Source organism: Cellulosilyticum ruminicola JCM 14822 (assembly GCF_001311925.1).
Taxonomy (GTDB): domain Bacteria; phylum Bacillota; class Clostridia; order Lachnospirales; family Cellulosilyticaceae; genus Cellulosilyticum; species Cellulosilyticum ruminicola.
The window spans coordinates 1-57671 of sequence record NZ_BBCG01000018.1 but is presented as its reverse complement, the minus strand read 5'-3'; the positions used below and the strand labels follow the sequence as shown (position 1 = coordinate 57671).

The window sequence follows — 57671 nt, the reverse complement described above, 5'->3', positions numbered from 1 at the left end:
CACTATAGCACCTGATTCAATAGACTTTCTATATTGTTTATGAATCCATGGCGTAATTGTAAAATCCGAATCCAAATCAATCCCTACTATTTGTACTGCCTGATCACAACATGAGGCCTCTAATGTCATCAGAAAGGTTTGAGGGGATGCTTTTGCTATTCCCTTAATTGCTTTTACCTTTTCAAGAAGGGATGCATCCATATAAAAGTATCCCTTTTGTGTTGTCAAAAGCATCCCTTCTAACTCACCTTTGCTCCCTGCTGGAATAATGATTAAATCTGCCCCCATGCGCGCCACAACATTTTGGCTGCCATTTTTTATACCGATTGCTAACAAACTTCCAAATACCATAACAGCCGATAAAATTAGTGCTATCATAATAAGTCCAATGCTACGATAAGGCTTTGCTTGCATACTTTTAAGAACTAACTTATGCGTATATCTCATATCTCATTAGCTTTACCCTTTGAAATGGTCACAGTTATCAAGCTGATTAGCTGGATACCTATAAGAATCACGCCAGTTAAGATTAAAAATGGCCTTGTATATACATAGCAATGCATGGTTTTCATTTCACAAACTGGTGCAATCACAATAGGAAGTCCTATAATTGCTAAGCTGAGTATAAAACGTACGATAAAGAGCACATACCATAATTGCTTTTGCTTTGCAAAAACAATAAATAACGATAAACTCCCTACTAATACACTTAAAATAAGTGCCCCTATTTTCGTACTATAGCAAGCAGGTACCATACCCTTCATTTCATGACATACATGGGCAAATGTTAAAACTCCCCATATAATACTTATAGATAATAACAATACAATTCCATTAATTACTTTATTTATTTTCATCATTTATCCCCCATTTTTTATGACGCTTTGTTTTCTGTAAATACTTTGCTATCTTTATCATAGGTAATTGAATTTGGCACACCTTCTATACCTGGATATACCTTTTTTATAAACTCATCTAAATTAAGGGAAGGATCTAAATCTCCTGTTTTCTGTAAATCCTCAAATGAAGTTTTAAAGGTTTCTTTACCTAATGAAACAGATGGTTCATAGTTTAAACTTGCAAGAATCTCACCATATCTCACAATATCGTCATTACTTTCTGATGGCATGTAGCCATTTTCTACTTGTAATCTTGCTGCTTCTTCTGGACATGCCTGAACAAATGCTGCCGCCTTTTGAATAGCTCTAGCATAAGCAGCTGCCCCTTCTGGATTATTCGTAATTAATTTCTGTGAGACATAAGCCTGGCAGCAATATTCTTTGGAGAATTTCTCATCCTCACCAATATCTAATATCTTAATAAAATCATAGTTTTTCTCTGCATTATAAGCCACTGGATCATGAATACCTATGGCATCAACCCCGCCATTATCAAGTGCTGTTGGCAAATCCGTCATGGCATAAGTCACAAATTGAACATCTGCATTACTACCATTTACATTTAATCCAAGCTCATAGAGCTTTCTTTTTAACTGAATCAGGCTGAATCAGAGAGCGAAGACACACCTACTGTTTTCCCTTTCAAATCTTCTAATCGCCCAATACCCGAACCATTTTTCACATAAAACTTCGTACATCCTCTATGTAATCCTGTGACAAAAGAGATAGGCAATCCATTGGAAATAGGCTGCATTAATGTACCTGTAAGCCCATAGCCTGCATTAATTTCACCACTTGTCACTTGTTCTGTAACTGTATCAATATTTGAAACCACAATTTCATATTTTTGTCCTATAGCTTCAAATTCCTCATCAAAATAACCATTTATAATGGCTATATGCACCGGTGCAAGACATAAACTTTCCTTATTGTTTAATATTTTGACAGTCTCTTTTAAATTACTATCTGCTGCTGTTTCACTTAAGCTATTGCAGCCTGTTATCATGGAAAGTGCTAAAGCTGCTATCACACCTATCCTTAATACGTTTCTCATCATAGTCAATCCCTCCGTAATTATAGATAATATTCAGGTTCCTTATTCTCTCCTGCAAAATTAAGTATTTCTAGTATTTTTGTTCTATATTTCAAAAAATCATTACTGCCTCTTGCTCTAGGCCTTCCTAGCTCGATATCAATAACCTGTTCTATTTTTGCTGGTCTTGGTGTCATAATCACAACTTGATCAGATAAATAGACAGCTTCATCTACATCATGTGTCACCATAATCATGGTCATTTCATGCTCTTTCCAGATGCGCAAAATTTCATCTTGCATATTCATTCTTGTAAAAGCATCTAATGCACCTAATGGTTCATCTAAAAGCAATACTTTCGGATGCCCCACCAATGCTCTTGCAAGAGAAGCTCTTTGATTCATACCACCAGAAAGTTGATGGGGATAGGCATTCTCAAAACCTTTTAAACCAACCATTTCAATGTATTTAGCCACATCCTCTTTTTTCGATTGATAGATTCTTCTAGCTTTTAATCCAAAAGATATATTCTTTTCTATAGAAAGCCACGGATACAAATTGGCCTGTTGAAATGCAAAACCACGATCATGTCCCGGTTTCGTTATGGGTTCCTGATCAATATAAATGGTTCCCTCATCTACTAAATTGAGGCCTGCAATAGCACGAAGCAATGTGGTTTTACCACATCCTGAAGGCCCAATTAATGAAATAAATGAACCAGACCTTACTGTCAGATTGACATCATTTAAAGCTGTTAATATTGAGCCATCCGGATTGTTAAAATATTTTGAAGCATTTTCTATTTTGATTTCTCCTACCACTTAATCACACCCTTTTGCCAAATTAAGATTCGATCTTTGAATTTAAAAAGAATCTTAATAATTAAATTACACAAAACTGCTAACAGTATAAGTCCTGCATAAACATTGGCATAAAGCATCATGCTTTTCTGCCAATTCAAATACCAGCCTATTCCTGATTTACAACCGAACATTTCTGCTGTCACTAAAGTAATAAATGCACCAGTTGTCGCATAAAAGAGTCCTAAAAATATACTTGGCATAGCCGCTGGTACACCAACTCTAAATACTTTATAAAGCTTACCGGCCCCTAAAGTATCTGCTACTTCAAAATAGGATTGTTGAATATTTTGTATACCACTACTTGTCATGACCGTTATAGGGAACCACACTGAAAGAGCTATCATAAACACTGCCGCTTGATAAGAGGTACTAAATAAGGATAATACAAGTGGCGACCATGAAGTTGCTGGAATAGGTCCTATAACCTTCGTCAATGGATTCACCCAATACGCTATTTTTCTATTGAATCCTAATAGTAATCCAGTTATAAACCCTAATAATGCGCCAATGACAAATCCAATGACTAATAATCTACCAGATGATAAAATACATTCCAGCATCAACACCCTATCATTTACAAATACACCAAACACCCGGTCTAATGATGGAAAGAACAAAACTGGTAACAGCGCCAACTTACTACACACGATATTGATGATATTAAGTATTAAAATACCTCCTGCGATTAATGGACTCGTTTCTTCTAATTTTTTTGAAACACCCTCGTGAAATAATGCTGTGATATACACTGCGACAAATAATGTCCCAACAATGTATAAAAAATACAAAAAATAAGTTGCATTTGCCTGAGGCTGTTCCACTGAATTAGGTATGAGACGATCTATTAAAATAGCGCCTATCACAGAAACGATACAACTTACTTTTTTGATATGTTTCCAAATCATACACATGCTCCTTTCGAAATAAGTATTCTGAATCAGTGAAATCATGTTAGCATACAATTTGATGCTAGAAAATTACTGCAAATTTATCGTTTGTTATCACTTTTTCCTATCAATCACTTCTCATAATCGCTCATAATCACTTTTCCTTATACTAAAATAGGAGCCTTTCGGCTCCTATTCCTTGTATTTACTTAATTCTTCGATGTATTTCTCTCCCATTTCACTAAGCTTATGATTCTTTCTAATAATATACCCTATGGTTAAAGGATCTTCTTCTTTTAATTTGATACATACAAAACCATCTGTTAAGGCTACACTATCTGTCATAATCCCTGTTCCGATAGAATACCCATTCAATCCTGCCATCATCTCTGCTGAGGTGGCTCTATCATTGGACTTGATTAACTTTGTAAAGTCATAATCTCCTAGCGCTTCCTCTGATAAATAAAACTCATTTTGACTATTTTGATCAAAGGAAATACAAGGATACTCTGCTAAATCCTCTACTGAAACTTCCTGTAAGTGGGCCAAAGGATGTTGCTTCCATACATAAGCAAATGTTTCTCTCGTCATTAATGGAAAAAATTGTAATCGATATTCACGGAATAACTTCTTTAAAATATTCTCATTACTTCTTGAATAAGAGACAATGCCTATTTCACTAACCATATCCCTTACATTCCCTAAAACCTCATCTGTTTTTGTCTCATGCACTGAAAATGTATACTTCGGAAAAGCAAACTGTTTGACAGTCTTAATAAAGGCATGCACTGCAAATACATAGTGCTGCATTGAGACGGAAAAAAGTACCTTTTTCCGTCTGCTCTCTATGTACCTTGTTTCAATAATAGCATATTGACTTACTGCCTGTTTCACATAAGGTAAAAATTCTAATCCATCTTTTGTTAATATAATACCCTTATTATTTCTTTCGAAAATTTTAATGCCTAATTCCTCTTCTAATTCTCTTATCGTTGCTGAGAGTGCAGGCTGTGAAATATATAATTTACTGGCCGCCTCTCGCATAGAATGCGAGTTTGCAAGTGCAATCACATATTTTAGCTGTAATATTGTCATCTATATCCCTCTTTATTCTCCTAATATCTTTTTGATTCGCTCTAATACCTCTTCTAATATAGCGCGTGGACAAGCCACATTAATACGCTGAAATCCCTTACCTCGGTTACCAAATATTCTACCACTATCTAGCCACAATTTGGCATCATATATGATTTTTTATCAAGTTCATCAGCTTCAATTCCTGTCTTGCGAAAATCTAACCAAACTAAATAGGTCCCTTCAGTCTCAATTAACTTTACATTTTTTAAATACTTATTCACATATTCCTTCACATAATCAATATTTGACTTAATATACGCAAGCATAGCTTGGTACCATTCTTCACCTTCTGTATAAGCTGTTTCACAAGCTATGAGCCCAAACACACTCAACTGACTAATACCCGCTGCATTCACTTGTTTTCTAAACTTGTACTTTAACCTCATATTCGGAATAAAAATATTAGAAATGAGCATACTTGCAAGATTAAAGGTTTTACTAGGCGATGTACAAACAATGGCAATGTCCTCATACTCTTTTTTTAATGAAGCAAAGATATGATGATCACCATTCCATATAAAATCATTATGAATCTCATCACTCACCACAATGACACCATATTTCAAACAAATATCTCCTATTTTAATCAGTTCTTCTTTGGTCCATACTCTACCTACAGGATTATGTGGACTACATAAGAAGAATAATTTAATATGATGCTCACGAATTTTATACTCAAAATCTTCGAAATCAATATGATACTTATTGTCTTCTCCTAAATACAAGTCATTGCTTACCACAATTCTGTCATTATCTTCTATGACTTCTGAAAAAGGATAATAAACCGGCTGCTGAATAAGCACCTTATCGCCTACGTTAGTATAGGCTTTAACTGCCATAGCTAATGCAAAGACCACACCAGGTGTCTTAATTAACCAATTTTCTTTGACTTCCCACTGGTGATGCCTACGCATCCAATCTGCTACAATCTCAAAATAAGGTGTCTGCACCTCACTATAGCCAAAAATAGCGTCTCTCGAACGCTTCACTAATGCTTCTTCTATATAAGATGACACTTTAAAGTCCATATCAGCAACCCATAATGGTAATACATCTTCTGGCATCCCCCGTCTTTTTGCAAAATCATACTTTAAACAATCTGTATTGCGTCTATCTATTATTTCATCAAAGTTTAAGTTTCTCTCCGCCATAAACTCCCTCTTTTCTTACTGAATTTGACTAAACACCTGCCCCAGCTCTGCTATTAAATCTGCTAGATCTTCTATCCCAATTGAAAGTCTTAACGTACTATCTGTAATACCATTTTTAATTCTTACTTCTTCAGGTACATCCGCATGAGTCTGTGTTGCAGGATAAGTAATCAGTGTTTCAACCCCCCTAGACTTTCTGCATACTTAATCATCTTTACTTTTTCGAGGATAGCAAGGGCATGTGCTTTGGTATCCACATTAAATGTAATCATAGCCCCGAAACCTCTCGCCTGTTTCTGAATAATATGATATCCCGGATGCTCCGGTAAACCAGGATAAATAACTTTTGCCACAATTTCTTGCTCCTTGAGCCAGTTGGCAATAGCTAGCGCATTCTTTTGTGCCTGTTCCATACGTACCCCTAAAGTTTTAATCCCCCTTAAAATAAGCCAGCTATCAAATGGTGAAAGTCCTGCGCCTGTGGTTTTGATTAAAAATCTCAGCTTATCACGAATCTCTTCTCGGTTTGTAATGATAAAACCTGCCAATGTATCATTGTGCCCACCTAAAAATTTGGTACCACTATGAATTACCACATCAGCACCTAACTTAAGGGGATTTTGAAAATAAGGTGATAAAAATGTATTATCTACTATTAAAAGTAAGCTGTTTTCCTTAGCAATCTTTGCTATTTTTTCAATATCCACCACATTCATCATTGGATTAGTTGGCGTTTCAATATAAATGGCTTTTGTATTTGGTGTGATATATTGACTAATATCCTCCTTATAACAATTTGCATAAGAAAATGTAAGTCCATTTTTATTTGAAACACTATCAAAAAGACGCATACTGCCGCCATAAAGATCTGACTCTACAATCAGATGATCTCCTGGTTTAAAAATCTCCATCAAAAGTGAAATAGATGCCATTCCCGAAGAAAGTGCAATGGCATCTATACCGCCTTCAAGACTAGCAACCACTTTTTCAAGCTGCTCCCTCGTAGGATTTTGTAACCTACTATAATCATACCCAGTGCTTTGCCTCACTCCGGCATGTGCATAGGTAGCTGTTTGATAAATTGGATAACTCAGTGCCCCATAATGTTCTATTTTTGTTTCTGTTTCTTCTAAGTGCAAACATCGTGTACTAATGCCTCTTCCCATGTCTATTCCTCCCTGTCATTAAAATACAAAAATGAAGGTTCATCACCATGAACTGTGCTTGACAAACTAAATACCAAATTTTACAGATAAAAAATACATCTGGGGTCATGTACTCTAGTAAGTGCGAACAAACTTAAACACGGAGGACTCCAGATGCACTTACATGATATCAATACACTATAAAATCTTCAAGGGGTATTTATTACTCATATTACTTAACCTATTGAAAATACAGTGTATATTACCCTAGAACCTACAGATTTACATCAGTCATGTCTTATCTGTGGAAATATCCATACTATCTATCAGACGTGGTAAATCTAAACCTAGACATGTAAGACACCTTGATTTATTTGAAAATTATACGATACTCATTTTGCCGACTATTAGATTAACTTGTAGTGAATACGGCTTAAATTTTACTAAGGACATACTTATAACACTGGTATTCATAATTTAAGAAATGGCACACTTTTAACAGTTGTTCGTGAACGTAAGTATAATGAATTAATCACTAATAAAAATCTATGTGAGATTATTAATATAGTGTCACCTTTTGCAATAGTGATGAATCTAACAAAAAGTTATCATAACTTTGCTAAAGAAGTTTTCCTACCGCTATTCGCGTAGCAAATCGCTTTCATGTAAATCGTTATATAACAGATGCTTTACATTCAATTCGAAAAAGAGTTAGTAAAAAATTAAATACTTACCAATCTAAATTTCTTAAGCAAAACAAGAAACTTTTAGAAAGACGTAATGATTCTCTTACTAAGGCTGAACAAACTTTACTTGAAAGAATCCTACAACTTTGAATTAAAAGAATCTTATTGGTTTAAAGAAGCTCTAATTAAATGGTATACTTATAGCAATAAAACAAATGCCATAAAATGGATTGAGTATGGTGAAACCTTAGGCATTCTTAAAATAACTAAAGCCTTAAAAACTTTCAAGAATTGGAAATCTGAAATTACCAACTATCATTAATGCTGTTTTACAAATGCTGCTGTTGAAGGTAAAAATAATAAAATCAAAGCACTTCAACGTACAAGTTATTTCTTAAGAAATAGACAAAGTTATGAGTATCGTATCTATCTAGAATGTAATAGTGAGTTTTTACTTAATAATTAGGCTGTCAAGCACACATTTTGGTGATGAGCCAAAATAAAATATATACTTCTTTTTGTTATTCTATCAATAATTTTTGCGCTCTAAAAATACCTATTTGTTTTCACTCGTTATAAGTAAAACTTATCATAATATGTTATTTAACAATCTTCAATATTTGCATAAAAATAGAGTTATCATCCAACTAATCTAACTGATTACTTGAACCATAGCCCTTTTTACATTTATTCTAATTCTTTACTTATACTATAAACGTGCAAAATTAGTTCCAATAATTTTCCAGTACGATTTTGAGCAAAATAAAAAACATTTATGACATCTCTTGATATAATTAAGTCGACAAAAACCATAATCATAAGGAGATTTCATAAATGAATGATGATCAAAGGTTTTAATGGTAAAATTGCAGATGTAAATGAATTTAATATTGAAAAACATCGCACAACAATTTCCAGATTTCTTAACAAAAGTTCATGGGATGAATCTTTGCTATTTCAGGAAATGAAAAGGTACACTATTAAGCGTATATGGCAACATTTGAAAGATACTCACGAACCGATTTACATTATTATTGATGATACGGTTAACGAGAAAACAGTGCCCTCGTCAAAGGCCAAAAATATGTTCATTTCATAACTCCCATTTAAAAAGAAAAACAGTATATGGTCATCAGTTTGTTACTGTTATGCTTCGATGTGGAGACCTTGTACTCCCGTATGAATCAAAAAGATGCGTCCAGTAAAATAGAAATAGCTGCAAACCTATTAAAAGAGCTCCAGCATCCAGTTAACAAAGGCTATGTTTTAGCTGATAGTTGGTATAGTTGTGCGGCATTATTTAATGCTGCAACTCAGATAGGGTTTAACTATCTTGGTGCTCTAAAATCTAATCGTAAAATCTTCCCTAGAGGTCATAGAAAAGATGGTATAAAAATTAATGACTTTATTAAAACACTTAAGCAACATGAACTTGACTTGGTGACATTCAAGGGTAAGACCTATTATACATATACCTATCTTGGTAGAATAAATGGATTCAAAAAGATAAAGATTATTATGAGTTGGCTTGAAAATGCTCTTTGGAATAAGCATGCTTTAAAATGTTTTATTAGGCTAGATACTGAACTGTCTACTAAACAGATTTTAAATCATTATCTTAAAAGATGGCCTATTGAAACATTTTTTAGAGAAACAAAAAGACGATTAAGCTTTGATAAATATCAGATTCATACAATAAGAGGAATAAAACGATATATGTGCTTATTGATACTATGCAGTATCTATACTGTGAACTAGAAGTTCAAGGCATGTCATTAGGATTTAGTAAGGGATTCAAGCAGGCTAGAAATGAAGTGAAACGCCTTGAAATAACTTGGATTTATGAGCAAGCAATAAAAGGGATTTCAATTCAAAATATTTTTAAACACCGAGGTGTTGCATAGGAGAAAGTATACCCTTTTATATTGGAATATTATTCCTTTAATCTGTTGGTAATTAATTGGGTACATTTATGCACGTTTATAGTAGTATAATATTAAATTATTTCCAGTTCCTAACTTAAAATGCCAATTCCTTTAAAGATGCTAACAATAATAAACAATGTTAACATAGAAAACAAACTTGTCCACACCACAAGCTGCCCTGCTAGCTTTTCATCCGCCCCCATTTCACCTGCCATAATGGCACTTGATACAGCTACTGGTGAACCAAATAATGCAATAAGTGCTGGATAATCTACCGCCGTTAAATGAATTATTCCGAGATGGTTTGAACAAATCTCTGCACAACTTAAAGCCAGTAGTGGTGCTAAAACCAGTCGCCAACTTGTACCAATGATGATCTTTTTCAGTGATTTGATTGCTGAAAACTGAAACTGTCCGCCTAAGACAATTAAAGCAAGCGGTGATGCTAATTGACTAAGACTTTTGCAGGCTTTATAAAGAAATGGTAAATCATATTTTAAACCAAAAACTGGTAAATGTGTTTCTGAATTAACCGGTATATATAAGCGTATCACAAGGCATACGAAACCTAAAAAAACACCTCGGACTAATGGATTTTTATAAATGCCTTTTAACACTTGTTTTATAGAGACTTGCTTTTCATCTGCGCCAAATAAAGAAAGCGCTACAACTGCCAAAACATTAAATAGCGGAATACTAAAAGCTGATAAAATAGCAGCCATAGCTACAGCAGCTTCTCCGCCAATAGATTCAGCTAATGTAATACCTATAATCGCGTAATTTGAACGAAATACGCATTGTAAAATAACACCTTTCTGCTTTGTCTTGGGAATAAACAATAGACTGGTTAATAATCCTAAACCAAATAATATCAAGATCATCATCACTGCAAATAAAATAATATCTCCCTGCATAGTCTTTAAATCTTGAATATTATACACGTTATAAAAAAGTAAAGTTGGCAAAGCTACTTTAAATACAAGCTTATTGGCTACTTTTAAAAATTCATCTTCAAAAAAATGGCGTTGCTTTAAATAATATCCTAAGATAATCAAAATAATAATAGGTAAAATTGCATTTGCTGCAAATATCAATGTGTCCATCTGGTCTACTCCTTATTTATGTTCTTATTAAATATAAAACCATAGTCTACTATAAAAAGGTATTATTTTTAAAAATCAAGGTAAATTATATAATAGAAAATGCAACAAATCGACCTTTACGGTTGCATTACTATACTCTCGTATAATCTTATAGTATAATATTCATATAGTTTATACTATGAATTTACACCAAACACCTTAGTGTGTGAAAGATAAGGAGCTTGATAAATGGATTACCATTTTTTAAAGGTCTGTGCTGCAACACCTTCACTTCAAGTTACAGACTGTCACTATAACGTCGAACAAATTTTAAACTGTATTGCACAAAGCACTTCAGAAGGTGCAAGTGTTGTTTTATTCCCAGAACTTTGTATGACTGGCTACACTTGCTCAGATTTATTTTTACAAACAACACTTTTAGAAGAATGTGAAAACGCAGTTGTTCAACTTCTAGAAGCTACAAAAATAAATGAACAACTTATTATTATAGGTGCACCAATTACACACTATAATCATTTATATAATGTTGCTATGGTCATCCATAAAGGTAAAATTTTAGGTATGGTTCCTAAATCATATCTTCCTAACTATAGCGAATTCTATGAAAAACGTTGGTTCAACTCTGGACTCGATATGCAGTTACAATATACAAATTATGCAGGTCAAAAACAGGTCCCAATTTCTAGCCAACTTTTATTTAAAGCAACTAATATTCCTTACTTTAAATTAGGCATTGAAATCTGTGAAGACTTATGGACAATGTTACCACCAAGTACACTTCATGCTTTAAATGGTACAACACTTATTGTGAATCCATCTGCTAGTAATGAAATCGTTGGTAAAAATCAATATCGCCATGAGTTACTTGCTCAACAATCTGCTAAAACAATGTCAGCTTATATTTATACTTCTTCAAGCGTAGATGAATCGACAACCGATGTTGTATTTAGCGGGCATAAACTCATTTATGAAAATGGTTACTGCATTAGCGAATCCGAGCTTTTCCCTAGAGAAAATGATCTTTTATACGGCATTATTGATTTAGAACGTCTTCAAAAAGAACGTATTAAACAAAATCATACACACTCAGATGCTATTTTAAATGCTTTAAATTATAAAACAATTGAATTTGAACTTCAAACATCTGATTTTGAATTTAACCGCTTTGTGGATCCTAAACCATTTGTACCTAATGATGAAGCCATGCGTAAAGAACGCTGCAAGCATATTTTTGATATTCAAGCACATGGTCTTGCACATCGTATGGCCCATACCAAGGCTCAAACTTTTGTTTTAGGTATTTCAGGCGGACTGGACTCTACTCTTGCCCTTTTAGTTTGTGTAAAAGCTGCTAAAATTCTCGGCAAACCGCTTACAAGTATTGTGGGTGTTACAATGCCTGGTTTCGGTACAACAGACCGTACTTATAATAATGCCATCAACCTTATGAAATTACTTGGTGTCACTGTACGTGAAATTTCTATTGTAGAATCTGCCAAACAACACCTCAAAGACATTGGACATGATCTTACAACACATGATGTCACTTATGAAAATGCTCAAGCTAGAGAACGTACACAAATCTTAATGGATCTCTCAAACCAAACAAATGGTTTAGTAATCGGTACAGGTGACCTTTCTGAACTTGCTTTAGGATGGGCAACTTATAATGGAGACCATATGTCAATGTATGCAGTCAACGCTTCTATTCCAAAAACATTAGTACGTTACCTCATTGATTATGTGGCTCACTTCGAAAGCGAACCACTTGTACAAGAAATTTTAATTGATGTTTTAGAAACACCAGTAAGTCCAGAACTTCTTCCACCAGACAGTGAAGGCAAAATTGCACAGAAAACAGAAGACTTAGTCGGACCATATGAACTCCATGATTTCTATCTTTATCATATGATTCGTTTCGGTTATAGACCTACTAAAATATACTTCTTAGCACAAGTTGCATTTAAAGATGTTTATGACAATGCCACAATTCTTAAATGGCTTAAAACATTCTATCGCCGTTTCTTCAATCAACAATTCAAACGTTCCTGTTTACCAGATGGTCCAAAGGTAGGATCTATCTGTGTTTCACCTCGTGGCGATTGGCGTATGCCATCAGATACTTGTAGTCGTATATGGCTTGATGAAATTGAAAAACTTGAGGCTTAATTAAATAATATATGAATTATGAAATGATTCATATGCAAAAAATGCTCCTGCAAAATTTACTTTGCAAGAGCATTTTTTAAACTATGTGAGTTTAATATATCCATTGTCTTTCATTGTTTGAAGTGCTTTCATTACCCCTAATCTTGCATGATAGAATGTAAGACCACCTTGGAAGAAAGCTGTATATGGTGGTTTAATTGGTGCATCTGCACTCATTTCAATAGAAGCCCCTTGAATGAAGGCACCTGCTGCCATAATAACTGGCGCATCATATCCAGGCATATCCCATGGTTCTGGTGTTACAAAGCTATCTACTGGTGCACCTTTTTGAATCCCTTGACAGAAGCTAATGACATTCTCAGGTGTTTTCATATTAATCGCTTGAATAATATCATGACGTTTTTCAAAAGCTGTTGGCATCACGTCGAAGCCTAATTTTTCAAATAATGCAGCAGCTAAAATCGCACCTTTTAAAGCATTGGCTACGATTTCAGGTGCTAAGAAAAGTCCTTGAAGCACTGGTTGATTAAGTCCTAATGTTGCCCCTACTTCTTTTCCAAGTCCAGGTGCAGTTAAACGCATTGCCGCATTTTCTACGAATTCTTCTTTTCCTACGATATAACCACCAGTTGGTGCAAGTCCGCCCCCTGGATTTTTAATCAGTGATCCAACGCAAAGGTCAGCCCCTACTTCTGTTGGCTCTTTTATATCTACAAATTCACCATAGCAGTTATCGACCATACAGATGATATCTGGTTTTATACTTTTTACGAAGCTGATTAACTCCCCGATTTGATCTACTGAAAGTGTTGGACGGTAGCTATAACCTTTTGAACGTTGAATTGTTACTAATTTTGTGCGTTCATTAATGGCTTCACAAATGCCATCAAAATCAAAGCTATAGTCTTCTTTTAAATCCACTTGACGATATGTGACACCATATTCTGCAAGACTTCCGTTAGTTGGACGAATCCCAATTACACCTTCTAATGTATCATATGGTTTACCTACTACTGATAGCAGTTCATCCCCAGGTCTTAAGTTCCCGAAAAGTGCTACTGTTAATGCATGTGTTCCTGACATAAGTTGTGGTCTTACGAGGCCTGATTCTGTTTTGAAGACATCTGCATAAATTTGTTCAATGACATCACGACCAATATCATTGTAACCATATCCTGTTGTTGCTGCAAAGTGGACATCACTTAATTTATTTTTTTGCATGGCATGAAGCACTTTTGCCCCATTTAAATGCATATTTTCATCTATTTTCGCAAAAACCTCTGTTAAAGTTTTTTCTGTCTCAAGGCAAACTGCTTCTGTCTGTGCATCAATGCCTAATAACTCTTGTAAAGTACTCATATTTATTCTCCTTATCTTCTACAACACTATCTGCGTTATTACATTATTCTTTTTATTATAACACGGTTCAATCTTTCTTTTCAAATCCTTCTGCCTATATAAATAGCTACATATACCCTTGTTTCATAATTTTTCAACAAATCTTTATATATTAACTATACACTTCTTTTGAGTGTAAATTAGTTATTTATAAGGAGCTATATCCTATGCCAAAATATCGTGAAATTCTTAGGCTAAACAATCAAGGTATTAGTAGTAGAAGTATTGCTATTAGTTGCGAGTGTTCTAGATATACTGTTGTCAAAACACTTAAATGTGTTGCCGAAAACGGTATTTCATGGCCACTATCACCAACTATGACAGATGAAATGTTAACTAAATGTTTGTTTCCCAAACAACCTATTCAATCTTTACGCAAAACGCCTGATTATGAGTACATTCATAAAAAAATGGCTAAAAATAGAGTTACATTGAACCTTTTATGTCAAGAGTATTGTGTAGCTTGCAGGCTAAATCATGAAATCTCACTCATGTATACACAGTTTTGTAAGTATTATAGAGAGTTTGCTAATAAGACTAAAGCAACAATGCATATTCACAGAAAACCTGGTGAAAGGTTGGAAGTGGATTGGACAAGCCAGACAACACCTATTACAGATTCTGTTACAGATGTAGACATACCTGCCTATATTTTTGTAGCTACATTATCTAGTAGTCAGTACGCTTATGTGGAAGCCTTTTTATCACAAAATCAAGAATACTTATGCCAGATAACTTAAAAACAGGTGTTGAAAAATTATCTTGGTATAATCCTACGATTAACAAAACGTATCATGAAATGGCTGAGCATTATAATACAGCTGTTATACCAGCAAGGGTTAGACGTCCTAAAGATAAAGCAAGTGCTGAAGGTACTGTAGGTGATTATCCACTTGAATCATAGCAGCTCTTAGACATCAAAAATTCTTCTTAATTCAAAAACTCAATACGTGTATAAAGGAAAAACTTTATGATTTTAATCATAGACCTTTTCAGAAAAAAAAGGAAATCGTTATGAAACTTTCATCATTGAAGAAAAAGAAATGCTCATCCCCTTATCTTAACGACCTTATGAGTTGGCTATTTGGAAAATGTTAATGTGGTAAAATAAAACAGGTTCTTTCCATAGTTAGTTGATTTTAACCTTTTTATAATAAAGCATTAATTATACTGAGCAATGAGATTTATTTATGGATGAAATTATCAAATTATTAGACTTGAATCTAAACTATTTATATCATGAAATACATGAAGATACATTATATATATTTATTGAATCTACATTAAGTGCTGTTCCATGTCCTTTTTGTGATACACCATTTTCTAAAAAACATAGTAGTTATCAGCGAATTTTTCAAGATTTACCTATTCAAGGTAAAAAAGTAGAAATAATTATTCAAAATAGGAAAATATTTTGTCTTAATGAAAATTGTACTCAAAGGACTTTTTCAGAACGATTTACTTTCCTTAATAATAAATCAAAGAAAACCAAACGATTAGAGGAAGAGATTATACGTCTTTCCCTTCATTGTAGTTCAGTTACAGCAGCTAAGCATCTTAGTAAACATACAGTTAAAGTTGGTAAAAGTACAATTTGTAACCTCTAAAAAAAATATTCCTCAACATTAATAAAGAACTTATTACACATATCTTCATTAATAATTTTGCTATAAAAAACGCCCAAAATATAGCACAATCATGATAGATATTCATACACAATAAGGTTGTTGACTTGATTGAATCTAGGGAGTTGTTAGATGTTGTAGAATAGTTAAGCTCTTACCCTAATATTAAGGTTGTTTCAAGAGATGGAGCAATAACCTATAAAAAAGCAATCACTTTAGCTCATCCACAGGCTATTCAGATGAGTGACCGTTTTCATATTTTAAAAAATTTAACATCCTATTGTAAAGATACTTTATTAAAACTTTTTAAAGCAAAGGTAAAAATAAATTTAGCTGAATCTGAACCAATATTTTCTTTAAACACTACATTCATAAGCGTTAACTTATAAATAAAATTTTCCAATAATAAATTCAATAAAAATGGGAAATCTCTATAATCTAATACTACTCAGATTAGGAGGTTTCCCATGCATATAGATGCAACAACTATTTCATTACCAAATCAAGTTGCAGATGATTATACTGGTATGGGTGGTCGCAATTTATATCAGTTTTACACACTCAAAAGGATAACGCTACATACTTATAAAAGGCTTTCTAATGTTATCTATAGAATAAGGAAAGCTATCTTTACATGAAAAACGTTTACGACAAACAACTTACGCTAAAATCGAATATTATTTAGAACAACTCATTATTACTGGAAAAGATTAGGACTAAGTTTACGATTATGATTAACTTATATCAATTTTACACATTAAAGTTTATAGTGATGATGCCTTAATATATGTAGGCATTATCTTTTATTTTCTATACAAGTAGAACTTTCCTAGAAAATAAAAATGACAACAAATTATTCAGCTATTTTAGCCAAAAGATCATTTATTGCCATTATCTACTTAAAACATATTTTTTAATCAAATAATTTTGCCGTTATAAACTCATATCCATTAACTATCAATACATTCCTATTCTGCCGCATTTAAGTTAACAGATTTAGCTGGTACAAGTGTTGAGATTGCATGCTTGTAAATCATTTGCTGTTTGCCTTCACTTTCAAGGATTACTACAAAGTTGTCAAAACCTTTGATAGTTCCTTTTAATTGGAAACCGTTTGTTAAAAATAATGTTGTTGTAATTTTTTCTTTTCTAAGTTGGTTTAAAAGAACATCTTGTAAGTTAATTGTTTTACTCATAATCTTAACGTCCCCTCCTAGGCATGTTGTTAGTTGTTTTTATTGTATATTATATTTTTGCGCTTGTCTACTGAATTACTAAATTTTTGTAACATTACATTGTCATTATATCCCAATTATAAATAAAGTATACAGTCTTAGTACGCATTTTCTATTTTTTTAAATAACTTAGCATTTCCTCTACTATACGATTGGCATCAATCCCTAATTGATCCACTTCTAACATAATTGGACTGGCTTGATGTTTAAACCAAGTTAATTGACGTTTTGCATAATTACGTGTATTTTGTTTAAGTTTTTCTACACATGCTTCTAAACTCATTTCGCCGCTAAAATATGGGAAGAATTCTTTATAACCAATAGCTTTTAAAGCTGGTAATTCCGCATCATATCCTGCCTCATAGATACGTTTTGCTTCTTCTAAAAGCCCTTCTGCCATCATTTCATCAATACGTTCATTAATGCGATTATACAGTAAACTACGCTCCATTGTTAAGGCAAAAAATGTGTAATCATATGGTGACTCATTATCTACTCGTTTTTCACGTTCTTTGGCATTATGACTTGAAATCGGTTCGCCTGTTTCATGATAGTATTCTAAAGCACGAATCACACGCTTGACATTGTTAGGATGAATCTCTAATGCCCCTTGAGGATCAACTTCTTGAAGTTTTTGATGTAATGCTTCTGCCCCTTCCTGACGAGCAAACTCTGCTAAACTTTCACGATATACCGTGTTAGGATCTGTTTCTTCAAACTGTGTATCAAATAAAATAGCATTGATATAAAATCCTGTTCCCCCAACTAAAATAGGTGTTTTGCCTTTTGCATAAATTGCTTCAATATAACCTTTTACACGTTCCTTAAAAGCTGCCACACTACAAGGAAAATCAGGTTCCCATTCATCAATCATATAATGTGGTACACCTTGCATTTCTTCTGGTTTTATTTTAGCTGTTCCAATATCCATGCCTTTATAAATCTGCATGGAATCTGCTGAAATAATTTCACCATTAATCGCTTTTGCTAAAAGTACACTTGTCTTAGTTTTTCCTGAAGCCGTTGGCCCTGCAATTAAAATAAGTGGTTTTTTCATATGTTCACCTTTCTTATAAAGCACATTTTATAAAACTAAATGCGCTTAAACATTTTTTCAATATCAGTTTGTGTGAGTGCCACAATTGTTGGACGTCCATGTGGACAAGTAAATGGATTATCTAAGGCTAATAAAGATTCAATAAGTTTTTCACATTCTAAGCTTGTAAGTTTATCATTGGCTTTTACCGCACTACGACAAGACATACGAATAATCGCTTCTGCCTTCACATCAGCAATATCTTTAGGCTTTTCATGAGTTAATGTATCTAATATTTCCTTAAACACATCTAGCGAAAGCGGTTCATTTAATAAGAATGGCACTTCACGAATGACAATTGCATTTTCGCCCAAAAATTCGAAAACAAAACCTAGTTTTTCAAATAACTCACTATTCTCCTCTAATAAATTCTTTTCTACTACTGTAATATTAAAGGTTTCTGGCACTAATAGTAATTGAGTAGCTACCTCATTACTTCTAAACTTCCTCATAAACTGCTCATACATGACCTTTTCATGGGCTGCATGTTGATCAATGATAAACACTTTTTCATGATATTGAATGAGCCAATAAGTTTTAAATAATTGACCAATAATCTTATAATCCTTCACCCCAATTGCAGCTCCTTCACTTTTTGCTATAGGTGTCACTGGCGGTGCCATATAGGATGCCGCTACAGCGTGAATATGCCTGTGGGCGATTTGTGTTTGTTCATTTACACCATTACTTTCTCTCTCTTGAAATGGTTGTACTGTATTTGTTGTTTCTACCTTGTTAGATAATTCTTTCTTGATAAGGTCTTCTGCATTGGCAATTACTTGTCCCTTAGTCTCATCACTTGACAAAGCTTCAGTATTGCCATTTAAATCACCGGCCCCATTAAATGTTTCTTCTATCCTATCCCTAGATGACATTGATAATGGTTGCGATAAGCTTACCTTTTCTAAATCTTCTGAAGCACTATGGATTTCAAAAGAAGGTTTAACTTCTGACTCACTTTTTCCAAAGATACGCTCAATATTATGAGTAGGTCCTTCTTTTACAATAGGCATTTCTCCTGCTAATAAGCTTTGAGCCGTTGCTGCATTTTCTTCTTTACGTGGTGCAAAAAAAGTATCTACTGTATAAGTTTCAATCTCTGGTTTAGGTGTTACTGCTTTTTCATGTGGTGCTACATGTGGTACTAAATAAGCTGATTCCAACTGTTTTGTAATGGCTTTATAAACCGTATTATAAATTAAATCCGAATCTTTAAAGCGTACCTGCAATTTTGTAGGATGCACATTGACATCTACTTCTTCTGGGGAAATATTTAAATGTAGCACTACAAAAGGAAATTTGCCCACCATAACAATTGGTTTATAAGCATCTTCTACTGCTTTTTGTAATAATGTACTTTTGATATAACGTCCATTTATAAAGAAATGTTCATAGTTACGATTCGAACGATTTAATGAAGGATTCCCTAAAAGCCCCACGCATTCTATGCCTGAGGTTTCATAAAAACATTTTAATGTATTTTTTGCATACTCTTTACCATAAATATTAAGTACAGCATGTTGTAAATCATGGTCTCCTGAAGTTGTAAAAACCGTTTTGCCATTTTGAATATATTTAAACGAAATTTCAGGATGGGCTAAAGCCAATTTATACATATAATCGGATATTCTTGCTCCTTCTGCCCCACTACTACTTAAAAACTCTCGACGTGCTGGCACATTAAAGAATAAATGGCGCATAATAAATGTAGTCCCATTTGGACAAGCAATTTCATCAGAAGATGTAATCTTGCCCCCTGCAATTTCAATACGTTTTCCTGTTAAATCCTCTGCAACCTTCGTCATAAGTTCTACATTAGATACGGCTGCAATACTGGCAAGAGCTTCTCCTCTAAAACCCAGACTTAAAACATGTTGTAAATCTTCAGCTGAAGTGATCTTACTTGTGGCATGGCGTAAGAAGGCAATCTCTACTTGATCTTTTGAAATGCCTAAGCCATTATCTGTGACACGAATAAAATCAATTCCCCCATTTTTAATTTCAACAGTAATAGAACTTGCCTTCGCATCAATGCTATTTTCAACAAGTTCCTTAATAACAGAAGAAGGTCGTTCAACGACCTCTCCTGCAGCAATTTTATTAATAGTATGTGTATCTAAAATTTGAATAGTGCCCAACTTAAAAGGCCCCCTTCTATCTTAATTGCTTTTGTAAATCATAAAGTGTTTCTAAAGCTTCAATAGGTGTCATGCGCATTACATCTAATGCGCGAAGCTTTTCAATTACAGGTTCATGATTATTGGAAATGGCTTCAAATAAGTTAATTTGATGCAATGGCTCTGCTGCCTGAGGTGCTTCTTCAAATACTGTACTTTTTTCAGCTACAAATGTATTATCTTCTACGGTGACTTCTTGTGTGACCACTTCCATTTTTTCTGGAGTCTGAACTGTTACTGTTTCTTCTACCACCCTTGCTGTTTCTACATTCATTGTACATTCTTTTGGCGTAGAAACTTCATAATTTTCTTTACCATCTAGCTCATTTAAAATCGCTTTGGCACGATTTAAAACAACGGTTGGGACCCCTGCCAGTTTGGCAACTTGAATTCCATAACTATGATCCACGCTGCCTTGTACGATTTTATGAAGGAAGATAATATCTTCACCCATTTCTTTAACAGCAACGCAATAATTTTTAAGCTTTGGAATGCTTTCTTCAAGAACAGTTAACTCATGATAATGCGTTGCAAAAAGTGTTTTTGCTCCAATTGTTCCTGTAATATGTTCAATAATTGCCCATGCAATACTTAGTCCATCTAAAGTACTTGTTCCACGGCCAATTTCATCTAAAATTAATAAACTCTTATGTGTGGCATGATGTAAGATATTTGAAACCTCCATCATCTCTACCATGAAAGTACTTTGTCCTGATGCTAAATCATCCGATGCCCCAACACGGGTAAAGATACGATCTACAACACCAATTGTAGCACTTTCAGCTGGTACGAATGAACCAATTTGTGCCATAAGTACAATAAGGGCTACTTGACGCATGAAAGTTGATTTACCTGCCATGTTTGGCCCTGTTAAAAGAATCATTTCTTCTGGCCCAATCACTACATCATTGGCAATAAAGCTTTGTTCGCCCATCATTTTTTCAACAACTGGGTGACGACCTAATTTAATATCTAGTACTTCAGAGTTATCAATTGTTGGTTTTACATATTGATGAATATCTGCCACTTCTGCTAATGAACAGTACATATCTAAAGCCGCAATCTTATGAGATACATCTAAAAGACGATGCATTTCTTTTAAAACTGCTTCACGAATTTGTGTAAAGAGCTGATATTCTAAAGTATTAAGCTTTTCATCTGCACCTAATACTTCTTCTTCTACTTTTTTAAGTTCTTCTGTAATATAACGCTCACAGTTAGCAAGTGTTTGTTTACGAATAAAGTAATCTGGCACAAGATTGCTATAAGATTGTGTAACTTCTAGGAAGTAACCAAAAACTTTATTGTATTTGACTTTTAAGTTTTTAATACCTGTTTTTTCACGTTCATCTGCTTCTATCGCCATAAGCCATGAAGCACCTTTTGTTTTAGCCTCACGTAAGTGATCAACTTCTTCATGATAACCATCTTTAATTAAGCCGCCTTCACGAACAGAAAGCGGTGCTTCTTCTACAATACTACGATTGATTAGATCAAATAACTCTTCCATACAATCTAAGTTATCATGAAGCTCATTAAGAAGTGGTGACTTTGTATTCGCTAGTAGCTCTTTAATAGCTGGCAACGCGCCAATAGATTGTTTAATGGCTACAAGATCTTTGGCATTACATGTTCCAAAAGATACTTTACTCATTAGACGCTCAATATCATAAATGTTATCAAGGGCTTCAAATAAATCCGAACGTAAAAGTGGATTATTTCTAAGTTCCTCTGTCGCACCTAAACGACCATTAATTTGGGCAGCATCAATAAGTGGCTGCTCAATACATTTACGAATATAACGACTACCCATAGCTGTTTTCGTATGATCAAGTACCCAAAGTAATGAGCCTTTACGACGTTTTTCACGAAGTGTCTCACTAAGTTCTAAGTTACGTCTTGTGGCATTATCTAATAACATATAAGCATCTACATTATAAATAGAGACATGCATTAAATGTGAAAGATCAGTTTTTTGAGTTTCTTTAAGATACGCAAGCAACGTTGATGTAGCTAACATATCTGACCCATTATTACTAAGGCCGATGCCTTCTAAATTCATCACATTAAAGTGTTTAATAAGTAATGAACTAGCCAGGGCTGTATCTAATGTATGCGGTGCAATTTTTTCAGTAAGGGCATGTAGTCGGCCTACTGTAAATTCTCTAATCGTTTCATCTTCATAGAGATTTTCTTGTAATAAGCATTCTACTGGTGCAAACTTGGCAAGCTCATCTAAAAGCTTACGTTTACCTTGTTCACCTGTAATCGTTGTTGTAAGCCAATCGCCTGTTGTCACATCACAAACACTCAGTCCATAAGTACCATTTTGACCAACAATCGATACAATATAATTATTTTTACCTTCTGTAACTGTATTTCCTTCTAGAATTGTACCAGGCGTTACAATACGGATGACTTCACGTTTTACAAGACCTTTTACAGTTTTAGGATCTTCTACTTGCTCGCAAATAGCGACCTTATAACCTTTTTCTACTAATCTTGAAATATAGTTATCTGCAGAATGAAAAGGTACCCCACACATAGGGGCACGCTCTTCTAGACCACAATCTTTACCTGTTAAAGTAATTTCAAGTTCACGAGAACACGTTTTAGCGTCCTCAAAGAACATTTCATAAAAGTCACCAAGACGAAAGAATAAAATCGCATCTGGATTTTGCTCTTTAATCGTTAAATACTGACTCATCATTGGTGTTACTTGTGATTTTAACATATTAATTCGCCAACTCTCCAATTAAGTAATGTGTTTTATTAGCTACAATTTTAACGTTTACATATTTTCCAAGCATTTCTTTTGGTGCAGGTGTATTGACTAAAAGACCTGTTTCTGTACGACCACTTAATACTTCCTCATTATGTTTACTAATTTCTTCAAAGAGCACTTCTACAGTTTGTCCTACATATTTTTCAAGAGTCGCAAGACTTTGTGCATTAACGATTTCTAAAAGGCGGTTGAAACGATCTTTAGAAACTTCTTCTGGTACCTGCTCTTCCATTGTAGCTGCTGGTGTACCTGTACGTTTTGAATAAACGAAAGTAAAGGCACTTGCATAATGTACTTCTTTTACAACATCAAGTGTATCTTGGAAGTCTTCTTCAGTTTCCCCTGGGAATCCTACGATAAGGTCAGTTGTAAGTTCTACATTTGGTACAGCCGCTTTTAATTTACGTACAAGTTCTAAGTAACCTTCTTTAGTATAATGACGGTTCATTTTCTTAAGAATACGGCTACTTCCACATTGTACTGGTAAATGGACGCTGTTACACACTTTATCACTACTTGCAATCACTTCGATAAGTTCATCACTTAAATCTTTTGGATGTGATGTCATGAAACGAATACGTTTAAGCCCTTCGATTTCATTAATTCGTTTTAAAAGCTGTGCAAATGTAACTGGTGTTTCAAGGTTTTACCATATGAGTTAACATTTTGACCAAGTAACATAATTTCTGAAACGCCTTCTGCAACAAGTCCTTCGATTTCTTTAATAATATCATCTGCTTCACGGCTACGTTCGCGTCCACGTACATAAGGTACAATACAGTATGTACAGAAGTTATTACATCCATACATAATATTGACACATGCTTTGAAGTCAAATTTACGTGTATCTGGTAAGTCTTCTACGATATCTTGGTATGAATCCCAAATATCAATAACGCTTTCTTGTGTTTCAAGACGTGTTTGTAAAAGTTCAGGTAATTTATAGATGTTGTAAGTTCCAAAAATGATATCAATGAATTTGAAGTTTTTCTTTAAGTTATCAAGTACGATATCTTGTTGCATCATACATCCGCAAAGTGCAATCATTAAGTTTGGATTTTTTCGTTTTATACCTTTAAGTGCACCTAAACGACCATAAATTTTAAGTTCAGCGTTTTCGCGTACACAACATGTATTATAAAGAACAAAGTCTGCTTCCACTTCGTTTTCTGTTTTTGTATAACCGATTTGTTGAAGCATCCCTTCGATTTTCTCTGAATCTCTTGCATTCATTTGACATCCAAATGTCGAAATACAGTATTTAAGCCCTTTTCCTTTAAGTCTTTGTGCTAATATATTAATAATCTCATTTTGACGTTTCGCCTCTTGTGTTGAGATTTTAATTTCTTTTCTTTCACTCATTGAGCGACCTCCTACTATTTGTTTTCTTTATACAATATCCTTTTTATTTTACATTAAAAGATAGTATGTTTCAATGGATAAACCTTGCATTATGACTTCTCTTGACATCTTTTATGTAAAATTTACACGAAAGATGTTGCGGCTAATTGTTTAAACTATCATAAAATGAGCTGATTAAAATGGCAAAAGATAGTCAAATGGGCCCTAAAGGTGTACGCATGAAAAAATGCAATTACCAAACACCTCTTACTTCTGAAGAAGCTAAGAATTCTAATCGTACACACAAAAAAAACACTCCTTACCTACAGAAGTTTTCCAAAACCCTAGTCGTAATTACTAATTTTTGCATTATTTTATTCTTACAAAAAAATAAGGAGTTGGCAAGGTATCACTCCTTTTACATACACTTCAAATGCAAAAAGATGTTACAAGCTGCAACACCTTTTTTATGACTTACTTATATAATTTCTATAGTTGGTATTTTTTCTACTGCATCATAACCTACTATAATATGTTCATCTGCTAAGTCACGTACTTTAATGTAATTAAAGCCATTATATAAAATACGTTCTACTTCTTTAACCGTTCCATTTATATTTATTTTTGTTGTTGTTACAATACTTGTCTCCTCTTCAACAATGGCTTCAAGGGCAGCTCCTACATCATCTTTAAGTTTTTGCCACGCACTTGTATTTTTCACATAATAAAGTGGGCACATTTTTCCAGTTACATCGTAATGCCTAATTAAATCTGTTTTAGGATTTAATTTATAACGATAACAAATATCTGCACATAATGCAACTAAACTATCATAGGTTGCTTCACTAAACTTGCCCTCCCATGTTGGATGACAATTTTCAATACCAATGCTATAGTCATTTGCATCATTTGCATGATAAGCCACTTCATCTTCTGGAACACATTGAATAATCTCGCCCTCTAATCCTACAATATAATGACTGCTCGCATAAACCTTATTGGTTCCTACTTTAAGTCCCTCAAAATAATTACGATTATTAACAGCTGTAGAGGTTGCATTACCTACCCAATGTACAACAACTTTTTTAACCGTTCCCAGTTTAATTTGTGGACGACTATAACGATTAGGTGTTAATAGCATTTTTTGAATGTTCATATGGCACCTCCTTCATTCATAATCTTACTATACTATATGTCCTAATCGTTAAAATTGTCCCTTTTCACTTTAGATTCGCTTTAACATCTCTTGATAAGGTAAATATGTGCCATCTGGATAGGTCTTACCTTGAGGTGTAAAGTTATTTTTTAAATAGGCTTTTAATAGCATAGCTCTTGATGCATATTTTTCTACTCCTAATTGACCTCTTAAAGTACCTATCGGCAAGTAACGTTTATTACTTAAATAAGTAGATAATATATTGGCGAACTCTTCAATTCCACTTAAAAGTACAGCTTCAAAATCTCTGTGCAAAGGTGAAACTTGAATTTGTTCAATATACATAGTGCCACGCTCATATTTAAAAGCCAAATAACTTTCTGGTGCAATTTGGGTACTCATTTCATTCATAAATAAATAAAGTTTACCTTCATTCTTCTCTGGAAGCCCCTTTAAAAACTGTGTCATTTCACCACATAAAACAATGATTCTTTCATCCATCTCTATAAGCTTTAAAAAATAATGATTATAAATCGATTCACATAATTGATGCTCATAAAAATATTGTAATTGTAAACACACACTAAGTAATTTGTTGTAAACATTTATTTTTTCATTTAATTCTTCTCTCAAGTGCTCTTTTAAATTATTTTTATACCAAAAATTCCCGTAACATGTATGTGGTGTACAGGTACAGGTCTCTTGTAAATTATTATTTTTAGAAAAAAGCACTTCTTCCATTTCTAAAGGAAGTGCCGCATACGCATCTAAATATGTTCCATTTATCTTTAATAATTCTTCAAAATTACTAGCCTGCAAAGCACGCCTTAATGCCATCTCTTTATTTTCAATGATCTGCAAGTATTTTCTCATCTTTTCAATTTCATCTATTAGACTTGCAATTTGTGTCATATAACATTGTCCTTTTATTTTTTGAGACCAACATCCCCATTTCTTATTCATAGACATGCCTCCTTTTTAAGGAAAACACCGTATTCTATATAAGTATATCACCTAGAACTTGTCAAAATGCAAAAAAAGCTGCGCATATATTAAATATACAAGCAGCTTTTAAATATTACATTATTTACCTGATGAACCAAGGGCACCTGTACCACGTTCTGATTCAAATTTAAGTAAATCTTCATAAGAGATTTCTTCGATTTTTAATTTAGGTACCTCTACCATAATACATTGGCAGATTGCTTTTTCATATGGATAAACAATTGCATCTTCAAATGTTTCTTTGCATGATTCTTTGGCAATCACAAGTGTTTTTGTATTGTGATTTGTAAGAGGGATAAACCATTCACCTCTATAGCCTGAATCAATGACACCACATCTTTGACCAATTCCCTTACTTCCTGTAGAACCACGTTCTTTAATAATTGCAACATAATCGCTTGAAAAAGCTGTTGCAAGTCCTGTTGGAATCATTTTTGTTTCATGAGGTGCAATAACTACATAGTCCTCTTCAAATAAAGCATAAATATCAAATGCACCATCTTCTATACGTTTTGAAGGAATGATTGCACCTTCTTTTGTTTTTGCAAAATAAATATTCTTGTTCATGGTCTACTCCTATATATTTATAATTCTAATAAGACGATTTGTTTTGATTTAAGGGAAGCTGGTACATCTATAATACGCTGATTTCTACTTCCTCTAAATTTTAACTGAATGTCTTTTTCCGTCTCTATAAAAGGTCCGTCCACCAATACATCACATTGCTTAAGTAATGTTAAGCGCGCTTCATCCTTAATAATTTCTTCAAAGACATAGCCTGAAAAGAGCCAAATTGTATGATTAGTTTCTAACTTAATGCGTTGTAATAAATGAAGTAAATCATTATCTCTTGTTTGTTGCATCGGTTCACCACCTAATATGGTGACCCCATGCACATTAGGATCATGTACATATGACATAAAAGTTGCTTCTGCCTCCTCAGACCAAGGATTTCCCGCTTTAAAATCTTGATAGTCCTTATTAAAGCATCCTGGGCAGTTATGTGTACATCCTGATACAAACAGTACCGAACGAATCCCAGGGCCATTGGCAATATCATACTTTCTCATTTGTGCATAGTACATATTTCATCCCTCATTTCTTATAAATGTAATACACGGCTCTTAATTTCTTGTGTTTTTCCTTTATTCCAGTAGTTTCCACCTAAGTAACCACAAGTACGACGGATAACATTCATCTTATTTTGATCTTTATTATGACATACAGGGCATTCCCATTCTAAGTCATCATTTACAATAATTTCACCTTCAAAACCACATATATGACAGCAATCTGATTTCGTATTAAATTCAGCATACTGAATATTGTGATAAATATAATTTACAAGTTGTCTTAAGGCTTCTAAGTTGTGATTCATATTTGGAATCTCAATATATGAAATACATCCCCCTGTTGAAATAGGTTGGAATTGACTTTCAAATTTAAGTTTTGTAAAGGCATCAATGTTTTCTCTAACATCTACATGATAGCTGTTTGTATAGTAGCCTTTATCTGTAATATCTTCGATATCTCCGAATTTTGCTTTATCAATCTTAGCAAAACGATAGCAAAGTGATTCTGCTGGACTACCATATAAGCCAAATCCTAGGCCAGTTTCAGCTTTCCAACGTTTTGTTGTATCATCTAATTTATGCATTACTTTAAGGGCAAATGCTTCTCCTTCTGGTGTCACATGAGAAACACCTTTCATAAGTTTTGTTACTTCATAAAGTCCAATATAACCTAATGAAATAGTTGAATATCCATCCATTAATAATGGATCAATGACAGCACCTTGTGGCAATCTTGCAATTGCACCATGTTGCCAGTGAATTGGTGATTCATCTGATAATGTACCTTTTAAAGCATTATGACGGCACATTAATGCATCGAAGCAAAGTTCTAAACGGTTATCTAATAATGACCAGAATTTTTCTTCATCACCATTAGCAATAATACCGATTTGTGGTAAATTTAAACTTACTACTCCCTGATTAAATCTACCTTCAAATTTATAGTTACCATTTTCATCTTTCCATGGTGATAAGAAACTTCTACATCCCATGCAAGAGAATACATTGCCTTCATAGATTTTCTTCATTTCTTTCGCTGAAATGTAATCTGGGTAAAGGCGTTTAGCACTACATTTTACAGCTTGCTCTGTAATATAGTCATATTTTCCACCTTCTAAACAGTTATGTTCATGAAGTACATAAATCAGTTTAGGAAATGTAGGTGTTGTGAAAATACCTTTTTCATTCTTAATACCTTGTAAGCGTTGTTTTAAAATTTCTTCAACAATGCTTGCCACTTCTTCAACATATTCATCATCTTCTTCAATGTTTAAGAATAATGTTACAAATGGGCTTTGACCATTTGTTGTCATTAATGTATTAATTTGATATTGAATCGTTTGAACTCCTGATTCTAACTCTTTGCGTAAAAGGCGTTCTACTGCTTGTTCTAATTCTTTAGCATCTGTAATGGCTTCACTAAGCATTTTACGATACTTTTCTTTACTACGTCTTAAATATTTTCCAAGGTGACGAATATCTACTGATTGTCCACCATACTGGCTGCTGGCTACTTGTGCAATAATCTGTGTCATAACCGTACAGGCTACTTGGAAACTTTTTGGACTTTCAATCATACGTTGATTGATCACTGTGCCGTTATCTAACATGTCTTGAATGTTAATTAAACAACAGTTGAATATAGATTGCATAAAGTAATCCATATCATGGAAATGTAGGATTCCTTCATCATGTGCTTGAACAATACGTGTTGGTAGTTTCTTACGTCTTGAAATATCTTTTGATACTTCCCCAGCAATGAGGTCTCTTTGTGTAGAAGCCATCATTGCATTTTTATTAGAGTTTTCATTCATAACCTCTTCGTTGGTCATATCAATAAGCCCTAAAATACTATGGTCTGTTGTATTTGTTTCACGTTTAAAGGCTTGAATTGCACGATACCCTTCATAAGATCTAGCTGTTAACTCGTGTCCATTCTCAATAAGTTTTAAATATACATATGTTTCAATTTGAAAAATAGTAGGTTCTTTCCCTAACTTTTCAAAGTTTGCTTCGATTTCATCTGCAATTTTACGGGCTACTACTTCATCTAAAACACCGCTGCCATACTTCATGGCTTTAATAATTGCACTATAAATTTTGTTTGCATCAAATTGTGCAACGCTTCCATCTCTTTTTATGACTTTCATTAATCAATCCCATCCCTTTGTTTATATTTTGGTTTTAAGGACTTCGTAGATTTTGCATGTGTAGCAATTTTATGTTTATCTTTTAACAAAAAAATATAAAGAGGCTATATATAGTACCCCTTTAGTCTATACATGCTATATCTGTTGTTTGTCTAAAACATTGTATCATAACTCTTTTTATTTTAGTAGCCTAAAATTACTAAAATATTTTTTTTAAAATACTTGACATTTTATATAAAAACAGCCGATGCCTTATTTTCAAGGCATCGACCATTTGTTCTCTTACGACAAATATTTAAGTTTTATTTTTATGAATTTTTTAATCTTGACTTTCTTCTTTTGCTTTATCATACAAAATTTTACCATTTATAATGGTATATAATGTATGAGTAAAGACTTCCATAGGATTCCCATCAAATATAGCAACATCCGCATCTTTACCCACTTCTAAACTTCCTACGCGGTCTGCTACACCACAAATCTCTGCTGCATTAATGGTAATTGCCTTAAGGCCTTCCTCTACCCCCAATCCTTCTTTCGCTGCAAAACCTGCACATATAGGAAGATATTGAATCGGAATAACTGGATGGTCTGTTGTAATGGCTACTTTTACACCTACTTTATGTAAAAGTCCCGATGTTTTAAAATCTACATTTTGCACTTCTATTTTGCTACGTGCTGCCATAGAAGGTCCTACGATAGCTGGGAAATGACTTCTTGCTATCGTATCTGCAATTAAATGTCCTTCACTACAATGGTCTAATGTAATGTTCACATCAAACAATTTAGCAATACGCAGTGCCGTTAAAATATCATCCACACGATGGGCATGTATTTTAAGTGGTATTTCTTTATTTAAAACAGGCAGCCAACATTCCTTTTTAAAATCTAATTCAAAATCCTTGTTAGCTTCTTGCGCTGCTTCTTTTTTCTTTTTATATTCCTTTGCTTCAAATAAGGCTTGTCTTAAAAGGGCCCCTATTGCCATACGTGTTACAGGGGATTTTTGTTGGTCACTATAATTCTTTTTAGGATTTTCACCTAATGCCACCTTCATAGCTGCTGGCTCTAATACGATAAGTTCATCTATAATGCGGCTTTTCGTTTTCATAAAAACAAATTGTCCCCCTACTACATTAGAACTACCTGGGCCAACCATCGTTCCTGTAATTCCAGCTTTAACCGCATCATCAAAAGCGGCATCCATAGGGTTAATCCCATCAATGGCTTTTAATTGAGGTGTTACAGGATCTACAGTTTCATTGCTATCATCCCTTCAAAAGCCTTTTTTTGCTCCGTAATCCCCACATGACAATGGGCTTCAATAATCCCCGGCATAACCCAAGCCCCTTGAACATCTAATACTTCCGCTTCTTCTGGCACTTCACTTATATGTTCCCCCACTGCTTTTATTTTATCATGTTCTATTAGTAGCTCTCCATGGTCATAACTTTTTCCCGCCATGGTTAAAATTTTACCATTTTTAATTAGTAGCATTAACTTTCTCCTTTATACATATTAGATTAATACTTTAAATTTTAATGCTACTATTATTCACTTTTATTAAACTTTTATGCAATTGATTCATCTTCTTTTAGAGTCATTAACCTACCAAGTCCTACTATCAAATAACATCCTATTTTAAAGTAATCCTATCTATAGAGCACTTTCGCTTATACTTTTTCCAAAACTAACTCTTAGCTATTTTTCATTGACATTTTTATTAATCTTACTCGTAAACCACTATTTTCCTTAAAGATAGGTAGACTTTCCCCTTTCCCCACTTTCTAATGCTATATTCTATTTTATCTTGACACTAAGATGTATTAAACCAGTATGCGCTACTTTTTCTTAAGTTACTAAGTTCTTTATCAACTAATCTTATTAATTCCTTTTGTGTAAATTTACTTTGTTTTAATCTTCGTACCATAAATAATTGCATTAAATTAAAGGCAATACTCATTAAATATACAATAGCAGTAGCAGCATTCATATCATGTATGTAACAATGTTCAAGCTCACAGTAGGTTTTTAAGTTATTGAAGATACTATTTTCTATATCCCACCTGGCATGAATCATTTTATAAATCGTTTGAAGTGCTATTTTAAAATCTGTGGTCATAACGACTACTTGTGTATATTTACCTTCTGCACTCTTTTGCTGAAACTTAATAAGTCTTAATGGCTTATCTACACCATTTAAACAAAAGGTTTCTTCATAGGCTACAATTCTTCTATTCCTTTTCTGATCCTGCCACTCTTCTTTAATTTCACTTTTATTAAGCCATACTTTCGCTTTCTTAATTGCAAAATTATGTGTCCCTTTTACTTGTACAATTGGTATTACATTACATGAAATGCAGTGATTAACCCATGCACTGTTACTTGCTAATGCATCATATACTACAACATCTAATAGATGTTTATGTTCCTTTGTTACCCGCGTTAATAACCTTTTAGCTACTGTTAATTCACCTTCTTCTTTTTTACTACTATCTACTAATCCTTGATACATTTCAAAATCTATGATTAACCTAGGTTTTTGCCCTACTAATGTCATAAATACAGCATTATAACTATAATCTATTTTTCCGTTTCTTTTTATTTGTGTCGCACAATGCTTACAAGATTTCTTTTGACTACCAAATAATCTTGTACCATCTAAAGCTGCTACTGTATAACCATCTATTGTTTCTTGATGCATAACTTTATTCTTTATACTCGTTTTGATAATCCCCCGATTAATTTCTTGAATCCCCTCTATTTCAACCTTTTTCAATGTATTTCTTATAGCATCTATCTGTGGTAACTTTGTCCTATATGAGACTAAATGTTGAAAATCTCCACTCTGCAATCGGTATTTTAATTCATTAAAACTTTTTATTCTGACTAAAAAACCAAATGGCACGGGAAGTATGACACTCGCCGTGCTATAAGTAGGATTGACCCTTGTATCTGTTAATCTCATAAGCGCATTTTCTATATCATAAACTTTCTTCATATAGCGAATAAGTTTCTTTAAATATCCCTTTCTCATGTTCACTCCTATTATTTTAGATTACACAACCAATTATACTATATTTCCATTTTTCATTTAATTCTAAAACCTAAAACACGGATTTTGTGACATATAAATCATCTTGGTCTATCTATTGATTTTGTTATCCTTAAGAAGTATAGACGCGAAAGTCCTGGTTTTCTAACTTAGTTCAAAGAATAGGAAAGTTGGCTTTGCATGAAAAACGTTTAAGACAAACCACCTATTCTAAAATAGAAGGTTATTTAGAACAACTTATTGTTGCTGGAAAAACTTATTCTTAAGTTAACGCCTATGTTTTATATTTTTTAACTTTATTTTTGATATAATATTAATAAACACAAAATATCTACTTAGATTAGGAGGCATTTTTATGATTACAGATATGACACAAGGAAGTCCTAGTCAAACCCTTTGGAAATTTTCTTTACCCATGTTATTAAGTACCATTTTTCAGCAACTTTACAATATTGCCGATAGTATTATTGCAGGCCGATACATTAATGAAAATGCACTAGCCGCAACTGGAGCTTCTTACCCGATTACCATGCTATTTATGGCCGTTGCACTAGGTTGTAATATTGGATGTTGTGTGGTTATTTCACAGCTTTTTGGTGCAAAAAAATACAATAAAATGAAGACTGCAATAAGTACTTCGTTCATTACTTTTACTGTTTTAAGCTTAACACTCACAGTTATTGGGCTTGTTTTTTGTAATCCCATGCTTCGCCTTTTAAATACCCCAAATGAAATTTTTAAGGCAAGTGGAATTTACTTACGTATATATGTATTAGGACTTGTATTTCTATTTCTTTATAACATTAGTACTGGAATTTTCACTGCACTTGGTGACTCTAAAACACCTCTTTACTTCTTAATTGCTTCTTCTCTAAGCAATATTCTTTTAGACATTATATTCGTTGTTATTTTCAAAGGTGGTATTGCAGGAATTGCATGGGCAACTTTCTTAGCACAAGGTATCTCATCAATCTTAGCTTTTACAACTTTGAATTGTCGCCTTAGAAAATTAAAAACAGATGCATCAAGTCCTTTATTCTCTACTCAAATGTTACATAGTATTACTTTAATTGCCCTACCTAGTATTTTACAACAAAGCTTTATTTCAGTTGGGAACCTATTCATTCAAGGGCTTATTAATAGCTTTGGTGCTTCTACTATTGCTGGTTACTGCGCAGCTATTAAACTTAATACCTTTGCCATTACCTCTTTTACAACTCTAGGCAATGGCCTTTCAAGTTTTACAGCTCAAAATATTGGTGCTAAGAAATTGGGCCGTGTTCAAAAAGGATTTAAAGCCGGCATGCTTTTAGCTTTATGTGTCGTCATTCCTTTCTTCATGACTTACTTCTTCTTAAATACCAAAATGATTGGTTTATTTATTGAAACTCCCACAGCTGAAGCACTTTTAACTGGTAAACAGTTCTTAATGATTGTCACACCTTTTTATGTTGTTATTTCAGTGAAACTTATTGCTGATGGTGTCCTTCGTGGTGCAGGCGCTATGAAGGCTTTTATGATTTCAACCTTCTCTGATTTAATTTTACGTGTTGCCATCTCCTATATCTTGGCTCACTTCTTGGGTGCTATTGGTATTTGGCTCTCATGGCCTATTGGTTGGAGTATCGGTTCAATCTTATCTTATTACTTCTACCGCCAAGGTATGGCGCATCAATTAGTGCGATTAAACTTCATTAATCTTTAAAATAAACATTTTTAAGTTAACACAAAATCTAAAAAATAAGCGATACAAAATCATCTCTTTTGTATCGCTTATTTTTTACAAATTTTTATGTCACTTAAAGACACTGTATAAAGTATCTTATCAACTACATATTTACTTTTTCTAACTTGCCATGCTTTTCATAACGCATTGTATCCACAATTTGATTTTTTTCATTTGTGAGTACAACATAAGGCTTATGACTTTTAGCTTCATTTTCATTCATTTGTGCATAAGCCATAATAATAACTAAATCACCTACTTGTACTTGTCTTGCGGCTGCACCGTTTAAACATACAATACCTGATCCTCTTTCACCTGCAATTGTATATGTCTCAAAGCGGTTACCGTTATTGACATCTACAATTTGTACTTTTTCATATTCTAAAATATGTGATGCTTCTAATAAATCTACATCTACCGTAATGCTTCCTACATAATCTAATGCAGCCTCTGTCACTGTAGCACGATGAATTTTTCCTTTTAATAATGTGAGTTCCATCTTCTTCTCCTAAAATTTATTTCATGTGATATGTAAAGTTATCAATTAATCTTGTTTTACCAATATAAACTGCAATAGCTACAAGTACAGATTTTTCAATCACTGTAACAGCTTCAAGTGTTTTAGAATCTACGACTTCTACATAGTCAATTTTAGCTAATGGCTCTACTGTTAAGATTTCTTCAATCACTGATTTAATTTCACTTACTTTGCGTTCACCAGCCTCACATCTTGCCTTAGCTGCTTGCAAACTACGACTTAAAACTAAAGCTGCTGTACGTTCTTCTCGTGATAAATATGTATTACGTGAACTTTTAGCCAAACCATCTGCTTCTCTAATAATTGGACAACCAATGATTTCAAGTGGCATATTTAAATCACTTACCATTTGTTTAATAACAGCTAGTTGTTGCGCATCTTTTTCGCCAAAGTATGCATGATCTGGTGTGACAATATTAAAGAGTTTACTCACAACAGTACATACTCCTCTAAAATGAATAGGACGTGTTTTACCACAAAGTCCTTTAGTTAAACCATTCATATCTACAAAGCTACAGAAATCAGGTAAATACATTTCTTCTGGTGTAGGATGAAAAATTAACGCAGCTCCTGTTTTTTCACAAAGCTCTGTGTCATGTGCTAAATCTCTAGGATAAGTCGCTAAATCTTCTTGAGGTCCAAATTGCATTGGATTAACAAAAATACTAACCACAACACGATCATTTTCACTAACTGCCTTAGCAATTAAGCTTTGATGCCCTTCATGTAAATATCCCATAGTTGGTACAAATCCTACACTTAAACCTTCTTTTTTCCATGCTTTAACTTGCTCTCTTACTTCTTGAATAGTTGCAACGCTTTTCATCTTTTAATCCTCCTTAGTAAGTGCTTCAAAATTTTCTTTTGTCATTTGAAAACTATGGGCTGTATCTGGAAAGACACCATCTGCCACTTCTGATTGATATTGTGTAAAAGCTGCTTTCATAGCTGTGCCGATTTCTACATAACGTTTTACAAATTTAGGTGCTATGCCTTCATACATCCCTAATAAATCTTGATAAACTAGAATCTGTCCATCACAAGCCTTTCCTGCACCTATACCAATCGTTGGAATGCTAATCGTTTCTGAAATACACTTAGCAAGTTCTTCTGGTACGCATTCCAAAACAATAGAAAATGCACCTGCCGCTTCTAAGGCTTCGGCGCTTTCAATTAAGACTTTTGCCTCCTTGGCTGCTTTACCTTGCACTTTAAATCCTCCAAAGGCATTAATAGACTGTGGTGTTAAGCCAATATGACCCATAACTGGAATACCTGCTTTAACGATTGCTTCCACTTGAGGGCATATTTCTTTACCACCTTCTAATTTAACGGCTTCTGCCCCCCCTTCTTTCACAATACGTCCAGCATTATATAGGGCGTCTGCTACAGAAGTTTGATAAGACATAAAAGGCATATCTGTTACAACAAGGGCCTCCTTCGCCCCACGTCTTACAGCCTTTGTATGATAAATCATTTGATCTACTGTTACACTTAATGTATTCTCAAGACCACAAAAAACCATGCCTAATGAATCCCCGACTAAAAGCCCGTGAATTCCTGCTTGATCCATCAGACTAGCTGAAATGTAATCATATGCAGTAAGCATGGTTATTTTTTCATTATTTTCTTTAGCACGTTTAAATGTTAAAATTGTTTGTTTCATTTCGTCCTCCCACTAAATATTCATTGGATAGTTTGAAAAGAAAACACTAAAATTAACGGGAGTGATTTATGCGAATATATTAGGCATCCTAATATATTTATCTTCAATATTCTTTATTAATGCAATCCCATTAAACTGGGTATCACTTCTCTTTAAAGGTTTTAATCATTTTACACAAGTCTTATTCTATTATCTTCTTATGCATATCTATAAGAAAATTTCTAGATATAAGCTTAAAAAATAAAAAGTAACTTTTAGTATAGTTCTTTCTAAGATACTATCCAAAGTTACTATAGCATATATAAATATGATTTTCTACAATAATATATTTTTTTATAAAATATAAACAATTTTATTTTATGTTACATACTATTTTTATGACTTTTCACTTTCCTCTTGTGCTGCTTCTTCATTCTTTAATGCGGTTTCACCATCAGGGAAAATCTCCGTCATATAACGTAATAGTAGGAGACGAATAAACCCTGCAATAGGTACACCTATTAACATGCCTATAAGTCCAAATAAATTACCACCTATTAATATAGCTAATAATACTACGACAGGATGTAATTTCACACATTCTCCCACTACTTTTGGTACTATCACCCAGCCATCTATTTGCTGAATAATAAGCATTGCAGCTACACCATATACAGCCTTCATAGGATTAGGGGCCATAATTCCTATAAGTCCTGCCAAAACAAAACCTATAACAGGGCCAAAATAAGGAATTAAGTTAAATATTCCTGCAATCACACCAATAATAATGGCAAATTCTAGACGTATAATGGTTAAGACAACACTTGTTAAAACGGCAATAATAATGGCATCTAAAATTTGTCCACGAATATATCCTGAGAAAACATAATCAATATCTTTTGCTAAAATTTCTACATGACGATACACTTTCTGCTTACAAATAGAAAAAGTTAACTTCTTTAAAAAAAGCAAGGCTCTCGCCTTATCTTGCAATAAATAAAAAGCAATAACTGTGGCTAAAAGCCAATTCATCGTATGCACACCAACCACTGTTAAAGACCTAAATAAATGCCTCGAAATACGCATAAAGAAATGATTAAAATAACCATATACCTTTTGTAATAAATGTCCTTGCTGCCCAATGCCAGGTACACTTGCAAAACTTACTTCTACTTTAGTCAACATAGCTTCAAAATATTGAATATATTTATAAAAGCTTATTTTTAATCCTGTTAAATTAGTTGATCCCATCATATCTTGTACATTAAGCACAATCATTAATACAAATAAAGCAACTACTAATAAAACCGTTATAAAACTAAAGAGCGTTGCCCATGTACGCATTGGCAAACGCTCTTTAGTTTCTTCTTTATGTTTGAACGCAAAATGCCATTTGAAGTCTTGAAGACGTATACAACGCTTATCATAAAATTTCACAATAGGATCTAATAAATAAGCAATAATTATGCCATAAATAAGAGGAGCTAGTAAAGCTAAAAACGCCCATACAATATGTCTTATCCACTCTATAACTAGTTTTATATTTAAAAGTCCTAAAGTTGCTGCAATAAGGGCAAAACCCGTCCAAAAAACATAAACCGCAAGGGTTAATAAATGGTTATTACGTTCAATTTTCATAATAGGTGCCTCCGTGTTTTAGTTCGCACCTAGTTTTTCCAAAAGTTTTACAAGATATGCATACACTCTTTCCATAGAAGAAATGCTTGCACGTTCTTGTGGTGAATGAATATCTTTTACATTTGGCCCAAAGCTAATCATATCAAGTCCTGGTAATTTCTCAGAAATGAAACCACACTCAAGTCCAGCATGAATAGCTGTAACACTTGGTTTTTTATCATACATTTCTTCAAAGAGTTCTACTGCTAAATCTCTTACTTTAGATTCAGCATTGTATTGCCATGCTGGATAATCACCAGTTACAACGCAGCTTGCGCCACATTGACGGCTTAATGCTTCAAGTTTATGAATTACTTCCCATTTACGTGTTGCCACGCTACTTCTTACTGCACTGCCAAAACGCACTACATTTTCTTCTGTTTGAAGAATACCTAAGTTAAGAGAAGTTTGTACTAAACCTGCCATATGTTTATCATAGCCCATAATGCCATTTGGAATAGTTAAGATAAAGTCAATCACTTTATCAGTTAATGCTACTGTAAAGTTTTGTGCTGCTTTATCTACTTTTTGTACTGTAATTTGAATATTACTATCTTGTACGCTGTATTCTTCTTTGAAGCAGCCATTCATTTCTAATGCCACTTCATTTACAAGTTTTGCATATTCTGGTACAATATTAATTTTAGCTTCACATTCTCTTGTGATTACATTGTCTTTTGTACCACCTGTGATTTCACAAAGTTTAAACTCACATTTTGCACGTAAAGCATCTAAATAACGTCCCATTAAAATATGTGCATTTGCTCTTTCATGATGAATTTCCGCACCTGAGTGTCCACCTACTAAACCATTGATGATGATTTCATAAGTTTCATCTGCATCAGCTGCTGCTTCTTCTGTTTTAGGGAATGTCATATACACTTTTGCGCCACCAGCACAGCTTACTAAAAACTCACCTTCTACATCTGTATCTAAGTTTACTAAAATACGTCCATCTAAATATTCAGGGTGAAGGGCTGACACACCAGTCATTCCACGTTCTTCATCTGTTGTCATTAGACATTCAAGTGCTGGATGCTCAAGCGTATTATCTGCTAAGATAGCCATTTGATAAGCAATTGCAATTCCGTTATCCCCGCCAAGTGTTGTGCCTCTCGCTGCAAGCCAATCTCCATCTACATAAAGATCTAAACCATCTTTTGCAAAGTCGTGTACTGTTTCCTTATTTTTTTCACATACCATATCCATGTGACCTTGTAAAATCACTGTTGGTGCATCTTCAAAACCTTTTGTTGCTGGTTTTTTAATGTAAATATTATAAGCTTCATCTTGTTTCACTTCTAAGCCTAAATCTTTTGCAAATTGAACCATATAATCACTGATTGCTTTTTCATTACCAGATTCTCTCGGAATACTACTAATGGCCTCAAAATATTTAAATATGCTTTGTTGTCTTAAATCTTCTAATGTCTTATTTGGCATGTTTGCCCCTTCTTTCTTTATCTACTAAATTTTTTACATTTTAGTTTTTGAAACTGTGAATTGGTGCTGGAATTCTACCGCCACGTGCGATAAAGTCATCACATTTATATGGATTGACACGCATAATTGGTGCATATCCAAGTAAACCACCAAATTCTACTTGTTCTCCTACTTCTTTACCAATAACAGGAATAATCCTTACAGCAGTTGTTTTTGCATTAATCATACCGATAGCCATTTCATCTGCAATCATGCCTGAAATAGTTTTACTACTTGTGCTACCTGGAATAGCAATCATATCAAGACCTACTGAACATACACAAGTCATCGCCTCTAATTTTTCAAGTGTTAATGCACCGCAGCTTGCTGCCTCAATCATGGCATGATCTTCACTTACTGGAATGAATGCACCACTTAATCCACCTACATATGAAGAAGCCATAACACCACCTTTTTTAACACTATCATTTAATAATGCGAGAGCTGCTGTTGTCCCTGGTGCACCTGCTTTTTCAAGTCCCATTTCTTCAAAAATTTCAGCAATACTATCACCAACTGCTGGTGTTGGTGCTAAAGATAAATCCACAATTCCAAAAGGTACATCTAAGATACCTGCTGCTTCTTTAGCAACCATTTGACCTGCACGTGTAATTTTAAAAGCTGTACGTTTTACTTGTTCACAAAGTGTTTCAAAATCTGCACCTCTTACGCTTTCAAGGGCTTTTTTAACAACACCTGGTCCACTGACACCTACATTTAAAACCACATCTTTTTCACCGACACCATGAAATGCACCTGCCATGAATGGGTTATCTTCTGGCGCATTACAAAATACTACAAGCTTTGCACATCCAATGCTGCCACGATCTTTTGTACGATCTGCAGTTAATTTAATAATTTCACCAAGACGTCCTACCGCATCCATATTAATCCCTGTACGTGTACTACCTACGTTTACAGAAGAACATACAAAGTCTGTAACATCTAATGCTTCTGGAATAGATTCTATAAGCACAGTATCTGCATTTGAACATCCTTTATGCACGAGCGCTGAGAAGCCACCAATAAAGTTAACACCTACAGTTTTTGCAGCGCGGTCTAATACTTTTGCAATTGGTACATAAGAGTTTGCTTTTGTAGCCCCACCAATTAAAGCAATTGGTGTAACTGAAATACGTTTATTCACAATAGGAATACCATATTTTTTTGAAATTTGTTCACCTGTTACAACAAGATTTTCAGCTTGTCTTGTAATTTTTTCATAGACATTATTACAGAGTTTATCCATATCATCGCTAATACAATCCATAAGATTAATTCCCATAGTAATCGTACGAATGTCTAGATTTGATTCTTGAATCATTTTATTAGTTTCTTGTACTTCATATTTTGAAATCATATTATATTCCTTTCTATGCTAAAAACACCTTCTCTTGCCCCAATTAATTTATTGCCTTTATCATATAAAGATTTAATCATATAAATTTTCTCTCTTAAATACGATGCATACTATCAAAAATTTCTTCGTTTTGTAGCTTGATACTTACACCAATTTCTGTTCCAAGTTTTTCCAAGCTATCTACGACTTGTGCAAAGCTTTGTTTCGCATTTGTAAGGTCTACAATCATCATCATATTAAAGTACCCTTGTACGATCGTTTGTGAAATATCTAAAATGTTAATTTCTTGTTCACTTAATAATGTACACACCTTACCAATAATACCTACTTTGTCTTTTCCAACTACTGTAATAATCCCTTTCATGTCTCCATCCTCCTGTTATCTTTTCCAATAAATTTCCAATGTATCACCATTTTGTAATACATCAACTAGTGTCGCTGGCATACCATTGCGTATGAGCTGCACTGTACCTTGTGGTTTCGTTAAATCAAAATCTATAAAATCAAATATATTTGCTAAAATATACGTTGACTCCTGAGCTGGCAACTGAACCATCTGCCCATTGGCCATAATATATAGATTCTGTGTTTGAGATTTTAGTGAGGTTTCCTCTTGAACATCAACTTGTGCGCTCTCTTTTTCGCCCTCACCGCTTTCAGCCATGTTCTCTTCTTGTGGCAATAGTGTATCATTGATATTGTCACAAGTCTCTTCATGGATTTCATCTTTCTCAAGCACATCAATTAAAATCACATCATTTGACATTAATTTATATGTTTCAGGTACAACTTCTAGATTAACTGTTACAACTTGATTCTCCATATTATAATTTAACGCTTTTAAGAGTTCATCAAGTGTTTTAATTTCTAAAAGCTCCAATGTCACTGCTTCTTCAATTGGCGTTTCATAACTTACAATTTCATCATTTAAAAGGGCCAATGGTAACATATACTGAGTGCCATTAACAGTTACACTGTATGTACTTTCTACATAGTCACCCACTTTGGCTATGCCATCTTGACCAGCTGTCGCAAATTCCACTACAATGTGGTCACCTTCTACAACATGATCATTAATTGTAGCAAGTGCACCATTTAAGGTAATCGTAGCTGGTGTACCTTTTTCGCCTTTCACACGAATACGTTCCCCATTCAATTTAAACATTAGTGTTTTACCACGTTGTGGGAAAATAGCTGTATGTTCAATCCCACTTGCTACAATGGCATCTAAAATACTCAATTTTTTAGCATTTAAAAGCTGTACTTGCTTTCCATTTAAAGTGACCATTGTAAATTCACTATAACGATTTTCAAGAGCAGTCATACAGATTCCTAAAGGTGTAATCATATCTGGACTATTCGGAATATCTGCCTCATCTTTAATTTTTACAAGATGTTCTGTAGAACGTGTCGCCACACGCTGATTTAAAAGTTCAAGCAAGTTTGCAAGTCTTTCTGGAACATTGCTCATCTCACTACCACCACCTACACAGAAAACAGCATTTGGTGCCATAGCACCATTTAGCTCTAAAATCTTGTCTGAAATACTTTGTGTTAAAGTGGACATAACTTCTGCAATAGTTTTTTCTAAGTCTTTTACACTAACTTCTTGTGGCAGGCCTAAAATATCATTAAACACGATAGAATCTGCCACTTTCATTTGTTGTTTCATATATTCTGCTGTTTGGAAATCAACTAAATACTTATGTACAATCGCTTCTGTTACTTCGTCACCTGCATAAGGAATCATGCCATATGCCACAACGCTCCCCTCTTTTGTAATAGCAATATCGGATGTTCCTGCCCCAATATCTACAAGGGCTAAATTTAATAAACGAATATTTTCTGGAATTACTGCATTAATAGCTGCAATTGGCTCTAATGTTAAATGACTTACAGTAAGCTCAGCACGTTCTGTTACAGCATATAAACTGTCAATAACTTGTTTTGGTAAAAAGGTTGCTAAAAGACGTGCACCTATGCGTGTCCCTTTATGTCCTTCTAGGTTTGACATTTCATAGTCATCTAAGTAGTACTTAATCACTGAATAAGCCACACAGAAATAATCTGTTTCACCACTTACAGCTTTTTGCATTTTCTTAGCTTTTTCCACACCTTCTAATTCTAAATGATGTACATTAGCTAATGTAAATTCTTGTGCTTCCTCATAATCATGCATCACTCCCACAATCTGTGTACTAAGTGAACGTCCCGCTGCCGCAATAGCTACTTCTGTAAGCTTTGTATCTAATTTCTGTTCTAAAGCAGCTTTTACTTCATAAACGGTTTTAGCAACTTTACCGATATCATGAATTTGTCCATCTAACATAGCACGTTCTTCATGCTCACGTCTTTCATATGCTACAATGACGAAGTCATTTCCATCTTTATAACCTACTACCCCAATAACTGTACGTGTACCAATATCTAGGCCAAAGCACAATGTCTCTTTTATGTAATCTTTCATAGGTACCCCTACTCCTTCAATAATTTTTTCATTTCAGCTGTAGCTTTCATTGGTGAAACCATATTGATAAAACACCCTGTCGCTACTTCAAAACCCGCCATATTACCTAAACGCATGGCAATTTTAATATGAAAATGATAATTTAACTGCTGATTTAGCGCACCGCCCATCATGCAAATATTATAATCACAATGAGGCTCTAATATATCATAAGCTTTAATCACTTTTTGCAGTAAAAGTGCTGCTTCCTTTAATATATATTCTGGTAATTCACCATAATGCTGATAATGTGCTCTAGGAATTAATAATGTTTCATAAGCAAAGCGCGGTGCTTTAGGCGAACACACTATAAAATACTCTGTTTCTAAAATCTTATAGGCTGAGGCATTCTTACCTATTTCACATAAATAGCAGTCCTGCTTTACATTATAATGTTTATATTGATATTGCACAAATTCTGGTACTTCAGCTAATGCAAGAATCTGCCAATGAGAATGACTAATACTTGCCCCACCACATCTTCCAAAGTTTTTAAATACTTGTATAAATTGAATCTTTTCATCTTTACTAAGCTCAATCCAGCGCTTTTGTATTTTAAAAAGTATTTCTTCCCATCTTGCTAAACTAAAATCTTTAGGTAATTCATTATGCAATGGTGTATCTACTACTACATCATGTTGTCCATAAGGATTTGACCATTCATTAGCTATTGGATACTTATTTTCTAAAATCACAACGCCTTCATGAGGAAAGCAAAAAGGACATTCTAAAGATTTTTCATCAATCCTAGGTCGCTTACGTCTACCTTCTGCAATAATACAATTATTTAAAAAGACTTCATCATAATATTCCATTATTAATTCCCTTTCTTTTTAACCATTTTACACTATACTCAAAAAAAATAAAAGAGTTTCTAACTTCTTACTAAAAAACTGCTCTATTTTTAGAGCAGTTCTTTTATGATTTCGTCCATTCTTCTACATCTGCAAAAATATTAAGCGGTGTTGGCTTAACATTCCCTTTAATTTGACTACTTGTCATCATAACAGATTTCTTAAAATATAAACTAATATATGGATTTTGTGTAATAAAATATTGTTGCAATTTATTAAAGGCCTCTGCCTTAGTTGTTTCTGTTGCTAAAAATGCTTTCTGTAATAAATCATTCATGGTTTGATCTGTATAACCTACATAGTTTTCACCACCATTTGCATAATTTGAATTTAATGCAAAGCTTAAATCTGTAGCATATGATAATTTAAAGCCACCTAAGAAAGCGTCAAACTGCTTACTTGTAATACGATTAAAATAAGTTTCTTTATCTACTTCTTCAATATTTACTTCGATACCTATTTCTTTATAAAGTTCCTTAATGACCTTAGCTGTTTTAACACGATCAGTATTCTCTGCATTCACTAATAAATTTAAACTAAATGGCATACCATTTTTCACTAAGATGCCATTACTGCCTTTTTCATAACCTTCTTGTGTAAGTAGGAATCTAGCCTTTTCTTTATCATATTGACGAATTTCAATATTCTTATCATATAAATATGACACTGGACTAATTGGTGTATCTGTTACAATAGCATGTTCTAAATAATAACGTTGTACAATATCTTGACGATTAATACCACATAATAAGGCTTCACGAATATTAGCATTTTGGAAAATTCCTTTATTTAAATTAAGTCCTACAAACTCATAAATGTTCGAAGCCATTTCATAAGAATTTGTACCTTTACTATTGGCATATTTACCCCATTCTGTAATATCTGTATAAACTACATCAATAAGTCCTTGTTTAAAGGCATATAAACTACTTTCTTCATCTGGAATAATTTTCACTTGTACAGATTCTATAAGTGGTTTGCCTTTGAAATAATTTGCATTAGCTTTAAGTGACATACGTTTTGAAGCTGTAAAATCTTCAAAAACATATGGCCCAGAACCAATAGGTGCTAAGATTACACTTGTTTGATCTTTTACATCATAAATATGTTTTGGGATAACAGGGAAAAATAGTGTTTGTAAGATGCCACTAAAAGCTTGTTTATACACTATTTTTAATGTGTGCGTATCAATAGGTTCCATAGAAGCAATATTGGCTACTGCACTTTTATAAGGACTATCTGATATTTGCTGAATTTGCTGTAATGTATAAATCACATCTGTTGTTGTAAGTGGCTGTCCATCATGAAACTTTACATCATCTCTTAGGGTAATTGTAACTGCTGTCTCTGTCTCATTTACCATCCATGACTTAGCAATATTACTGCTAATTGTACCATTTTCCTCAATATTAATAAGCGGACTAAATACAAGCAGTAAAACCTGCCCCACATTCTCTGGTAAATTATAAAGTGGATGTAAGGTAGTTGGTGTATTCATAGCAAGAATCATTTCATTTTCCTTTGAAACAGTTACTGTACCCGTTGTTTCTTCATCTTTTATAACAGATTCTGGTATTTCTACTACTCCCTCTTTTTCCGTCTGACTTGTACAACCCACAAGTAAAGTAAGTAACATGATGAGCATCAAAAGTACTTTATGACGCTTTTTCATCTTGGATTCCTCCTTGTTCTATGTTTTATAAACCTTAAGTATTTCTTCTAGTTGTTGTTTTGTATAATCAAGCGAAATACTGTTGTCAACTACGAAATCTGCAGCTTCTTCGAAACTTTCCCATTGCTTTTGAACTTTAATGCGATCTCTTACTGCTGTGTCTATAATTCCTTCTCTTGCCATTACGCGCTGCACACGTATATTTTCATCTGCATAGACAGCTATTACCGTATCAACAAGTTCAATAAGCCCACTTTCAATAAGTAGTGCAGCTTCTAATAAAATATGATGATTTGGCGCAGCAAGCTTAAACCATGCAATACGCCTTTCTATTTCTTTTTGAATGATTGGGTGTGTTATCTCATTGAGTAATTGTAGTTTACCTGGATCACTAAATACAATAGCCCCTAACTTTTTACGAACAATTTCACCTTGTTCATCTAAAATAGATGGGCCAAAGGCTGCTAGAACAGGTTCATAAGCAGCCTGACCTTTTAAAAGTACTTCATGTCCAATGGTATCTGCTTCAATGACTTCAATAGGTATAAGCTGCATAAGATTGGCAGCAACTGTCGTTTTGCCTGCACCGATGCCTCCTACAATGCCTATAACTTTCATTTAGCACCTCCATTTAATATTTATTTAGCTTCTAACCAGTTTTCTCCTTCATGCACATCCACATATAAAGGTACACTAAGCGAAACAGCATGCTCCATTTCTTCTTTAAGGAGATTTTTCACAATTTCAATCTCACTGCGATGTGTTTCAATTAAAAGCTCATCATGTACAGTTAAAATTAGTTTTGACTTAAGATTTAAGTCTTTAAGTTTTTGATATACTTTCACCATAGCAATTTTAATAATATCTGCTGCTGTTCCTTGAATTGGTGTATTCATCGCCACACGTTTTCCAAATTCACGCATATTATAATTGCTTGCTAGAATCTCAGGAATTTCACGTTTGCGGTTAAACATTGTGCCTACATACCCATTACGCACGGCAAAATCAATGGTTGTATCAATATAATCTTTAATATTAGGATATTTTGCAAAGTAGCCATCAATATAAGTCTGTGCTTCTTTTTGTGAAATTTTAAGGTCTTCTGAAAGGGCAAATGCACTAATACCATAAACAATTCCAAAGTTAACAGCTTTTGCATTACTTCTTTGTTCACTTGTAACTTCATCAAATGGCACATGGAAAACTTGAGAAGCTGTAAGTTTATGAATATCTAAATTTTCTTTGAAACCGTGAATCAATGTAGCATCTCCTGAAATATGTGCAAGCACACGTAATTCAATTTGTGAATAGTCCCCATCTAAGAATACATATTCTGATGATGAAGGTACAAAAAGTTTACGAATTTTACGCCCCATTTCAAATTTGACAGGGATATTTTGAAGATTTGGCTCTGTGCTACTTAAACGTCCTGTAGCTGTAATCGTTTGATTAAATGTAGAATGAATCTTAGTATCTGATGTCATTACACTTAAAAGACCATCTACATAAGTTGATTTAAGCTTTGTATATTGACGATATTCCAAAATCTTTTCTACGATTGGATAGTCTTTTCTAAGTGCTTCTAATACCTCTGCTGCTGTAGAATAGCCTGTTTTTGTTTTCTTAGCAGCTGGAATGCCTAATTTCTCAAATAAGATTATACCAAGTTGTTTTGGTGAATTAATATTGAAGGCTTCTCCTGCCATTTCATAAATAGATTCTTCTAAACTTTTAATAAGCACTTGTAACTCAGTGCCATATTGTTTTAAGCCTTCTGTATCGACACTAATACCTGTCATTTCCATATCAAAAAGCACTTCAATCAGTGGCATCTCAATATCATAGAAAAGCTTGTCCATCTTTTCTTTTTCTAAAGCTTGTTTCATTTTCTCAGTTGAAAGCGCAATCACTTTTGCACGTTTTACCATATTCTGTATACGTACATTTTCATCTAATTGCATCCACTTGAGCATACTCTTGCCTTTTCCTAAAAGGGCTTCTTCACTTAAAATACTCATATTCGTATCAAAAAGCTCTGTAAGCTCTGATAAATCATAACTTTTACTTGTAGGATGTAATAAGTATGCCGCAATAAATGTATCAAAAGCTACCTTGGCGATGCCAATACCTGCTTCAATTAAACCATGACGTAAATTTTTGCTATCATGAATATTTTTACTATAGCTGCTACTTTCAAAGAATTCAATAAGATTTGCTTTAGCATCTACGTCTGTTAAATCCCATTCCAAATAATAAGTTTTTTCAGCCACATAAAGTCCCATGCCCATTATATTATCTTCAATAAAATAACTCATACTGACATGATCTTCTTTATGCGCCTCTAAGAATGTTTTAAAATTATCAAGTGTTAACTTTGTAATTTCAATTGGTGTCTCTATAACCTTAGCATTTTTACGCCCTAGACGTGTTAAAAGTGTTTTAAGATCTAAATCCTTAAGCATTTGATAAGCTTCTTCTTCAAGAGCTAACTCATAATTAAAGTCTTCCCATGTATACTCAAGTGGCACATCACAAACGATAGTTGCCAGCATCTTACTATCACGGGCATCTTGTGCATAAGTTGTTAAATTCTCTTTTAATTTTTTTTGCTTAATGTCTTCGATATGATCTAATAAGTTTTCAATATTGCCATATTCTTTAATAAGTTTTACAGCTGTTTTTTCACCTATCCCTGGTACCCCTTTTATATTATCAGAGGTATCACCCATTAGTCCCTTTACATCAATGAACTGCGTAGGCGTTACTTCATAAGTTGTCATAATATCTTTTGCAAAGAAACTCTCTATTTCTGTTCCGGTCTTTTTAGTACGTGGAATCTTAATCTCTATTTGATCTGAGGTGATTTGGAATAAATCACGGTCACCTGATACAACTGTAACTTGCATCCCCTCTTTTTCACCAGCTTTAGCTAAAGTCCCCAAGACGTCATCTGCTTCATATCCCTCTTTTGTAACAATATGAATTTGCATCGCTGTTAATAATTTCTTTAAAAGAGGTATTTGACTACGTAATTCTTGAGGCATTCCCTTTCGTGTTCCTTTGTATTCACTAGAAAACTTATGACGAAAAGTAGGCACACTCAAATCAAAGGCAATACCTACATAATCTGGTTTCTCCTTTTCAATTAAAGAAAGCATAATATTCATAAAGCCATAAATTGCATTAGTGTATACACCTTCTTTATTTGTTAAGAGAGGCACACCATAAAATGCACGATTGGCAATGCTATGCCCATCAAATAATAATAATTTTTTACTCATAGTTCACCTCTTACATGTTTTATCTTTATTATACCATATTGTGTAAAAAAATTACATTTTTTCAATACGTTCTATAAAATCTAAGGTTTTAAATTCCTTATCTATATAATACCCCACATAGGCCATACACACACCATCTAATTCAGCTTGTATATCTGGAGTTAGGTTAAAATGAAAAAGTCGCCCTAAAGGCGCACCTACAATATATTTCATACAGTATAAAGTTGTATATTGTATGGTTAAGCTAAAATTTACTTCCATTTTACAAGATTTACAAACTACGCCACCTGCTTCTGGTGAAAAGTAATAAATCTGTTTGGCATCTTCCTTCAAAATTTCTCCGCATCCTGTACAAGCTTCAAGCTGTGGCATAAAGCCTATTAAACTCATAGCTCTTAATTCAAAAACGCGGCGAATAAGTTGCGGCAACATTTCTCCTTTTGTAAAAGCCTTTAATGTCATAAGTGTTAATTTCAAAAGCTCTGGTTGCGACAAATCTGGCTCTGTAACACTTTGTACAAATTCCATAATATAACTTGCATAACTTAGTACCATTAAATCCTCTCTTATATTATGAAACATCTCAATAACTTCTACACCAACTAAACGATATGTATCTTTAAAACTAGTCAGCATAAAATCCCCGTACACAAAAACCTGAGTTCCTGAGGCAAAGCCTTTATCAGATTTTTTTGCACGAGGTGCTAAAACTTGAATTTTTCCTATTTCTTTAGTAAAGAGAGTGATATACTTATCACTCTCTCCTACCGTATATTCTCTTATAACTAGCGCTTTAGTTCTTAGTATCACGTTACAATCATCATCCTATCTCATGTTTAATTGGCGCTGCTTTTTCATAAGCAGCCTCATATTCTTTAAAATTAAGGTAGGTATCTATATTACCTGTTGTCATGAAATAACTCCAAAATTCTTGTAACATATGCACAACTCCCTAGTTAAAATTTTATTTTCTTCTTGTATTAAGTTGTGTAATTTTTGTCTTACTATGCTACAAAAAATATACCAGTTCAAAAGCCCTTGACAAATTACATTAATTCTTTATTGTTATAGCCGTAGTTTTTAATTAAGAAATCACTGTCACGCCAGTTTTTCTTAATTTTTACCCAAAGTGTTAAATATGTTTTAGATCCTAATAATCTTTCAATATCATAACGTGCTTTTGAGCCAATTTCTTTAATCATTTGCCCTTGTTTACCAATGATAATACGTTTATGCGATTCTCTTTCACATACAATGGTTGCTTCAATATCTACCATATTCCCTTTTTCACGTCTTTTCATTGTATCAATTTCTACTGCAATCCCATGTGGAATTTCTTTGTCTAATAAGTGAAGTGCTTTTTCACGAATAATTTCTGCTACAATTTGACGTTCTGGCTGGTCTGTTAACATATCATCTGGGAAGAATTGTGGTCCTTCTGGTAAGTAATTTGGAATACATTTTAAGATTGAATCAATATTTGTTCTTTCATATGCTGAAATTGGAATAATTTCTTTGAAATCGTAAGCTTTACTATAAACATCAATTGTTTGAAGAATAATTTCTTTTGACACACTATCAATTTTATTAATACATAAGAAAACTGGTGTATTTACTGTTTTTAAACGTTCGATAATTTCTTGGTCAAGCTTACCAATGAATGGATCTGCTTCTACAAGATAAAAGATAGCATCTACTTCATTTAAAGTTGTTGTAGCTGCTTTTACCATGTATTCACCTAATTTATTTTTAGGTGTGTGAATTCCTGGTGTATCAATGAAGATTGCTTGAAAATCTTCTGTTGTAAGTACTGTTTGAATACGGTTACGTGTTGTTTGTGGTTTATTTGACATAATTGCCACTTTTTCACCAATAAGTGTATTCATAAGTGTTGATTTTCCTACATTTGGTCGTCCAATAATAGATACAAAACCTGATTTAAATCCTTGTTTCATTTATTTATCTCCTAATTAACTTATTCTCATTATATCAAGGTAGGAATATTTTCCCTACCTTAAGATAGCAAGACATTGTAACACATTTTCTTGCTTTTGTCTCATATTTTTTTCATCATCTTCTGTCATGTGATCATAGCCTAATAAATGTAACATACTATGTGCTACTAAGAAACATACTTCGCGTTCTAATGAATGTCCATATTCTTCAGCCTGAAGGGCGGCAATTTCGTCACATAAAATAATGTCCCCTAAGATTATTTCTTCAGTATCATAATTCACACAACTACTTGTATCTAGGTTATCCCAATTGATTTTTCCTATACATTCAGGATCAATTTGTGGAAATGAAAGCACATCTGTTGGCCTGTCAATTTGACGGTGCTCTAGATTAATCTCTTGAATTTCCGCCTTATCCACAATTGTAAGGCTTACTTCTACTTCATAAGGTACTTCTTCTTGATCGAGGCACTGATTAATTACTGCTTCTACTTTTTCTAAAAGTCCTAGGTGCTTTTCAAAAAATTGTTGTTCATCTTCTAAATAAACTGTCATTGTTCTGTCCTTTCTGGATACTTTATTCTTTCGTGATACATACTTTTTAACATTTTTGTAAAAGAGGCTATTATCTTATCTATATCCGAAATATAAAGTTCACATTCATCTAATTGTCCTTCTTTTAATTTTTGTTTCACCATTTTGGTGACTAAATCTTGAATAGTTAAGTTTTCACTTAAACGATCTTGCATGGCACGTACAGTAGCTTCTACTACATCCGCTAGCATTACAAGAGCTGCTTCTTTAGAACGTGGTTTAGGCCCTAAATAACAAAATGCTGATTCTTCCACATTGGCATCTATTTCCTTTGCTTTCACATAGAAATACTGCATACAGCTTGTCCCATGATGTTGTTTAATAATATCAATAATATAAGCTGGTAAATTATATTGCTTTGCTAAAGTTACACCCTCACTAACGTGAGCTACAATATACTTATAGCTTTGCTGTGGTGTTAGGGTATCATGAGGATTTTCTTTTCCTTGATTTTCTTTAAAGTAACCACTATTGCTTAATTTACCTATATCATGATAATAACCACCAACTCTTGCCATAAGTGGATTTGCACCAATAGCATCCGCTGCAGCCTCTGCTAAATTTGCAACTAGCAAACTATGATAGTATGTACCTGTTGCTTCTAATAATAGACGTTTGAGTACAGGCTGATTTGGATTTGTAAGTTCTAAAAGCTGCATAGAGGTAATAAATCCAAAAGCAGATTCTAAAAAGGGAAGAATCCCAACAATAAGGACAACTGCAATTACCCCCATAATAAAGGCCACAATGCATTCTGTCCCCATTGTAATATCTAAACTTGCACCACTAAATAACTTCAAACTTACATATGTAATAACTTGAATAGCACCTATAGTTAATGCATTCATTACTGTTTTGGCACGTTCAAACATATTACGTACCACAAAAATTGCCCCAATTCCTGTAATCATAAAATAACTTATTGTTACAAAGTCTGACTTTAAAATAATGGCTGAAAAAATAACAATCAAACCATGCATGAGCAATGCAAGTTCCATCTCCATAGCAAAGGCCACAAGCATAGTAGCCATACAAACTGGTAAATAAACAAAAGACATTGTCATCATTGTGCGCACCATTAAAATTGTCGCTGTATAAATGATAAACAGGAAGTTATATTGACTATAACTCCATTTCTTATGATGTGTACATATATAAATAAATACAAACAAACTGCCTAGTACTAATAAAATTACAAATCCTAGATACTGTTGATATTTCACTGATTTGTCTGTATTTAAATAGCCCACCTTTTCGAGTAACATATAGGTTTCTTCTGTCACCTTAGTACCTTGTTCAATGATTTTTTCACCTGCTAGAACATAAACTGGTTCTACTTTTTCCCTTGCTACTCGAATGGCTTCATTAGTTGCAAGTTCGTCCACAATGACATTAGGTTCTAAAACACTTATAATAATATCTTGTGCTATTTTTTGCTGTGTTACTGTTAGTGTACTTGTTTCTAAGGCTGTTTTAAGTGCAATACTATTATTTTGAGTAGATTGTGTAATGCCTTCATCAAATAGACTGCTCGCAACATCAATACATGTCTTTTTCATAATTGCAATGCGTTCTTTTGAAAGATGTAGCAGTGCTGCATACTGTTCATTATATAATGCAATTGTTGCATGTTCATTTAAACTTTTAATAAGTTCTTCTTCTGTGCGTTTTTCAGTTGTATTTGACTTTAAGCTTTCAATATAATTAAAAAGTTCTTCAATCTCACCAATTGCCTTTTCTTGAACTTTACTATCTTTTTTATATTGGGTTTTAACATCTTTCTCAGCTAAATCTTTTTTACGATTAGTTGCAATCTCATTTTCTACTTGGAAAGGTGCCAAAATTGTTGTTTTTGCCACCTCTCCAATTTGAATTTGAATTTTCTTTGTAAAGAAATTACCTGTGAGCACGGCAATACAAGTTACAACTAATGCCAATATGCCAAAAACAAATACACTGTATTTCTTTTGAATCATCTTTTGTACCCCCTAATATAGTCCTTCCTTACTGAGCCTATTTCTTCTTTTCCTCAAAAGCTTCATAAGCATCTACAATACGTTGTACAAGTGGATGACGCACAACATCACGTCTATCAAGGAAGCTAAAACCTATACCTTCCACTTTTTCTAAGACTTTTAGGGCTTCTTTTAAACCACTTTGTTTCTCATTTGGAAGGTCAACTTGCGTTAAATCTCCTGTTATAACTGCCTTTGAACCAAATCCAATGCGTGTTAAAAACATTTTCATTTGCTGTGGTGTTGTATTTTGTGCTTCATCTAATACAATATAGGCATTATTTAAAGTACGTCCACGCATATAAGCAAGTGGTGCTACTTCAATGAGTCCTTTTTCCATATTCTTCTCGAAATTTTCAGGCCCCATAATTTCAAACAAAGCATCATATAACGGTCTTAAATAAGGATCTACCTTACTTTGAAGATCACCTGGCAAGAAACCTAGTTTTTCGCCTGCTTCAATGGCTGGTCTAGTTAAAATAATTTTACTGACTTCATTTTTACGAAAAGCATTCACTGCCATCGCCATAGCTAAATATGTTTTACCAGTACCAGCTGGACCAATCCCAAATACAATATTGTTCTTACGCATACTTTTCACATAGTCTGCTTGACCTATTGTTTTACATTTAATTGGTTTTCCCAGTTGTGTAAGCGTTACTACTTCTTTTTCCATATTTCCAAGTTTTTTTTCCTCATTGTTCTTAAGTGTTCCCATTAAGTATTCCACCTTTTGTGTGTCAATTTCTTCTTTTTTCTTAGATAAACTCATAAGCTTTTCAAATACACGTATTGCAAGTTTAACTTGACTTTCATCCCCACTTATTTTGAGCTTATCATGACGAAGTACTACATTTATATTTAATTGTTTTTCAATTAATAAGAGATGAGCATCAAATTGACCAAATACTGCTGCCATATCACAATTTTGCACTTCTAATTCTTTTTCAATTTTACTCATTGGGCGTTTTCTCCTTCGCTAGATACTTCTGGCTGTGCCAGAGGATTTGCTTCTACTTTATAACCTATTTCCTCTTCAGCTACGACATGAAGTGTACCTGTTACACCATCTGCTGTTTCTTTAAATAAGACTTCTCGTTTTAGAACATTAGCATTCTTCGATAAGCTTTCTTCTACTTCCTTCCACAGCTGACTTAAAAGCATATCTTTTGCTTCTTCCATTGTAAGCACTTTTGTTTCTTTATTATAGCCGATGCGGTAATCTACTTCATAGGCAAATGGCAATGGAAAAAGCCTTGTAATATGTAATTGATGCAATCTCACTTGAGTATCATAATTTTGCATTTTTATTTTCTGATCCCAAAGCTTAAAAGAATGGTTAAAAAGCTTCAAGCAATATTTACGACTTACTTCATTTGTATAATGTTTTTTTACTTGCGTTAAACTGACTTCACCTTGAGCACTGTATACTGTTTTTCCAGTAACTTTAGCTTTTGAATCTGTTGCATAAAGTTCTTCAGATTCTGCACCAAGTGGCATCTGCCCAGCCACTAATACATCTCCCTTCTTTACAATATCTCCTTTTTTCACCTTTGGCATACCTTTATAAACTGCAATAGAAGTGACAAGTGCATCTCGCTTAGCCACAATGTCTGTTACTACGCCCGTGTCAAACATCATATCAGGAGGTGGTACTGTCTCTGCAATTTCTACAACAAGCCTAGTTCCTTCAAAATGTAACGCCGTCCAAATAATATCTGGATAAGCTTTTACTAAATAACTTTCCGCCTGTCTTAGATTCAGACTTGTTTTCCATTTTCCTACACCATACCCTTGTTCTTCTAGTGAATTTACAATATCTATACTATTTAAGCGATTTGCACCTTCTACATCGACAAGCCATACAAAAGATGATAAACTCCAAATCATTATCAAAAATACAACTAAACCTATGGGCATAAACTTTCTTCTTCTATGACGATACATAAAAAAAGGCAATCCATATTTACGGATAACTTTCACCCTGCAATGTGCTTTTCTTACAATAGGTTTTAAACTCTTAAAATCTTTCGCCTGCATTTTAAACTGAATCTTATTATTTACAACACATACATCCCATACATCAAGTTCTCTATTCATCATTAAATTCATAAAACGCTCAAGTGCAAAACCACCTACTTCAACTATAACATATCCATTTAAATAATGCCATAATGATACAAACAAAGTCTTCACCTCCTTAATTAAATGAAATTTGCTTGATATTCCCCCTTATTGTAATGACTTGTGCTGTCATACGCTTTGCCTCTAAATTCTCACCTTCTATAGATAAAAAACCTATTTTAGTATTTAATCGGATTTTACTTTGTCCATATTCTAAAAGCCCTGCAAAATTTTCAACACTTATTTCTGTGTTCCCTATAAGGGTAATATTGGGTATATCCATCACAACTTCCTGTGGTAATTCTAATGCTAAGCTAATTTGCTCTTTTAAAGATTTCTTAGCTTCTACTTTAACATTCTTTTTTGGTTTCATATTCATACTCACCCCTTATACTAATCATATGCTAAAGCTAGGACATGTAGAAGTATATACAACCTACTTTATAAATATAATCACTTTAAATATTCTGCAATGTACATACCTTTTAAAATAATGTCAGCTACCTCCTCCTACTTAATCAACTATCTATCAAAAAATACATCCTTATTTCCAAGAAAATAACTAACATTATATATAATTTAAAAATTTATTATATTATACACTTATATCAAATCGTCCAATTCGAACAAAACAAATTACAAAATTTGGATACAAATATGAACACAAAACTAAGAATGAAATTTCTTGACTTAAAATAAAAAAGTGGCTCCGCCACGTTCAGCAACTTATAGTCTACTTATCACTCTATAAGTTGCTCTTTTGTTTTTTTCTCTGATTTCTGTTATACCTATATTAGAAACGTCTTACTTCTAACATTAAACATTTTACTATGAACGTTATTCTCATTGGCGCGAACGCATCTTACTATCTTTTGGCTATGACCCTCTTAAATGCACATGTGGACATATCATGGAATTAGTTGATATTTTTTATCCACCTCATTCGTCATATAATACTTCTTGAGATGTATTTTCTCAAATACAACTAAGGAGGATTTTGCTTTGGATATTTTAGAAGGTTTTACTGAAGATGATAATCTTATTGAATTTGTTTGCACTAAATGTGGCTATCACCTACTAGTCCCAGAATTTATTGTTCAAGAACTTGAAGAAGATAACATTTTTAATGGTCTTCCTAGTTCTACATC

The 57671-nt window shown here is 33.6% G+C and carries 52 protein-coding genes and 3 pseudogenes (1 of these 55 running past the window's edge); 11 read left to right on the top strand and 44 right to left on the bottom strand.

Translation table 11 applies throughout. The annotated features are described in order from the left end of the window. The 9 genes and pseudogenes from JCM14822_RS08315 to JCM14822_RS08275 all read right to left on the bottom strand — a co-directional run. Positions 1–447 carry the 5' end (the start) of an ABC transporter permease gene (locus JCM14822_RS08315; protein WP_054741409.1) on the bottom strand. 747 nt of this gene lie to the left of the window's left edge, so only the first 447 of its 1194 coding nucleotides appear in the window; the start codon lies at positions 445–447; the stop codon falls past the left edge of the window. Then, a complete protein-coding gene (locus JCM14822_RS08310; protein ID WP_054741407.1) occupies positions 444–857 on the bottom strand; it encodes a DUF4418 family protein in 414 nt (137 codons plus the stop codon). The genes JCM14822_RS08315 and JCM14822_RS08310 overlap by 4 nt, the downstream gene beginning before the upstream one ends. 17 nt (positions 858–874) lie before the next feature. Beyond that, positions 875–1498 (bottom strand): ABC transporter substrate-binding protein, encoded by a 624-nt coding sequence (locus JCM14822_RS22530; RefSeq protein WP_278287193.1) that lies wholly within the window; start codon positions 1496–1498, stop codon positions 875–877. Beyond that, positions 1498–1956, bottom strand: a complete 459-nt coding sequence (locus JCM14822_RS22525; RefSeq protein WP_054741403.1) for an ABC transporter substrate-binding protein — start codon at positions 1954–1956, stop codon at positions 1498–1500. The genes JCM14822_RS22530 and JCM14822_RS22525 overlap by 1 nt, the downstream gene beginning before the upstream one ends. Before the next feature lie 17 nt (positions 1957–1973). After that, positions 1974–2753, bottom strand: coding sequence for an ABC transporter ATP-binding protein (locus JCM14822_RS08295; RefSeq protein WP_054741401.1), 780 nt, complete (start codon positions 2751–2753; stop codon positions 1974–1976). After that, positions 2747–3700: an ABC transporter permease gene (locus tag JCM14822_RS08290; RefSeq protein WP_242861453.1), complete on the bottom strand. Its 954-nt coding sequence runs from the start codon at positions 3698–3700 to the stop codon at positions 2747–2749. The genes JCM14822_RS08295 and JCM14822_RS08290 overlap by 7 nt, the downstream gene beginning before the upstream one ends. A gap of 174 nt (positions 3701–3874) precedes the next feature. Further along, the gene (locus JCM14822_RS08285) at positions 3875–4777 is read right to left on the bottom strand and encodes a LysR family transcriptional regulator (RefSeq protein WP_054741397.1); all 903 of its coding nucleotides are present in this window, start codon (positions 4775–4777) and stop codon (positions 3875–3877) included. A gap of 128 nt (positions 4778–4905) precedes the next feature. Beyond that, complete coding sequence (locus tag JCM14822_RS08280) at positions 4906–5970, bottom strand: MalY/PatB family protein (protein WP_330377418.1); 1065 nt, start codon at positions 5968–5970, stop codon at positions 4906–4908. A 15-nt stretch (positions 5971–5985) separates the two neighbouring features. After that, a pseudogene (locus JCM14822_RS08275) lies at positions 5986–7136 on the bottom strand (trans-sulfuration enzyme family protein). 617 nt (positions 7137–7753) lie between these two features. On the opposite strand from JCM14822_RS08275, the pseudogene JCM14822_RS24935 reads away from it, so the two are divergent. The 4 genes and pseudogenes from JCM14822_RS24935 to JCM14822_RS22520 form a co-directional block, all read left to right on the top strand. Next, a pseudogene (locus JCM14822_RS24935) lies at positions 7754–8267 on the top strand (ISL3 family transposase); the annotation flags it as partial. A gap of 372 nt (positions 8268–8639) precedes the next feature. Next, on the top strand, positions 8640–8900 hold the full coding sequence (locus tag JCM14822_RS08265; protein WP_054741393.1) for a hypothetical protein: 261 nt from the start codon (positions 8640–8642) through the stop codon (positions 8898–8900). A gap of 26 nt (positions 8901–8926) precedes the next feature. Beyond that, positions 8927–9559, top strand: a complete 633-nt coding sequence (locus JCM14822_RS08260; protein WP_083461335.1) for a transposase — start codon at positions 8927–8929, stop codon at positions 9557–9559. Between the two features lie 11 nt (positions 9560–9570). After that, the gene (locus JCM14822_RS22520) at positions 9571–9705 is read left to right on the top strand and encodes a hypothetical protein (protein WP_278287192.1); all 135 of its coding nucleotides are present in this window, start codon (positions 9571–9573) and stop codon (positions 9703–9705) included. 110 nt (positions 9706–9815) lie between these two features. On the opposite strand, the gene JCM14822_RS08255 is transcribed toward JCM14822_RS22520, so the two are convergent. Further along, entirely contained in the window at positions 9816–10829 is a 1014-nt protein-coding gene (locus JCM14822_RS08255; protein ID WP_054741390.1) for an AEC family transporter, read from the bottom strand. A 228-nt stretch (positions 10830–11057) separates the two neighbouring features. Here JCM14822_RS08255 and JCM14822_RS08250 point away from each other — a divergent pair, with 228 nt between their 5' ends. Next, entirely contained in the window at positions 11058–12998 is a 1941-nt protein-coding gene (locus tag JCM14822_RS08250) for an NAD(+) synthase (RefSeq protein ID WP_054741388.1), read from the top strand. An 81-nt stretch (positions 12999–13079) separates the two neighbouring features. Here JCM14822_RS08250 and JCM14822_RS08245 read toward each other — a convergent pair whose 3' ends face one another. Next, positions 13080–14363, bottom strand: a complete 1284-nt coding sequence (locus JCM14822_RS08245) for a methionine gamma-lyase family protein (protein WP_054741386.1) — start codon at positions 14361–14363, stop codon at positions 13080–13082. 200 nt (positions 14364–14563) lie between these two features. Here JCM14822_RS08245 and JCM14822_RS08240 point away from each other — a divergent pair, with 200 nt between their 5' ends. From JCM14822_RS08240 to JCM14822_RS20155, 5 genes are all read left to right on the top strand, one after another. Further along, the gene (locus JCM14822_RS08240) at positions 14564–15136 is read left to right on the top strand and encodes a transposase (RefSeq protein WP_054741384.1); all 573 of its coding nucleotides are present in this window, start codon (positions 14564–14566) and stop codon (positions 15134–15136) included. After that, entirely contained in the window at positions 15121–15300 is a 180-nt protein-coding gene (locus JCM14822_RS20165; RefSeq protein WP_054741383.1) for a hypothetical protein, read from the top strand. Before JCM14822_RS08240 ends, JCM14822_RS20165 begins: the two co-directional genes overlap by 16 nt. Positions 15301–15586: 286 nt before the next feature. Further along, the gene (locus tag JCM14822_RS08230; RefSeq protein WP_054741381.1) at positions 15587–16003 is read left to right on the top strand and encodes a transposase family protein; all 417 of its coding nucleotides are present in this window, start codon (positions 15587–15589) and stop codon (positions 16001–16003) included. A gap of 182 nt (positions 16004–16185) precedes the next feature. Next, entirely contained in the window at positions 16186–16410 is a 225-nt protein-coding gene (locus JCM14822_RS24930) for a transposase (protein WP_157047688.1), read from the top strand. A gap of 78 nt (positions 16411–16488) precedes the next feature. Further along, complete coding sequence (locus JCM14822_RS20155) at positions 16489–16659, top strand: hypothetical protein (protein WP_157047685.1); 171 nt, start codon at positions 16489–16491, stop codon at positions 16657–16659. A 330-nt stretch (positions 16660–16989) separates the two neighbouring features. Here the strand turns inward: JCM14822_RS20155 and hfq are convergent, their stop codons facing one another. The 13 genes and pseudogenes from hfq to JCM14822_RS08165 all read right to left on the bottom strand — a co-directional run bounded on the left by hfq (position 16990) and on the right by JCM14822_RS08165 (position 33076). Continuing rightward, on the bottom strand, positions 16990–17217 hold the full coding sequence (gene hfq / locus JCM14822_RS08225; protein ID WP_054741379.1) for an RNA chaperone Hfq: 228 nt from the start codon (positions 17215–17217) through the stop codon (positions 16990–16992). Positions 17218–17368: 151 nt separating this feature from the next. Continuing rightward, positions 17369–18313, bottom strand: a complete 945-nt coding sequence (gene miaA / locus JCM14822_RS08220; RefSeq protein WP_054741377.1) for a tRNA (adenosine(37)-N6)-dimethylallyltransferase MiaA — start codon at positions 18311–18313, stop codon at positions 17369–17371. Between the two features lie 35 nt (positions 18314–18348). Then, a complete protein-coding gene (gene mutL / locus JCM14822_RS08215) occupies positions 18349–20490 on the bottom strand; it encodes a DNA mismatch repair endonuclease MutL (RefSeq protein ID WP_054741375.1) in 2142 nt (713 codons plus the stop codon). Between the two features lie 16 nt (positions 20491–20506). Beyond that, positions 20507–23263, bottom strand: a complete 2757-nt coding sequence (gene mutS, locus JCM14822_RS08210) for a DNA mismatch repair protein MutS (RefSeq protein ID WP_083461334.1) — start codon at positions 23261–23263, stop codon at positions 20507–20509. 1 nt (position 23264) lies between these two features. Next, positions 23265–24676, bottom strand: a pseudogene (gene miaB / locus JCM14822_RS24500) (tRNA (N6-isopentenyl adenosine(37)-C2)-methylthiotransferase MiaB). A gap of 457 nt (positions 24677–25133) precedes the next feature. Next, positions 25134–25811, bottom strand: a complete 678-nt coding sequence (locus tag JCM14822_RS08195) for a peptidoglycan recognition protein family protein (protein ID WP_054741372.1) — start codon at positions 25809–25811, stop codon at positions 25134–25136. A 69-nt stretch (positions 25812–25880) separates the two neighbouring features. Continuing rightward, entirely contained in the window at positions 25881–26774 is an 894-nt protein-coding gene (locus JCM14822_RS08190; protein ID WP_054741370.1) for a hypothetical protein, read from the bottom strand. A gap of 120 nt (positions 26775–26894) precedes the next feature. Continuing rightward, entirely contained in the window at positions 26895–27383 is a 489-nt protein-coding gene (locus JCM14822_RS08185) for a dUTP diphosphatase (protein ID WP_054741368.1), read from the bottom strand. A gap of 17 nt (positions 27384–27400) precedes the next feature. Further along, entirely contained in the window at positions 27401–27901 is a 501-nt protein-coding gene (nrdG, locus tag JCM14822_RS08180; protein ID WP_054741366.1) for an anaerobic ribonucleoside-triphosphate reductase activating protein, read from the bottom strand. A 17-nt stretch (positions 27902–27918) separates the two neighbouring features. Further along, positions 27919–30039, bottom strand: coding sequence for an anaerobic ribonucleoside-triphosphate reductase (nrdD, locus tag JCM14822_RS08175; RefSeq protein ID WP_054741364.1), 2121 nt, complete (start codon positions 30037–30039; stop codon positions 27919–27921). 319 nt (positions 30040–30358) lie between these two features. Further along, positions 30359–31246, bottom strand: a complete 888-nt coding sequence (locus JCM14822_RS08170) for an amidohydrolase family protein (protein ID WP_330377414.1) — start codon at positions 31244–31246, stop codon at positions 30359–30361. 44 nt (positions 31247–31290) lie between these two features. Beyond that, a complete protein-coding gene (locus tag JCM14822_RS23785; protein ID WP_330377413.1) occupies positions 31291–31536 on the bottom strand; it encodes a hypothetical protein in 246 nt (81 codons plus the stop codon). 319 nt (positions 31537–31855) lie between these two features. Next, complete coding sequence (locus JCM14822_RS08165; RefSeq protein WP_054741363.1) at positions 31856–33076, bottom strand: transposase; 1221 nt, start codon at positions 33074–33076, stop codon at positions 31856–31858. Between the two features lie 373 nt (positions 33077–33449). Between JCM14822_RS08165 and JCM14822_RS08160 the strand changes: the two genes are divergently transcribed. Then, on the top strand, positions 33450–34799 hold the full coding sequence (locus JCM14822_RS08160) for an MATE family efflux transporter (protein ID WP_054741361.1): 1350 nt from the start codon (positions 33450–33452) through the stop codon (positions 34797–34799). 124 nt (positions 34800–34923) lie between these two features. On the opposite strand, the gene panD is transcribed toward JCM14822_RS08160, so the two are convergent. The 20 genes from panD to yqfC all read right to left on the bottom strand — a co-directional run bounded on the left by panD (position 34924) and on the right by yqfC (position 56902). Continuing rightward, positions 34924–35319 (bottom strand): aspartate 1-decarboxylase, encoded by a 396-nt coding sequence (gene panD, locus JCM14822_RS08155; protein WP_054741359.1) that lies wholly within the window; start codon positions 35317–35319, stop codon positions 34924–34926. Positions 35320–35335: 16 nt separating this feature from the next. Further along, positions 35336–36184, bottom strand: a complete 849-nt coding sequence (gene panC, locus JCM14822_RS08150) for a pantoate--beta-alanine ligase (protein ID WP_054741356.1) — start codon at positions 36182–36184, stop codon at positions 35336–35338. A gap of 3 nt (positions 36185–36187) precedes the next feature. After that, positions 36188–37024, bottom strand: a complete 837-nt coding sequence (gene panB, locus JCM14822_RS08145) for a 3-methyl-2-oxobutanoate hydroxymethyltransferase (protein WP_054741355.1) — start codon at positions 37022–37024, stop codon at positions 36188–36190. Positions 37025–37399: 375 nt separating this feature from the next. Beyond that, positions 37400–38641, bottom strand: coding sequence for an AI-2E family transporter (locus tag JCM14822_RS08140; RefSeq protein WP_054741352.1), 1242 nt, complete (start codon positions 38639–38641; stop codon positions 37400–37402). 18 nt (positions 38642–38659) lie between these two features. Next, positions 38660–40123 (bottom strand): aminoacyl-histidine dipeptidase, encoded by a 1464-nt coding sequence (locus JCM14822_RS08135; protein ID WP_054741350.1) that lies wholly within the window; start codon positions 40121–40123, stop codon positions 38660–38662. Positions 40124–40163: 40 nt separating this feature from the next. Continuing rightward, a complete protein-coding gene (locus JCM14822_RS08130) occupies positions 40164–41522 on the bottom strand; it encodes a PFL family protein (protein WP_054741348.1) in 1359 nt (452 codons plus the stop codon). A gap of 94 nt (positions 41523–41616) precedes the next feature. Next, positions 41617–41886 (bottom strand): ACT domain-containing protein, encoded by a 270-nt coding sequence (locus JCM14822_RS08125; protein WP_054741346.1) that lies wholly within the window; start codon positions 41884–41886, stop codon positions 41617–41619. A 15-nt stretch (positions 41887–41901) separates the two neighbouring features. Beyond that, positions 41902–43989, bottom strand: a complete 2088-nt coding sequence (locus JCM14822_RS08120) for a cell division FtsA domain-containing protein (RefSeq protein ID WP_054741344.1) — start codon at positions 43987–43989, stop codon at positions 41902–41904. An 8-nt stretch (positions 43990–43997) separates the two neighbouring features. After that, complete coding sequence (locus JCM14822_RS08115; protein ID WP_054741341.1) at positions 43998–44843, bottom strand: galactose-1-phosphate uridylyltransferase; 846 nt, start codon at positions 44841–44843, stop codon at positions 43998–44000. 103 nt (positions 44844–44946) lie between these two features. Further along, positions 44947–46554, bottom strand: a complete 1608-nt coding sequence (locus tag JCM14822_RS08110) for a peptide ABC transporter substrate-binding protein (protein ID WP_054741339.1) — start codon at positions 46552–46554, stop codon at positions 44947–44949. An 18-nt stretch (positions 46555–46572) separates the two neighbouring features. Then, positions 46573–47172 carry a dephospho-CoA kinase gene (gene coaE / locus JCM14822_RS08105; protein ID WP_054741337.1) on the bottom strand — a complete coding sequence of 200 codons (600 nt, stop codon included), beginning with the start codon at positions 47170–47172 and terminating at the stop codon, positions 46573–46575. Positions 47173–47192: 20 nt separating this feature from the next. After that, entirely contained in the window at positions 47193–49835 is a 2643-nt protein-coding gene (polA, locus tag JCM14822_RS08100) for a DNA polymerase I (RefSeq protein ID WP_054741335.1), read from the bottom strand. A gap of 51 nt (positions 49836–49886) precedes the next feature. Then, complete coding sequence (recO, locus tag JCM14822_RS08095; RefSeq protein ID WP_054741333.1) at positions 49887–50645, bottom strand: DNA repair protein RecO; 759 nt, start codon at positions 50643–50645, stop codon at positions 49887–49889. Between the two features lie 10 nt (positions 50646–50655). Next, positions 50656–50775: a YqzL family protein gene (locus JCM14822_RS19250; protein WP_083461333.1), complete on the bottom strand. Its 120-nt coding sequence runs from the start codon at positions 50773–50775 to the stop codon at positions 50656–50658. 106 nt (positions 50776–50881) lie between these two features. Further along, positions 50882–51790 (bottom strand): GTPase Era, encoded by a 909-nt coding sequence (era, locus tag JCM14822_RS08090; RefSeq protein WP_054741331.1) that lies wholly within the window; start codon positions 51788–51790, stop codon positions 50882–50884. A 54-nt stretch (positions 51791–51844) separates the two neighbouring features. Beyond that, complete coding sequence (ybeY, locus tag JCM14822_RS08085; protein ID WP_054741329.1) at positions 51845–52345, bottom strand: rRNA maturation RNase YbeY; 501 nt, start codon at positions 52343–52345, stop codon at positions 51845–51847. Then, positions 52342–54360 (bottom strand): HD family phosphohydrolase, encoded by a 2019-nt coding sequence (locus tag JCM14822_RS08080; protein WP_054741327.1) that lies wholly within the window; start codon positions 54358–54360, stop codon positions 52342–52344. Before JCM14822_RS08080 ends, ybeY begins: the two co-directional genes overlap by 4 nt. Positions 54361–54397: 37 nt before the next feature. Beyond that, on the bottom strand, positions 54398–55360 hold the full coding sequence (locus tag JCM14822_RS08075) for a PhoH family protein (protein WP_054741326.1): 963 nt from the start codon (positions 55358–55360) through the stop codon (positions 54398–54400). Continuing rightward, complete coding sequence (gene yqfD / locus JCM14822_RS08070; RefSeq protein ID WP_054741324.1) at positions 55357–56586, bottom strand: sporulation protein YqfD; 1230 nt, start codon at positions 56584–56586, stop codon at positions 55357–55359. The genes JCM14822_RS08075 and yqfD overlap by 4 nt, the downstream gene beginning before the upstream one ends. A gap of 13 nt (positions 56587–56599) precedes the next feature. Continuing rightward, positions 56600–56902 (bottom strand): sporulation protein YqfC, encoded by a 303-nt coding sequence (gene yqfC, locus JCM14822_RS08065; RefSeq protein ID WP_054741322.1) that lies wholly within the window; start codon positions 56900–56902, stop codon positions 56600–56602. Between the last annotated feature and the right edge of the window lie 769 nt (positions 56903–57671).

What these genes read in the sequence shown, in the direction of transcription:
- JCM14822_RS08280 (WP_330377418.1), bottom strand. Translation starts at nt 5,970, where the DNA reads ATGGCGGAGAGAAACTTAAACTTTGATGAAATAATAGATAGACGCAAT.
- coaE (WP_054741337.1), bottom strand. Translation starts at nt 47,172, where the DNA reads ATGAAAGTTATAGGCATTGTAGGAGGCATCGGTGCAGGCAAAACGACA.
- panC (WP_054741356.1), bottom strand. Translation starts at nt 36,184, where the DNA reads ATGAAAAGCGTTGCAACTATTCAAGAAGTAAGAGAGCAAGTTAAAGCA.
- JCM14822_RS08135 (WP_054741350.1), bottom strand. Translation starts at nt 40,123, where the DNA reads ATGCCAAATAAGACATTAGAAGATTTAAGACAACAAAGCATATTTAAA.
- JCM14822_RS08075 (WP_054741326.1), bottom strand. Translation starts at nt 55,360, where the DNA reads ATGAGTAAAATTGAAAAAGAATTAGAAGTGCAAAATTGTGATATGGCA.
- JCM14822_RS08110 (WP_054741339.1), bottom strand. Translation starts at nt 46,554, where the DNA reads ATGAAAAAGCGTCATAAAGTACTTTTGATGCTCATCATGTTACTTACT.
- JCM14822_RS20165 (WP_054741383.1), top strand. Translation starts at nt 15,121, where the DNA reads ATGCCAGATAACTTAAAAACAGGTGTTGAAAAATTATCTTGGTATAAT.
- yqfC (WP_054741322.1), bottom strand. Translation starts at nt 56,902, where the DNA reads ATGAATATGAAACCAAAAAAGAATGTTAAAGTAGAAGCTAAGAAATCT.
- miaA (WP_054741377.1), bottom strand. Translation starts at nt 18,313, where the DNA reads ATGAAAAAACCACTTATTTTAATTGCAGGGCCAACGGCTTCAGGAAAA.
- JCM14822_RS08080 (WP_054741327.1), bottom strand. Translation starts at nt 54,360, where the DNA reads ATGATTCAAAAGAAATACAGTGTATTTGTTTTTGGCATATTGGCATTA.
- JCM14822_RS08190 (WP_054741370.1), bottom strand. Translation starts at nt 26,774, where the DNA reads ATGAATAAGAAATGGGGATGTTGGTCTCAAAAAATAAAAGGACAATGT.
- JCM14822_RS08115 (WP_054741341.1), bottom strand. Translation starts at nt 44,843, where the DNA reads ATGGAATATTATGATGAAGTCTTTTTAAATAATTGTATTATTGCAGAA.
- JCM14822_RS23785 (WP_330377413.1), bottom strand. Translation starts at nt 31,536, where the DNA reads ATGCTACTAATTAAAAATGGTAAAATTTTAACCATGGCGGGAAAAAGT.
- JCM14822_RS08195 (WP_054741372.1), bottom strand. Translation starts at nt 25,811, where the DNA reads ATGAACATTCAAAAAATGCTATTAACACCTAATCGTTATAGTCGTCCA.
- JCM14822_RS08255 (WP_054741390.1), bottom strand. Translation starts at nt 10,829, where the DNA reads ATGGACACATTGATATTTGCAGCAAATGCAATTTTACCTATTATTATT.
- JCM14822_RS08265 (WP_054741393.1), top strand. Translation starts at nt 8,640, where the DNA reads ATGATGATCAAAGGTTTTAATGGTAAAATTGCAGATGTAAATGAATTT.
- nrdG (WP_054741366.1), bottom strand. Translation starts at nt 27,901, where the DNA reads ATGTACTATGCACAAATGAGAAAGTATGATATTGCCAATGGCCCTGGG.
- JCM14822_RS22520 (WP_278287192.1), top strand. Translation starts at nt 9,571, where the DNA reads ATGTCATTAGGATTTAGTAAGGGATTCAAGCAGGCTAGAAATGAAGTG.
- panB (WP_054741355.1), bottom strand. Translation starts at nt 37,024, where the DNA reads ATGAAACAAACAATTTTAACATTTAAACGTGCTAAAGAAAATAATGAA.
- JCM14822_RS08240 (WP_054741384.1), top strand. Translation starts at nt 14,564, where the DNA reads ATGCCAAAATATCGTGAAATTCTTAGGCTAAACAATCAAGGTATTAGT.
- JCM14822_RS08170 (WP_330377414.1), bottom strand. Translation starts at nt 31,246, where the DNA reads ATGGATGCCGCTTTTGATGATGCGGTTAAAGCTGGAATTACAGGAACG.
- nrdD (WP_054741364.1), bottom strand. Translation starts at nt 30,039, where the DNA reads ATGAAAGTCATAAAAAGAGATGGAAGCGTTGCACAATTTGATGCAAAC.
- JCM14822_RS08160 (WP_054741361.1), top strand. Translation starts at nt 33,450, where the DNA reads ATGATTACAGATATGACACAAGGAAGTCCTAGTCAAACCCTTTGGAAA.
- JCM14822_RS08140 (WP_054741352.1), bottom strand. Translation starts at nt 38,641, where the DNA reads ATGAAAATTGAACGTAATAACCATTTATTAACCCTTGCGGTTTATGTT.
- JCM14822_RS08130 (WP_054741348.1), bottom strand. Translation starts at nt 41,522, where the DNA reads ATGATTTCAAAATATGAAGTACAAGAAACTAATAAAATGATTCAAGAA.
- JCM14822_RS08185 (WP_054741368.1), bottom strand. Translation starts at nt 27,383, where the DNA reads ATGAACAAGAATATTTATTTTGCAAAAACAAAAGAAGGTGCAATCATT.
- hfq (WP_054741379.1), bottom strand. Translation starts at nt 17,217, where the DNA reads ATGAGTAAAACAATTAACTTACAAGATGTTCTTTTAAACCAACTTAGA.
- JCM14822_RS08260 (WP_083461335.1), top strand. Translation starts at nt 8,927, where the DNA reads ATGGTCATCAGTTTGTTACTGTTATGCTTCGATGTGGAGACCTTGTAC.
- JCM14822_RS08120 (WP_054741344.1), bottom strand. Translation starts at nt 43,989, where the DNA reads ATGAAAGATTACATAAAAGAGACATTGTGCTTTGGCCTAGATATTGGT.
- JCM14822_RS08230 (WP_054741381.1), top strand. Translation starts at nt 15,587, where the DNA reads ATGGATGAAATTATCAAATTATTAGACTTGAATCTAAACTATTTATAT.
- mutS (WP_083461334.1), bottom strand. Translation starts at nt 23,263, where the DNA reads ATGTTAAAATCACAAGTAACACCAATGATGAGTCAGTATTTAACGATT.
- panD (WP_054741359.1), bottom strand. Translation starts at nt 35,319, where the DNA reads ATGGAACTCACATTATTAAAAGGAAAAATTCATCGTGCTACAGTGACA.
- JCM14822_RS22525 (WP_054741403.1), bottom strand. Translation starts at nt 1,956, where the DNA reads ATGATGAGAAACGTATTAAGGATAGGTGTGATAGCAGCTTTAGCACTT.
- JCM14822_RS20155 (WP_157047685.1), top strand. Translation starts at nt 16,489, where the DNA reads ATGCATATAGATGCAACAACTATTTCATTACCAAATCAAGTTGCAGAT.
- JCM14822_RS08165 (WP_054741363.1), bottom strand. Translation starts at nt 33,076, where the DNA reads ATGAGAAAGGGATATTTAAAGAAACTTATTCGCTATATGAAGAAAGTT.
- ybeY (WP_054741329.1), bottom strand. Translation starts at nt 52,345, where the DNA reads ATGACAGTTTATTTAGAAGATGAACAACAATTTTTTGAAAAGCACCTA.
- JCM14822_RS19250 (WP_083461333.1), bottom strand. Translation starts at nt 50,775, where the DNA reads ATGTTACAAGAATTTTGGAGTTATTTCATGACAACAGGTAATATAGAT.
- JCM14822_RS08310 (WP_054741407.1), bottom strand. Translation starts at nt 857, where the DNA reads ATGAAAATAAATAAAGTAATTAATGGAATTGTATTGTTATTATCTATA.
- JCM14822_RS08285 (WP_054741397.1), bottom strand. Translation starts at nt 4,777, where the DNA reads ATGACAATATTACAGCTAAAATATGTGATTGCACTTGCAAACTCGCAT.
- JCM14822_RS08125 (WP_054741346.1), bottom strand. Translation starts at nt 41,886, where the DNA reads ATGAAAGGGATTATTACAGTAGTTGGAAAAGACAAAGTAGGTATTATT.
- era (WP_054741331.1), bottom strand. Translation starts at nt 51,790, where the DNA reads ATGAAACAAGGATTTAAATCAGGTTTTGTATCTATTATTGGACGACCA.
- JCM14822_RS08290 (WP_242861453.1), bottom strand. Translation starts at nt 3,700, where the DNA reads ATGATTTGGAAACATATCAAAAAAGTAAGTTGTATCGTTTCTGTGATA.
- polA (WP_054741335.1), bottom strand. Translation starts at nt 49,835, where the DNA reads ATGAGTAAAAAATTATTATTATTTGATGGGCATAGCATTGCCAATCGT.
- JCM14822_RS08250 (WP_054741388.1), top strand. Translation starts at nt 11,058, where the DNA reads ATGGATTACCATTTTTTAAAGGTCTGTGCTGCAACACCTTCACTTCAA.